Source organism: Nostoc sp. PCC 9305, assembly GCF_963920915.1.
In the GTDB taxonomy this organism is placed as follows: domain Bacteria; phylum Cyanobacteriota; class Cyanobacteriia; order Cyanobacteriales; family Nostocaceae; genus Nostoc.
Map to the genome: position 1 here is coordinate 1 of NZ_CAWUDN010000007.1, position 57671 is coordinate 57671.

At 41.4% G+C, this 57671-nt stretch carries 34 protein-coding genes and 1 other RNA gene (1 of these 35 running past the window's edge); 22 read left to right on the top strand and 13 right to left on the bottom strand.

Features of this window, described 5'->3' with window-relative positions; all coding sequences use genetic code 11:
- Positions 1-181 precede the first annotated feature (181 nt).
- The 6 genes from ACM0OX_RS04265 (at position 182) to ACM0OX_RS04290 (ending at position 14613) form a co-directional block, all read left to right on the top strand.
- Entirely contained in the window at positions 182-607 is a 426-nt protein-coding gene (locus tag ACM0OX_RS04265; RefSeq protein ID WP_414513332.1) for a GFA family protein, read from the top strand.
- A gap of 131 nt (positions 608-738) precedes the next feature.
- On the top strand, positions 739-3075 hold the full coding sequence (locus ACM0OX_RS04270) for an EF-hand domain-containing protein (protein ID WP_414513333.1): 2337 nt from the start codon (positions 739-741) through the stop codon (positions 3073-3075).
- A 577-nt stretch (positions 3076-3652) separates the two neighbouring features.
- Positions 3653-7894, top strand: a complete 4242-nt coding sequence (locus tag ACM0OX_RS04275; protein WP_414513334.1) for an ATP-binding protein — start codon at positions 3653-3655, stop codon at positions 7892-7894.
- Positions 7895-8472: 578 nt separating this feature from the next.
- On the top strand, positions 8473-10692 hold the full coding sequence (locus ACM0OX_RS04280) for an EAL domain-containing protein (protein WP_414513336.1): 2220 nt from the start codon (positions 8473-8475) through the stop codon (positions 10690-10692).
- 559 nt (positions 10693-11251) lie between these two features.
- Complete coding sequence (locus ACM0OX_RS04285; RefSeq protein WP_414513337.1) at positions 11252-12838, top strand: mechanosensitive ion channel family protein; 1587 nt, start codon at positions 11252-11254, stop codon at positions 12836-12838.
- Between the two features lie 116 nt (positions 12839-12954).
- Positions 12955-14613, top strand: coding sequence for a mechanosensitive ion channel family protein (locus ACM0OX_RS04290; protein ID WP_414513339.1), 1659 nt, complete (start codon positions 12955-12957; stop codon positions 14611-14613).
- A 382-nt stretch (positions 14614-14995) separates the two neighbouring features.
- Here ACM0OX_RS04290 and ACM0OX_RS04295 read toward each other — a convergent pair whose 3' ends face one another.
- Complete coding sequence (locus ACM0OX_RS04295; protein WP_414513341.1) at positions 14996-15937, bottom strand: N-acetylmuramoyl-L-alanine amidase; 942 nt, start codon at positions 15935-15937, stop codon at positions 14996-14998.
- A gap of 544 nt (positions 15938-16481) precedes the next feature.
- Between ACM0OX_RS04295 and ACM0OX_RS04300 the strand changes: the two genes are divergently transcribed.
- From ACM0OX_RS04300 to ACM0OX_RS04310, 3 genes are all read left to right on the top strand, one after another.
- Positions 16482-16754 (top strand): hypothetical protein, encoded by a 273-nt coding sequence (locus tag ACM0OX_RS04300; protein ID WP_414513343.1) that lies wholly within the window; start codon positions 16482-16484, stop codon positions 16752-16754.
- A gap of 400 nt (positions 16755-17154) precedes the next feature.
- Entirely contained in the window at positions 17155-20910 is a 3756-nt protein-coding gene (bchH, locus tag ACM0OX_RS04305) for a magnesium chelatase subunit H (RefSeq protein ID WP_414513345.1), read from the top strand.
- 206 nt (positions 20911-21116) lie between these two features.
- Positions 21117-21338 carry a type II toxin-antitoxin system HicB family antitoxin gene (locus tag ACM0OX_RS04310; protein ID WP_152588393.1) on the top strand — a complete coding sequence of 74 codons (222 nt, stop codon included), beginning with the start codon at positions 21117-21119 and terminating at the stop codon, positions 21336-21338.
- Between the two features lie 436 nt (positions 21339-21774).
- Here the strand turns inward: ACM0OX_RS04310 and ACM0OX_RS04315 are convergent, their stop codons facing one another.
- Positions 21775-22044 carry a hypothetical protein gene (locus tag ACM0OX_RS04315; protein WP_414513348.1) on the bottom strand — a complete coding sequence of 90 codons (270 nt, stop codon included), beginning with the start codon at positions 22042-22044 and terminating at the stop codon, positions 21775-21777.
- Between the two features lie 109 nt (positions 22045-22153).
- Here ACM0OX_RS04315 and ACM0OX_RS04320 point away from each other — a divergent pair, with 109 nt between their 5' ends.
- The 3 genes from ACM0OX_RS04320 to ACM0OX_RS04330 all read left to right on the top strand — a co-directional run bounded on the left by ACM0OX_RS04320 (position 22154) and on the right by ACM0OX_RS04330 (position 30088).
- Positions 22154-22525: a hypothetical protein gene (locus ACM0OX_RS04320; RefSeq protein ID WP_414513350.1), complete on the top strand. Its 372-nt coding sequence runs from the start codon at positions 22154-22156 to the stop codon at positions 22523-22525.
- 139 nt (positions 22526-22664) lie between these two features.
- A complete protein-coding gene (locus tag ACM0OX_RS04325) occupies positions 22665-22868 on the top strand; it encodes a hypothetical protein (RefSeq protein ID WP_414513351.1) in 204 nt (67 codons plus the stop codon).
- A gap of 605 nt (positions 22869-23473) precedes the next feature.
- Positions 23474-30088, top strand: coding sequence for a HAMP domain-containing protein (locus tag ACM0OX_RS04330; RefSeq protein ID WP_414513353.1), 6615 nt, complete (start codon positions 23474-23476; stop codon positions 30086-30088).
- 250 nt (positions 30089-30338) lie between these two features.
- Here ACM0OX_RS04330 and ACM0OX_RS04335 read toward each other — a convergent pair whose 3' ends face one another.
- Positions 30339-37469: an AAA family ATPase gene (locus tag ACM0OX_RS04335; protein ID WP_414513355.1), complete on the bottom strand. Its 7131-nt coding sequence runs from the start codon at positions 37467-37469 to the stop codon at positions 30339-30341.
- A 182-nt stretch (positions 37470-37651) separates the two neighbouring features.
- Between ACM0OX_RS04335 and ACM0OX_RS04340 the strand changes: the two genes are divergently transcribed.
- The 3 genes from ACM0OX_RS04340 to pstS all read left to right on the top strand — a co-directional run bounded on the left by ACM0OX_RS04340 (position 37652) and on the right by pstS (position 41105).
- Positions 37652-38392, top strand: coding sequence for a cytochrome c biogenesis protein CcdA (locus tag ACM0OX_RS04340; protein ID WP_414513357.1), 741 nt, complete (start codon positions 37652-37654; stop codon positions 38390-38392).
- A gap of 30 nt (positions 38393-38422) precedes the next feature.
- Positions 38423-39820, top strand: a complete 1398-nt coding sequence (locus ACM0OX_RS04345) for a cytochrome c biogenesis protein (protein ID WP_414513358.1) — start codon at positions 38423-38425, stop codon at positions 39818-39820.
- Between the two features lie 205 nt (positions 39821-40025).
- Complete coding sequence (gene pstS, locus ACM0OX_RS04350; protein WP_414513360.1) at positions 40026-41105, top strand: phosphate ABC transporter substrate-binding protein PstS; 1080 nt, start codon at positions 40026-40028, stop codon at positions 41103-41105.
- A gap of 37 nt (positions 41106-41142) precedes the next feature.
- Here pstS and queF read toward each other — a convergent pair whose 3' ends face one another.
- The 6 genes from queF to ACM0OX_RS04380 all read right to left on the bottom strand — a co-directional run bounded on the left by queF (position 41143) and on the right by ACM0OX_RS04380 (position 43518).
- Positions 41143-41556 carry a preQ(1) synthase gene (queF, locus tag ACM0OX_RS04355; protein ID WP_414513362.1) on the bottom strand — a complete coding sequence of 138 codons (414 nt, stop codon included), beginning with the start codon at positions 41554-41556 and terminating at the stop codon, positions 41143-41145.
- Between the two features lie 113 nt (positions 41557-41669).
- A complete protein-coding gene (locus tag ACM0OX_RS04360) occupies positions 41670-42071 on the bottom strand; it encodes a hypothetical protein (protein ID WP_094350338.1) in 402 nt (133 codons plus the stop codon).
- A 157-nt stretch (positions 42072-42228) separates the two neighbouring features.
- The gene (locus tag ACM0OX_RS04365) at positions 42229-42615 is read right to left on the bottom strand and encodes a phasin family protein (protein ID WP_414513364.1); all 387 of its coding nucleotides are present in this window, start codon (positions 42613-42615) and stop codon (positions 42229-42231) included.
- Positions 42616-42640: 25 nt separating this feature from the next.
- An RNA gene (ffs, locus tag ACM0OX_RS04370) (signal recognition particle sRNA small type) lies at positions 42641-42737 on the bottom strand.
- Between the two features lie 37 nt (positions 42738-42774).
- Positions 42775-43041, bottom strand: coding sequence for a YciI family protein (locus ACM0OX_RS04375; RefSeq protein WP_289795594.1), 267 nt, complete (start codon positions 43039-43041; stop codon positions 42775-42777).
- 141 nt (positions 43042-43182) lie between these two features.
- Entirely contained in the window at positions 43183-43518 is a 336-nt protein-coding gene (locus ACM0OX_RS04380; protein WP_414513365.1) for a KGK domain-containing protein, read from the bottom strand.
- A 116-nt stretch (positions 43519-43634) separates the two neighbouring features.
- Between ACM0OX_RS04380 and ACM0OX_RS04385 the strand changes: the two genes are divergently transcribed.
- Together ACM0OX_RS04385 and ACM0OX_RS04390 are read left to right on the top strand one after the other, a co-directional pair.
- Positions 43635-44186 carry a 2'-5' RNA ligase family protein gene (locus tag ACM0OX_RS04385; RefSeq protein ID WP_414513367.1) on the top strand — a complete coding sequence of 184 codons (552 nt, stop codon included), beginning with the start codon at positions 43635-43637 and terminating at the stop codon, positions 44184-44186.
- Positions 44187-44539: 353 nt separating this feature from the next.
- Positions 44540-45283, top strand: a complete 744-nt coding sequence (locus ACM0OX_RS04390) for a peptidoglycan-binding protein (protein ID WP_414513368.1) — start codon at positions 44540-44542, stop codon at positions 45281-45283.
- A 314-nt stretch (positions 45284-45597) separates the two neighbouring features.
- On the opposite strand, the gene cobO is transcribed toward ACM0OX_RS04390, so the two are convergent.
- From cobO to ACM0OX_RS04405, 3 genes are all read right to left on the bottom strand, one after another.
- Positions 45598-46275: a cob(I)yrinic acid a,c-diamide adenosyltransferase gene (gene cobO, locus ACM0OX_RS04395; RefSeq protein ID WP_194043048.1), complete on the bottom strand. Its 678-nt coding sequence runs from the start codon at positions 46273-46275 to the stop codon at positions 45598-45600.
- A gap of 344 nt (positions 46276-46619) precedes the next feature.
- Positions 46620-47075 carry a GFA family protein gene (locus tag ACM0OX_RS04400; RefSeq protein ID WP_414513370.1) on the bottom strand — a complete coding sequence of 152 codons (456 nt, stop codon included), beginning with the start codon at positions 47073-47075 and terminating at the stop codon, positions 46620-46622.
- Positions 47076-47213: 138 nt separating this feature from the next.
- Complete coding sequence (locus tag ACM0OX_RS04405; RefSeq protein WP_414513371.1) at positions 47214-48482, bottom strand: plasmid pRiA4b ORF-3 family protein; 1269 nt, start codon at positions 48480-48482, stop codon at positions 47214-47216.
- 194 nt (positions 48483-48676) lie between these two features.
- Here ACM0OX_RS04405 and ACM0OX_RS04410 point away from each other — a divergent pair, with 194 nt between their 5' ends.
- The 3 genes from ACM0OX_RS04410 to ACM0OX_RS04420 all read left to right on the top strand — a co-directional run bounded on the left by ACM0OX_RS04410 (position 48677) and on the right by ACM0OX_RS04420 (position 56188).
- The gene (locus ACM0OX_RS04410) at positions 48677-49213 is read left to right on the top strand and encodes a nucleotidyltransferase family protein (protein ID WP_414513372.1); all 537 of its coding nucleotides are present in this window, start codon (positions 48677-48679) and stop codon (positions 49211-49213) included.
- A gap of 185 nt (positions 49214-49398) precedes the next feature.
- Complete coding sequence (locus ACM0OX_RS04415; protein ID WP_414513373.1) at positions 49399-54825, top strand: AAA family ATPase; 5427 nt, start codon at positions 49399-49401, stop codon at positions 54823-54825.
- Between the two features lie 700 nt (positions 54826-55525).
- Entirely contained in the window at positions 55526-56188 is a 663-nt protein-coding gene (locus tag ACM0OX_RS04420; protein ID WP_414513375.1) for a nuclear transport factor 2 family protein, read from the top strand.
- Between the two features lie 126 nt (positions 56189-56314).
- On the opposite strand, the gene ACM0OX_RS04425 is transcribed toward ACM0OX_RS04420, so the two are convergent.
- Entirely contained in the window at positions 56315-56731 is a 417-nt protein-coding gene (locus tag ACM0OX_RS04425) for a hypothetical protein (protein ID WP_414513377.1), read from the bottom strand.
- A gap of 222 nt (positions 56732-56953) precedes the next feature.
- On the opposite strand from ACM0OX_RS04425, the gene ACM0OX_RS04430 reads away from it, so the two are divergent.
- Positions 56954-57346 (top strand): carboxymuconolactone decarboxylase family protein, encoded by a 393-nt coding sequence (locus ACM0OX_RS04430; protein WP_414513379.1) that lies wholly within the window; start codon positions 56954-56956, stop codon positions 57344-57346.
- Positions 57347-57401: 55 nt separating this feature from the next.
- Positions 57402-57671, top strand: partial view of an alpha/beta fold hydrolase gene (locus ACM0OX_RS04435; protein ID WP_414513381.1) — the 5' portion only. 552 nt of this gene lie beyond the right edge of the window; 270 of the gene's 822 nt are visible here — the first part of the coding sequence; its start codon is at positions 57402-57404; the stop codon falls past the right edge of the window.

Consider the following 57671-nt stretch of genomic DNA (forward strand, 5'->3'; position numbering starts at 1 on the left):
TAATTTTTAGCGATCGCTTGTTTTTGACCAGACCTCACAAAATCGCATTGCTCCCCTTTGCTCTTACCTTTAAAAGAGCAAAGTCACGAAAGCGAACTACTTAATATTCTTGGCATTTCCAGTATGAAATAGGGGAAAATGTGAGTAATTGGAGCGCCTGCATGGAGTCAGAGAAAATAATATGTCTAACGTAAGCATTGCAAAAGGTAGTTGCCTGTGTGGAGCAGTAAGTCTTTCTACAACTAGCATGAATAAAAGTGTGGGAGCCTGTCATTGTAGTATCTGCCGCAATTGGGGCGGAGGGCCTCTGTTAGCTGTTGATTGTAAAAGTGATGTCAGCTTGTCTGGTGAAGAAAATATTGGGCTTTATCAATCGTCACAGTGGGCAGAACGTGGATTCTGTAAGCAGTGTGGTAGCCATCTCTTTTATAGATTAAAACAAAATAACCAGTATTTCATGCCTGTTGGACTATTCGATAGTTCTGAAGGTCTTGTTTTCGATCATCAGGTATTCATTGATGAAAAGCCCCAATATTACTGTTTTGCCAATGAAACTAAGAACCTGACAGGGGCCGAGGTATTTGCACAGTTTGCACCTCCTGAATGACTTCCAAACATCAGAGTTCAGTTGTGACTAATACTTATTATTTACTTAACAGAACTAGGCAGTATTGAAGTAGCTGTTAGAAAACATGGTAAGAAATTTATGAGTGACATATAGAGAATTGGAACAAAACCATGATTGATGAACAAGAAATAGAAAAATTGTGGCAAGCTTTCAAAGTATTAGACGTAGACGGCAACGGAGCGATCTCAACCGAGGAACTGGGGGAGGTAATGCGATCGCTAGGGCAAAATCCCACGGAAGCGGGGCTGCGTGACTTGATCAAAGAGATAGATGTTGACTTGTCAGGCACTATCGACTTTGAAGAATTTAAAACGCTGATGATTGCGAAAGTAGGCGATCGCGAAAGCCGCCTGAAGTTAGCCTTCAGTGCCTTTGATGAAGACGGTAGCGGTGAAATTACTGCCGTTGAACTGCGGACAGTGATGACTCAGTTTGGGCTGACAGACGCTGAGTTGAAAGAGATGTTGCAGGAAGTAGATCATGATGGCGATGGCTCAATTGACTTTGAGGAATTCTGTCAGCTAGTACCGGAGGAGTCAGAAAGCAAAACTGGTTATCAAGACTCACCGATTTCTCTTAACAGTTCGCTCAAAACAGTTGCCACTTCCAATGAGGCCGCAGCAGCTAGCACCCAGCCGACGCCAGAAGCAACGACTCCAGAGTTGGCACAGCTAAGAGAACAGTTAGCACAACAACCAAACTCACCGAATCAGAAAAAAAGCGGTACGTCCCCTTTGCAAATGCAGATTGGTTTGTTTCGTTTGATTCAAGGAGCAGCCTACCGCAGCTTCCGTGAGAGTTTCTCCGCAAATCATGAAACTCACTTGCGGGTGAAAAACTTGCCATACAGAATTACTGATTTTGTGGAGTTTGTCAAACAAGCGATCGCACTTTACAAAGCATTAGGTATAGTATCCGAGGATTGCTACCCCGTTCTAGATGCAGTGGTTAAATCGATTGCCGATGAATATGCCCGATTGCAGGAGCGGATCGAGAACTGGCAAACAGTGGCAAAGACACCAGAAATGTTGGCAGAACAGCAAGCGATTTTAGAAGCGCGGAGTAAATTTGCCAATGTCAAAGAAAAGTTTGCTGCCGGAGTCGAGTTTGCAATTACGATCAAAAAGAAAAGTCTCAGCTTGGGTGACATCGTAGAAGGTGTGCTGGCCATTAACGAACTCAATCGTCTCAGGGGAATAGAACTGAATGAAGAAATGGCTCCACCACCAATTAAATCTCAGGCAAATCCAAAAGACTATTTACACAAGTGGAACCGCGTCATTCTCTCCCAAGCAACTGAGGAAATAGATGGTGCAATCATGCCAGTCGCATACTGGTATGAGGACTTTATGCCGAAATTGTTGGCAGCGTTTAGTGTTTCTACCACAGCAGATATCCAAAGTAACACCGTACCCGACCAAACGGCTTTGGATGAATGGTATCAGCGTACAAAAAACTCAGGAGAATTTAACCGCTACGGGGCGGATGTTGCCGAAAATTTTCCTCGTTGCACTCCCAAACAGAAATTGATCCTCAAACAAGCATGGCGGTTAACGCATCACTACCTAAATGGAGTCCAGAAACGCCGCGAACGCCTAGAGTTTGGGCGAGAATCAGGGGCGCTATCGCAGTATGTAGCATTCATTGATGTCTATCTAGATCGGACTGAAGTGAAAGATTCGCAAATGCGAGTCAGTTTCCCCTACTACATTGGCCCGGCAGTGTGGCGCTTTTTCCATACTACAGCTGAGATTGTGTCTACCAAGACACCAGAACAGCAAAAAGCCGCAGTCGCAATCTTCAAAGATTTCTTCCAACTGTTTGCCACAATGTACCCCTGTCCTTACTGCCGACACCACCTGAATATGTATGTTGTCCAAAATAAGGAAGTGGATATGTATCCTGTAGAATACCTGGTGCTTGGGCGCGATCCCAATCTGACTGACTTTGAGGTGTCACTAGAGGCAAAATTATCCACCGTGGTAGATGGTTCCTCTCTGCGGTTATTCTTCTGGAAATTGCATAATACCGTTTCTTCTTCCATCGCGCGATCGGAAGAATGGTATCACAAGGATGAGAAAGCGTTCTACACCACCCGTTTTTGGCCCAGCCTTGACTCTGAGTTAGCAAGAGCCAATGCACTCAAATACACCAGCATAGAAACTGCTCGGATCTACAACATCTATGGAATTCTGAAGCCATTGGCACGGCTGACAGGGGTAAAAACAGAATTGCCAAAGCTGCTGGAGAAGGGCAATGCGAATAATCTCAAGGAAGCGTGTATAGTTGCACAGAACCACATCAAGGATTTAGAGGAAGCTGTCATTATCGGGCAGTTTCTCCAAGAGACATACTACTTTGAGCCTAGCCTTGTGGATAAACCTCCACTCTTCACCCCTGAAGAAGAAGAGTTTGCCCGAACAGGTATGTTTACAGAAACAATTTAAATACTTATAGGTTGTTTGAAAAGTAGTTGGCTGTGATTTTAGGCACTTATTGATCCCCCCAACCCCCCTTAAAAAAGGGGGGCAATAACCTTTAAAAGTCTCCCTTTTTAAGGGGGATTTAGGGGGATCTGGAACGTTTTACTACCAAGAAGAGGACTTTTCAAACATCCTCTTAGGAATGCTTTAATTCCCCTCCTTCAAAGTTTAGTCGGCAGGGGAATTTTAGCGCTACCCATTAAAACCTGTTTACTTAACCTACAGCGTGCCAAATACTTGTGGCTAGCGTTCGCCGTTGCAATATTATGGATTGTCTAATGAGAAGTGCCCTTGGTAGCTAGCTTGAAATATCGATGATATAAAGGAGACAATAAAAATAGCTAAAGTAGAAACTTGCCCCGAAAAGGCAATTTCAAAGCTTTGAAAAGTCACAGCATTGGCATCTCATCCTGTATGTGCCTTTGAATATCCTCTAAAATGAGTGTTTAGAAGCGTAAAGGTCTAATTTATAGAGGATTTTTCCTAAAAGACAACCACCGATGTAACCTGTAACCGACACATGACCAATCGAGAGGAATTGATGAAGAACGAGTCAACGTTAGCAAGCAACGCCAACGTAAATTTCCTTATCGGTGGAGGTGAAATGGGGGCTAGGATGCGAGAACAAGATTGGTCAAAAACGTCCCTTGGCCCAACACAGCATTGGCCGCAGAGTTTGAAGACTGCCGTGCGAATTATGCTAACTTGCCGTCAACCGATGTTTGTTTGGTGGGGTGAGGAACTGATTAACCTTTACAATGACGCTTATAAAACTATTATTGGCGGCAAACATCCAGAAGCATTTGGGCAGCCAGCTTCATACGTGTGGCGGGAAATATGGGATCAGATTGGGCCTCGCGCTGAATCAGCGATGCTGAAGAATGAGGGTACTTACGACGAAGCGCTGCTGCTTATTATGGAGCGCAATGGCTACCCAGAAGAAACTTATTATACTTTTTCATATAGCCCGGTTCCTAATGACCAGGGCGACACAGGTGGGATCATCTGCGCCAACACAGAGGACACGCAGCGAATTATCAGCGAGCGTCAGTTGGCACTTTTGCGCGAACTAGCGGCGAGGACAGCAGACGCGCGGACATTCGATGAAGCCTGTACGCTCAGTGCGAGTTGTCTGGAGAGTAACCCTTACGATCTCCCTTTCGCAATGATTTATCTGGTCGATCCCGATAAGCAGGAAGTTTTTCTGGCTGGTACGTGCCGCATCGAGCAAAACCACTTAGCAGTTCCAGAAACAGTGGCTCTCGATGCTGATGGGGTTTGGCCCTTTGCGGAAGTGAGCAAAACGCATCAAGCCAAACTGATTTCCGATTTGGAAGTGTCTTTTAGTAGTTTACCCTGTGGTGTTTGGCAGCGATCGCCTCATCAAGCGATCGCAGTACCCATTGCCGCATCCGGTCAAACCGGAAAAGCTGGTATATTAATCGCTGGTTTGAATCCTTTCAGGCTATTCGACGACAATTATAAAGGATTCATTGATTTAGTTGCGGCTCAAATTGCAGCCAGCATCGCTAACGCCCAAGCTTACGAGGAAGAACGCAAACGCGCTGAAGCCTTGGCAGAAATCGATCGCGCCAAAACCGTCTTTTTCAGCAACGTCAGCCACGAGTTCCGTACCCCACTGACTCTAATGTTGGGGCCATTAGAGGACACCTTAGCCACTTGTGCCACGCTGCTTCCAGCCAAAGAACGAGAGCAGTTAGAAATGGTGCAACGCAACGGACTTCGGCTGCTGAAACTGGTCAACAGCTTGCTAGATTTTTCACGCATTGAAGCCGGAAGGGTTCAAGCTTCTTATGAACCCACCAACCTTGCCACCTTCACCGCAGAACTAGCTAGTGTATTTCGTTCCGCAGTAGAACGGGCAGGGATGCAGTTATCAGTTAATTGTCCTACCCTGCCAGCACCAGTGTATGTAGATCGGGAGATGTGGGAAAAAATTGTTCTTAACCTGCTCTCGAATGCCTTCAAGTTCACGATGGCTGGAGAAATTGCTGTCAGTTTGCAATGGTCAAATGACCATATCGAGTTTGCAGTCCAAGATACAGGAATCGGTATTCCAGCCGCAGAAATCCCCCACCTTTTTGAACGATTCCACCGCGTCAAAGGGGCGCAAGGACGAACTTTTGAAGGGTCAGGAATTGGATTATCACTGGTGCAAGAATTGGTGCAAATGCATGGTGGAACAGTTCACGTTACCAGTCTTCTTGGAGTAGGCAGTTGCTTTACTGTGTCAATTCCCACAGGATATGCTCATTTGCCTCCAGACCGGATTAGTGCCCCGCGAACTTTAGCTTCAACTGCATTAGGTGCAACGCCTTATCTAGAAGAAGCCCTGCGGTGGCTACCTGGGGAAGAGAACAGGGAACAGGGAACAGGGAATAGGGAAGAATCTTACCTATCACCTCTCACCTATCACCTGTCACCCTCTCCTGCCCGAATTCTTCTAGTTGATGACAACGCAGATATGCGTGATTATGTCAATCGGCTATTAAGTCAGCAGTATGAAGTAGAAGCAGTGCCAGACGGTTTAACAGCTTTGGACTCTGCTCGTAGACGTGTTCCCGATTTGGTACTGACAGATGTGATGATGCCTGGATTAGATGGCTTTGGACTGCTGCAAGCATTACGAGCCGATCCGCTGACGCAAAAAGTTCCCATCATTCTGTTGTCGGCACGGGCAGGGGAAGAGGCACGGGTGGAAGGGTTAGAAGCGGGAGCCGATGATTATCTGATTAAACCTTTCTCTGCCCGTGAATTGTTGGCGCGGGTAGAAGCAGCCCTAAAAATGGCTCGTCTCCGCCAAGAGGCAATGGAACGCGAGCAAGGGTTGCGAATTGAAGCTGAGGTTGCCAAAGCACACCTAGAGACTGTTATCGCTGGTATTCAAGACCAGTTCTTTGTATTGGATCGAGAGTGGCGTTATACCTTTGTCAACGATCGCGTAGCAGATGTTGTTGGCATCCCAAAAGAAGAGTTGCTAGGCAAGATATTTTGGGAAGTTTTTCCCGATATGGTTAAAAGCGAGTTTGATACCCAGGTTCATCGAGCGATCGCCCAAAACACTGTTGTTCAGTTTGAATACTTTTATGCCCCTTGGCAGCGCTGGTTTGAAAATCGCATCTATCCCTTTGCAGAAGGAGTAAGCGTTTTTGTTACAGACATCAGCGATCGCAAACAGGCAGAAAAAGCCCTTCGGGAAAGCGAAGAAAAGTTCCGCAACATGGCTGATAATGCCCCCTTCATGGTTTGGGTGACAGATACCAATAGCCACTGCACTTATCTCAGTCAAAGCTGGTACGATTTTACAGGTCAGACCGAGGAAATGGGTCTGGGATTTGGCTGGTTAAATGCTGTGCATCCAGAAGACTATAATGACGCCAGGAATGTTTTTCTGGAAGCTAGTAGCAGTTACTCGGCCTTCCGTTTGGAATACCGCTTGCGGCGCAAAGATGGCAAATATCGCTCTTGCATCGATGCCGCGAATCCGTGGTTTGGAGTGGACGGTGAGTTTAAAGGTTACATCGGCTCAGTCATTGACATTACCGAACGCAAAGCCGCAGAAGCCGAACGCGATCGCCTCCTGGAACTTGAGCAAGCTGCTAGAACTGAAGCCGAAAGAGCCAACCGGATTAAAGATGAGTTTCTGGCGGTACTTTCCCATGAATTGCGATCGCCTCTGAATCCGATTCTTGGTTGGGCGAGACTCTTGCAAACTCGTGAATTTGACGCAGTAGCCCTGAAGAAAGCGATCGCAACTATCGAGCGGAATGCTCAATTACAAGCTCAACTAATTGAAGATTTGCTCGATGTCTCTCGAATCTTACAAGGTAAACTCAACCTGAAGATGTTACCTGTCAACCTAGTACTTGTAATTGAGGCGGGATTGGAAACAGTCCGTTTGGCAGCAGAAGCTAAAAATATTCAAATTCAGACGATGCTGGATGCTTCTTTCGGGCAAGTTTTGGGTGATTCTGGTCGTTTACAACAAGTTATTTGGAATCTCTTATCGAATGCCGTTAAATTCACTCCTGAAGGAGGAAAAATTGATATTCAATTAGAGTGCGTTGACGCTCAAGCTGAGATTACCGTCAGCGACACAGGTAAAGGAATCAGCCCTGAGTTTCTACCTTATGTCTTTGAATATTTTCGTCAGGCTGATGGCACGACAACCCGAAAATTTGGTGGATTGGGGTTAGGGTTAGCAATTGTGCGTCATTTGATCGAATTACATGGCGGCACGATTCAGGCAGAAAGTTTAGGTGAAGGGCAAGGAGCTATTTTCCGAGTTAGGCTACCACTAATTAAAAAAGATTTAACTCCAAAACAAGATATAAATGTTGCTGCATTAAATCCTTCTCTTCCGACTGAAATCCTGGCAGGCATCCAAATCTTAGTTGTAGATGATGACGATGATACCCGTGACTTCCACACATTTGTATTAGAACAGGCTGGAGCAATGGTGACAGCAGTGACATCAGCAAAAGAAGCATTGCAAATTTTGGCAGAGTCAGAACCAGATATGCTGCTCAGTGATATTGGGATGCCAGAGATGGATGGCTATATGCTGATGCGCCAAGTTAAAGCATTGCAGGCAAACCAAGCCAAACAAATTCCGGCGATCGCTTTAACTGCTTATGCTGGAGAAATCAATCAGCAACAAGCACTGGAATCAGGGTTTCAAAAGCATCTATCCAAACCCGTCGAACCAGAGGAATTAATCAAGGAAATTGCAACTCTAATTGGTAGAAGTGGGCATGTCTAAGTATAGGGGAGCCAATTTCAAAGTCCCTCTTTCCCAAAATTGGGAGAGGGATTTAGGGTGAAAGCTCATTGATTCATGGCTTAATTTATTAATATCATGTCTGCATAATTAGTTATGCTAACCACAGTCATTGCACCCCACCCCTTAATCCCCTGGAGACAAAGCGTAGTTTTGGGTGGGGTTCTTCCGGTTTAATAAGCAATCAAGCGGACATGATATAACTTGCTTCAAATCTTTTGTTTTTTATTGAGGTCGATTCATTCTTAAAAAAATATATTTACTCTGAATTAATCTAGCTAAAAGCTGTTACTAATCTGGCTAATTTTACCTTTTTTTTGTAACTTAAATTGTTAACACAACTCTTGGTTTTGTTGCTTGACTACACAAAACATATCGTTAATTATTTGGAATTTTAGTATAAATTTTGGTATGTGTTGCTGAGTCACTTACTCCGTTAAATTATTCAGTTTATTTAACTCATCAAATCTTCATGTATTTGAAGTGTAGTTTATCTTTTACAGTAAAAATAATGGGAATAATAGAATAAATCGGATTGAGAAAATTCAAATTATTTAGCTATGAGCCAAATATGTCCTATCTCCAAAACCTGTGCTTGTCGCAATATTGCACGCTGCCGGACTAAGGAAGCAGGTAGGCTCTTTCTCTGGTTTCCCGTTTCACATACCCTGATAAAAGTCACCTCCTACCTACAGCAGTTTTCCCTTAAGTATGAACTGATGCACGAGCGACCAGGTTTGAGTTTGGAGTGTAAACCCGGACAGTCTCTAGAAATTGCTCGTAATCTGGCCAAACTACTTGCACCAAGAGAATTAAAAGAGACGCAAGTTCTTTTCATGCAAGGCACTATCCAACCTCAACTCCATGATTTTAGTGACATAGCCTCATTACAACGCTTCATTAAGTTGAACCAATCAGATTGGTTAATTGATATGCTGGCAACAGAACGATTCACCAGTTACTTTCAACCAATTGTTTCAATTAACGATACATCGCAAATTTTTGGATATGAATCGCTCTTGCGCGGTCTGGATGAACAAGGCAATTTAGTACTACCGACATCTATTCTGGAGTTAGCAACTGAAGCCGGACTTCTACCACAACTCGACCAAGTTGCTCGTCTGAGCACAATCACTCAATTCAGCCGCCATCAAGTGAATGGTCACATCTTTATCAATTTTGCACCAACGTCACTTTATGACCCAGCTTTTTGCCTACGTAGTACGGTAGAGGCCATTGATACTGCTGGAATTCCCCACGATCGCGTTGTTTTTGAAGTCGTAGAATCAGACAATCCTCAAGATTTAGCCCACCTCAAGGCAGTGCTTCAATACTACCGGAATGCTGGGTTTTTAATCGCTCTTGATGACCTTGGTTCTGGCTATTCCAGCCTAAACTTGCTGCATCAGTTACGTCCAGATTTTATCAAGTTGGACATGGAGTTAATTCGAGATGTGCATCAAGACCTTTACAAAGCTTCGATTACCGAGAAACTTCTAGAGATTACTCAAAAGTTAAACATCCAGACGGTTGCTGAAGGAATTGAGTGCATTGAGGAACTGAACTGGCTGCGAGAAAGAGGTGCAAATTTTGCTCAAGGCTATTTGATTGCTAAACCCAGTGCAGCGCCTGTGACTACAACTCCTTACTTTGAGCAAATCGCATTAACTGTAGCATCGGCACACTCTCAGCAAGTTGAGGAGCGTGTCCAACACCAAAGCGAGTCTGAGCGAATTGTTGCGGCTGTAACGCAGCGCATTCGCCAATCGTTGGAGTTAGACGAAATTTTACAAACCACAGCAGCCGAAGTGCGACAACTGTTTGAGGTAGACCGAGTATTGATCTATCAATTTGAGCCAGACTGGAGTGGATTAGTCGCTGTAGAATCCTTAGCAGAAGGGTGTATGTCGATTTTGGGATTTCACGTCATGGACACGTGCTTTAAATCCACGCGTGCAGCTTACTATCAACAAGGTAACACCAGAGCGATCGCAGACATTGAAAATGCAGGTCTATCATCGTGTCATGTTGACCTTCTTAGAAGTTTGCAAATCCGGGCAAACCTTGTCGTACCAATTTTGCAGCAAGAGCGTTTGTGGGGATTATTGATTGCTCACCAATGCCGTCAGCCCAGACAATGGCAGCAATCGGAGATTAACTTGTTTAATCAGTTAGCAGGTCAAGCTGCGATCGCTATTCAGCAATCAAAACTTTATCATCAATTACAACAAGCAAACCAGGAATTACAACGCCTTGCCTGTTCCGATGGTCTAACCCAAGTGGGAAATCGCCGCTGCTTTGATGACACGTTAAACACGCAGTGGCAATGGTTGGCACGAGAGCAAAATTCGCTATCTTTGATTTTGTGTGATGTCGATTACTTTAAGCTTTACAACGATACGCATGGACATCTGGCAGGAGATGATGCACTTAGACAGGTTGCTAAGGCAATCTCTCAGACAGTTAAACACCCCGCTGATTTAGTGGCTCGTTATGGCGGAGAAGAGTTTGCAGTTATTTTGCCGAATACTGATATTGAAGGGGCCATTGCAGTTGCAAAAGATATTCAGATCAATGTTAGTGCATTACAAATGCCTCATCCCCATTCTCAGGTCAGTGAATTCATTACCCTAAGTCTTGGTGTGGCAACCATCACTCCTCATAGCCAATTATCTCCTGCAACCTTAATTGCTGCTGCTGACCAAGGACTCTACCAGGCAAAAGCACAAGGGAGAAATTGTGTGGTGCAGATGGATTGTGAGAATGCTGATGCTAAATAAGCTGATGCGCTTGTAAGTTGCATAGTTCAAATCGCTAGAAAGATGTAAAGACGCGGATATACGGAGAGTAAAAGACACATTAACCCACTATCTACGCGCAATTATTGCAGTGAACGCCAGAGAAACGCTCCAATGTAATTCAGGCAAAAATGATGATTTTAGGCTGAATGTTAGCAAACAAAGCTCCCAACCTAATTTCTGTCTATTGTTTAAAAGTTGGCTGAGATTTTTTTTGACCAGAGTGATGGAAGAGCGTTAAGTAGAGCGGCATAAATAATTAAAGGTTTGTAGTGAAAACTTTAGCCCTCAAGTGATGGCTAAAGTTTTCACTACAAACTAATCTCAAGATTTTTTACATTACTTAATTTACTTCGATTTATTCTCACTTACTTAGAATCGGTGAAGAGAAAATGAAAAGTGGACGTGTGAATAAAATGTTAATGGCTTGACAAGTTGTGATTATATGAAATAATAATCATCTATGTATAGAATAAATCTTGATAATCTCAATAGATTTTAATATACAACTGTTAAATTCATTCAGTTTGATATTCATACTATGAATATATTAATTATTTTGGCTGAAGTCAGCCTGATAATCTTTGTTTTTGTATTACTGAACTGGGCTTTCAGCAAATTATTCAAGCTATTTACTAAAACCTTTATACCTAAAAGCGATAACAATAGAAGTATCAAAACTCTCCGCCGAAATATCACAGGGTTATTGTTACTTGCTTGTGTGGTGTCGTGCATTCTGATTGTGGGTGCTAATGGTTATCTAGTTTATCGGGGCGAAAATCTTCAGCAATACACACTCTTGTTGATTGAGCGTATCCCATCAGGATTTTGGATGACACTAGGAATTGGCATAGCTCAGAGTATTGGCACTTTGATTTTAGCGGCGATCGCCCTGAAATTTCTCAAATATTGGTTGAGGGTAGCCAGCACTCGCGCCAAGAACTTAGAAAAAAATACTGCTGATGATGAAAGTATTGATGCTTTCTTTAAGGCATTCTATGACAGAATCAGTGGTGGAATCTGGCTTTGGGCTACTATCTTGTGTGCCCAGTTTCTCAAATTACCAGCAACGGTTTCGGAATATTTGTACATCGCGCTGCGAATCTATCTAATCATTGCCGTTGGCTTGCTTATACTTAAAGCAGTCGCTGCGATCGTTGATAGCCTAGATGCTCTCAGCATCAGATACTCCAATCCTGATAACCTGCTGAGATTCTACGATCGCCTCCGACACCTGATACCCTTTTTAAAGCGCTGCTTGGAATTTGTGATTTATGTCTGCATGGCAACATTGGTGATTCAGCAGGTGCAGTTAATTGCCAATGTCGCAACTTTTGGCCCGCGAATGATCAAGATAATCGGTATCATCTTCATTAGTCGCGTGTTGTTTGAGGTCGTTTACTTACTTATTGAAGAGGTGCTGTTCAAAAACCAGAATCTAACTGAGATTCAAAGAAGTAGACGCCTGACGCTCGTTCCTCTGTTTCGTAGTTTCTTGCAATACTTAATTTACTTTGGGGCTACAGTTTTTATTCTCTATGCCCTGAGTATCGATCCCACTCCCATACTTGCGGGTGCTGGTATTGTTGGAATCGCTGTGGGGTTAGGGGCACAAACACTAATTAATGATATTGTCTGCGGCTTCTTTATTTTGTTTGAAAACTACTACTTAGTAGGTGACTATATTGAAGCTGGAAAAGCCGAAGAAAAAGTTGTCGAAGGTATTGTTGAGGCGATTGAACTCAGAACCACTCGTGTCAGACATCCGAATGGTCAATTGCAGATTATTCAAAATGGGAATATTGGCTCAATTACTAATTATTCCAAACAGTATATCTTTGCAGTAGTAGAAGTTGGTGTGCCTTATGATTCCAACTTAGCGCACGTGTACAAAGTCATTGAGGAGGTGGGACAGCAGTTAAAAGCAGACGATCCAGATGTACTCGAAGGCACACAAGTGGATGGAGTCGAAAGTCTGGGAGAGTCTAACTTATTGCTGCGAACATTGACAAAAGTAAAGCCAGGAAAACATCTTCAGATTCAGCGCGTTCTTCGGAAGATTTTTACGAATGCACTTCTGGGGGAAGGAATTATAATTCCCGTGCGCGCTGAAAGTGCCGAAGGTTGATTTGGCACTTTCTTTTAACAGAAAATCACTTAGGAGTCATTTAATTTTGGATTTTTCCTTCAATCCAAAATTGGTAGAGTAACTTATTTGGAATTGTAATAATTAAACAGGCACTAATGAATTATATCCTCATCGCCCAAGCCGCAGAATCTGCATCAAAAGCTTCTGTTGTAGTACCACCACCTCCGACTTTTCCAACGAGTGCACAAATTATCTCTTTCTTTTATACATTGGGTGCATCTATAGTTTTTGTATTTGTACTCTATATATTACTTTTCTATCTACTGCGATCGTTTCTGCGCCGTACAGAAAAAGATACAGCCCTGTTTATCCTTGGGATCTTACAAATCCCTGCGATCGCTATTTTTATCCTTACTAGTCTAAAATTCTCTCTGGCTCAACTCGGATCGGGAGGAATTATTAATTTAATCGATCGAGGACTCACGGCTTTCCTAATTCTTGGTTTCACTTACGGCATAACTTTATTATTTACAGAAGCAGCAGTCTACTACTTAAAAGACTACGCTCGAAAAACTGAGGCTGTCTGGGATGATGTATTAATTCCACTCCTACAAAATTTTATCCCAGTCATCACTTACCTCATTGGCATATCTCTGTTTTTCAGCACCATTGGGGTTGATTTAACAGGAATTGGGTTAGCAATAGGTAGCATCACTGTAGTGTTGGGATTAGCAGTAAAAGATATTTTAAGCGATTTTTTCAGTGGGTTAGTTTTACTAGTTGATACACCCTTTAGATTTGGAGATGTCATCTCCATGCCAGATGGTTCCATTGCAATTATCAAACACATTGGTATCAGGGTAACAAAACTATATCTAATTAACGAGCATTGCGAGGTTTATACACCAAATACGACTTTGGGAGGTCAAAACATAGTCAATCTCAGTCGTCCTACAACTCACTACGCTTATACGATTCAAGTGTCAGTGAGAGTTGATGCTGATGCAGTGGTAGCAACAAACATTTTGCAACAAATTATCCTCGGTCATCCAGATACATTAGGTGATATTGATGAAAAACTTCAATATTTAGATAGTTTTGCTGCATTGACAGAAGCCGAAGATAATAAACTGTCAAAAAAAGAAGCAGGGCGGCTGCGTTTATTAGTTGAAAAAGATGTCAATACGCAACTGCAAAAAATTGAGCAAGCATTTGAAGATTTTGTTAGAGAAGTTAAGAAGGTAGAAAAAGGTGGATTAAATTCAGAAGAATTAAAATTTCTCCAGAAAAACTATTTAGAAATACTGAACATTGTGGGGCTGGTAGTCATTACAGAACGTAAGGGTAAACGTCTGCGATCGCGCCTAGAAGAACAAGAACCGACTGAGAAACAAACTCTAATTGGCTTGATTCGCCAATGGTATCAAACTTGGTTAAAAGATCCCGATCTAGTAATTGAAGACCAACATCTTTTACCAGACGAATGGGAGCAAAAAATTGAACTTCTGAAAATTAAACTCAATAAATTATTTCAAAAAATCGCAAGTCCCGGAGTAGATGAAACAAGATTAGATGATTATTCTTTAAAATTTGTCGAATGGTTACACGATAGTTTTAAAGAGTCTAATACTGCCTGGAAAGAACCACAAGTTCAGCTAACTGATATTCAAGGCTCTGCTATGCAATTCTCTGTCCGTTTCTATGTTGATAATATTCAGTTAGAACACTGGCGACGTGGAAACCGCGTCCAAAATGAGGTACGTCGAGAGATGGTAAGGCGGTTAAGACAAGCCTATATCTACACACTAGGATAATTCAGTCAGTGAAATTAGAGAATAGCGATCGCTCGTGAATTGCGCGATCGCTGTCTTACTGAAATCTCATCTTTAAACTCAGTTATGATAAAAACAATGGTTTTGAATCATATTTTAGAATAAATCTTGTATCAGGCTTGATATGACATAATAAATAAATTTTCAAATGCTTTGGCAGTTTGTGCGCTTGCCAAAGATATTATGAACAAAATATGGTTGTAAGTTGCTAAAATTAATCCCTTCACTGATTCATTAGGCAAAACAGTTCTGTTAGCATTAACGCGGCGTTTAGCCTGTTCCCAGTTCTGAGTAAAGATGTCAGATTCCCAACTTCTCTACTCAGCACTACTACCCCAGTCTTTAGTCTCTAATCCCCATCAGCCTAACCAATTAATTTCTGCCAGCTAGCAGGGCCGATAATGCCATCGGCATCTAAACCATTTTGCTTTTGAAAGTTTTTAACTACAACCTCTGTTTGCGGCCCGTAGACGCCATCATTCTCAACACCTAAACGATATTGTAAGTATCTGACAACTGCACCACCGGCATGGTTTGGTCTGATAATTCGTTTTGCCAAAATTAGATTGATGGCATTCCATGTAGTTGTGTCAGCAATTCCAGTCGGCTGAACTGCGATAATAGTCTGAAATTTTTCTACGGCAGATTTTGTGTTAGCCCCCGTGAAGCCATCTTCCACTAACGCCTTACCATTTTTATCGGTTATTTTTAGTCTATTTAAGGATTTTTGCAGTCTGAGAATAGTTTCATCTATGTTCTCCTCTTCATCTGGTACAGGGTTAACAGGGGCACTTGGCACTTTACCAGTTAAGCCTTTGACAATTGCATTAGCCATTACTTCAGGATTAAAAAGATTCATATCTTTTTGCGAATCGAGGAAGCAACATTCTATCAAGATAGCAGGCATATCTGTATTTTTTAGAACATACAAGTGGGAACCACTCTTAACGCCACGATTAAAAAATCCTAACTTGATGATTTCATCTAATACAGGTTTAGCAATTTTTCTACCTGTATCGCTAGTTGCAAATACTTCTGTGCCGTTAGCTTGTCCGTTAAAGCAGTTAAAATGAATCGAGACGTAAATATCTACTCTACTTGCATTAGCCGTAGAACATCTTTTTGAAAGCGATTCAGTTACTGTACGAGCACTACTTGGTCTACATACTACGACTTCATTTCCTAAAGCTCTTAACTTGGCTATAACTCTATTACCTACATCTAGAGTTAAATTATCCTCAAATTTAATCCCCCTAGCTCCTGTATCTGGTGGACAATTGTGCCCGCTATCAATTCCGAATTTCATTATTTAATCCTCGATTTGCTTGTTTTTACACTAGTTCAAAACTCTTCTAATTATATAGACAAAGTTTGGTTTGTAACTTTGTAAAAATACTAGTTAGCAATGGCTGCATTCTTTTCAGCATTCCTACGCTATATAGACCAAATAAGTTTTTGTGCGAACCTAAGCAGAACTTTGATTTGGTAAAATCCACTAATTCAAAGCTATATTTTAATCAAAAAGATAACTATTATAAGTTATCAATATCGAGAATAACCAGTAAATTTTTGCAATAAATTGAAATCTAGTAATTGCCTCCATTATTTAGATAATAACCCTTTGTAAAACTGGAAAGCCATGACAAATGTACTTAGTTAAGATACCCAAATTCCTAAACCGAACGCACCCCCTGATGTGAACCTGGGTTTATAAGGTCGGAAACCCTTGGCTTCCTGTTAGCCCTGAGCAGCTTAACACATAATGCTTTACAGTATTAATGAATACGCGTTCGCTTCTAGACACCTGTGCGAGATTTATCAGATAAACTGCTCAAGAAACGAGGCTCAACATGGGATCTTTAAATTTTGTGAAGCTACTGGAGAATTCCATCAATGAACCCGGCTTAGGGTGGACTCTTTGTTTTATAGGGGAAGATCAATCTAGCAAACTTGCAGAACTCACGCAAGAATTGAGAGGACAATTTTCTGCAACAGGCGATGGAAAAGAGATTTTATCTGGTTTTTCCTATTGGAGAATCGGCCCAACGATCGCTTGGGATCGTGCCTGTAACGATCGCTTCTATCTTGTGATGAAAGAGAGTATAGAGTCTTTTAGATATTGATGGCATCAAATTAATACTAATAATATCAAAGATCGGCAATATCATTATATAAGTTGAGGTGTCGGCACAAGTGAAAAAGACCAACATATTTTAAGTTTATGTTAATGAGTTTAACCGGAGATTAGATATTACCGAGTTGCGTACTTTTACAAACTTGTCACCACCATAAATCCGTTCACTATATGAAGCGCTATAAGAATCAAAAGAATTCAATGATGCACTTAATTTGACTCAACACATCACAAATTTTTTGAAATCAAAATATCCTAAAAGCGTTGGTGATAGTGAAGCCCTACCTCCCTCAAGGAACTACTGACCGGAATCTGTGGGTAGATATTTAACAATCAGCCTGAAAGCACGTTTAAAATTTAAGTAAAGAAATATTTCGTAGCTTACAGGCATGAAACGCATCGTCTTGATTGCTGGGTTTGAATCATTCAACGCTGACTTGTACAGAAAAGCAGCCTTTTTGGCTAACTCTCGCTGTCCTGAGTTGGATATTCGGGTATTTAGCGATCGCGATCTTACCAGCATTCGTACCGAGATAGAAGCAGCACTTGATGGCGCTGATGTGTTTTTCGGTAGCCTACTATTTGATTATGACCAAGTTGTGTGGTTGCGCGATCGCATTTCTCAAATTCCCATCCGTCTAGTCTTTGAGTCAGCCTTAGAATTGATGAGTTTAACCAAGCTGGGTGACTTTGCCATTGGCGACAAACCCAAAGGAATGCCCAAACCAGTTAAATTCATCCTCGACAAATTTAGCAACGGACGAGAAGAAGACAAACTCGCTGGTTACATCAGCTTCTTAAAAATTGGCCCCAAACTACTGAAATACGTCCCAGTGCAAAAAGTCCAAGACTTACGCAACTGGTTAATTATCTATGGTTACTGGAATGCTGGCGGTTCAGAAAACGTCGCTTCATTATTCTGGACACTGGCAGAAAAATACTTAGATTTAAAAGTCGGCGACATACCCGCGTTAATCGAAACCCCCAACATCGGATTACTCCACCCCGATTATCCAGGGTTTTTTGAATCGCCAAAAGCATATCTGGAATGGTATGAGAAGATCCCCCCTAGCCCCCCTTACAAAGGGAGGAATATTAGCCCCCCTTCTCAAGGGGGGTTGGGGGGATCTAAAGCCACAAAACCTGTTGTAGGAATTCTCCTCTACCGCAAACACGTCATCACCAAACAACCCTACATTCCCCAACTGATTCGCAGTTTTGAAAAAGCCGGGTTAACTCCTTTACCCATCTTCATCAACGGCGTGGAAGGACATGTGGCGGTACGAGATTTGATGACAACCGACTATGAAATTCAGCAACGACAACTAGGTAATATAGAGACTCCATCACTATCTAGTGAAGCAGTAAAAGTAGATGCGATCGTTTCGACAATTGGCTTTCCTCTGGTGGGTGGCCCGGCTGGTTCAATGGAAGCAGGCCGTCAAATAGAAGTCGCAAAACGCATCCTTACTGCCAAAAATGTACCTTATATTGTTGCTGCACCACTATTAATTCAAGATATTTCCTCGTGGACGCGCCAAGGTATCGGCGGATTGCAGAGTGTAGTGTTGTACGCCTTACCAGAATTAGATGGCGCTATTGATACCGTTCCCCTCGGTGGTTTGGTGGGCGAAAATATTTATCTGGTTCCCGAACGGGTGGAGCGATTAATTGGTAGGGTAAAAACTTGGGTGAGTTTGCGGCAAAAACCTGCATCTGAACGCAAAATTGCGATCGTTTTATATGGATTTCCTCCAGGTTATGGTGCTGTAGGCACAGCTGCATTATTAAATGTGCCGCGTAGTTTGCTGAAGTTTCTCCATGCACTCAAAGAACAAGGTTACACCGTGGGAGATTTACCGGAAGATGGTGAAGAATTGATTCGCTGGGTAAAAGAAGCGGATGAAGCTAATCCTCTTGTGGGGTGGGCATCTTGCCCGCCATTATCTAGGGGCGGGCAAGATGCCCACCCCACAAGTAGTGTAAATGTTCGCACTCTAGAAAAATGGCTGGGATATCTGCAAACCTCCCGTATTGAAAAACAATGGAAATCTCTCACGGGAACTGGTATTAAAACTTATGGCGATGAATTCCAAATTGGCGGTGTGCAATTAGGAAATGTATGGATAGGTGTACAACCACCTTTGGGTATACAAGGCGACCCGATGCGCTTAATGTTTGAACGGGATTTAACGCCACATCCGCAATATGCTGCTTATTATAAATGGTTGCAAAATGAGTTTGAAGCTGATGCTATAGTTCATTTTGGAATGCATGGAACGGTGGAATGGTTGCCTGGTTCTCCGTTGGGTAATACGGGTTATTCTTGGTCGGATATTTTGTTAGGAAATTTGCCTAATCTATATATATATGCGGCGAATAATCCGTCTGAGTCGATGTTGGCAAAACGTCGCGGTTATGGTGTGTTGATTTCTCATAATGTACCGCCTTATGGGCGTGCAGGTTTGTATAAAGAATTGGTGGCGTTGCGTGATTTGATTTCGGAGTATCGTGAAGATCCACAAAAGAATTATGTCTTGAAGGAAGGGATTTGTAAAAAAATTGTAGATTCTGGTTTAGATGCAGATTGTCCTTTTGAAGATGCTAAACGGTTAGGAATTGCGTTTACTCCTGAAAATGTGCGGATGTTTAGCAGTCATGCTTTTGATGATTATTTGGTGGAGTTGTATGGATATTTGCAAGTTTTAGAAAATCGGTTGTTTTCTTCTGGGTTGCATACTTTGGGGGAAGCACCAAATGAAGAGGAATTGGCTTCTTATTTGGAGGCATATTTTGGAGACGAACCGCAGAGGCACGGAGAACACAGAGAAGAGGAGGAAAAGCTAATAAGAGATTTGTTGATGCAATCTACGGATGAGTTAACAAATTTGTTAAGGGGGTTGAATGGGGAGTATATTCCGCCTGCGCCTGGGGGGGATTTGTTAAGGGATGGGGCTGGTGTTTTGCCGACTGGGAGGAATATTCATGCTTTAGATCCTTATCGGATGCCTTCGCCTGCGGCGTATGAACGGGGACGGGAAATTGCTCAAAAAATTATCGCCCAGCATTTGGATGAATATAGTAAATATCCTGAAACGGTGGCGGTGATGCTTTGGGGATTGGATGCAATTAAAACTAAGGGTGAATCTCTGGGGATTCTGTTGGAATTGGTGGGGGCTGAACCTGTTAAGGAAGGAACTGGTAGAGTTGTTCGTTATGAGTTGAAGCCGTTGGCGGAGGTTGGACATCCCCGCATTGATGTGTTGGGTAATTTATCTGGGATTTTCCGGGATAGTTTTGTAAATATCATCGAATTGTTGGATGATTTATTCCAACGGGCGGCTGATGCTGATGAACCAGAAGATCGGAATTTTATTAGAAGACACGCTTTAGCTTTAAAAGCTCAAGGTGTGGAAAATGTATCGGCGAGATTGTTTTCTAATCCGGCGGGTGATTTTGGTTCTTTGGTGAATGATAGGGTGGTTGATGGTAACTGGGAATCTGGTGAGGAGTTGGGGAATACTTGGCAGAGTCGCAATGTGTTTAGCTACGGGAGAGAAGATAAAGGTCAAGCTAGACCGGAAGTATTGAATACGTTGTTAAAAACTAGCGATCGCATTGTTCAAGAAATCGATTCGGTAGAATATGGTTTAACTGATATTCAAGAATATTACGCCAATACGGGCGGTTTGAAAAAGGCAGCAGAAAAACAAGGCGGTAAGAAGGTTACAACTAGCTTTGTGGAAAGTTTCTCGAAGGATACTACACCGCGCAATTTGGATGATTTGCTGCGAATGGAGTACCGCACTAAGTTGGTAAATCCTAAATGGGCGCAAGCGATGGCAAATCAAGGTTCTGGTGGTGCTTTTGAAATTTCCCAACGAATGACGGCGTTGATTGGTTGGGGTGGTACTGCCGATTTTACCGATGATTGGGTTTATGACCAAGCGGCTGATACTTATGCGTTAGATGCAGAGATGGCGGATAAATTACGTAAGGCAAATCCTGAAGCTTTCCGCAATATTTTAGGCAGAATGTTAGAAGCGCATGGGCGGGGTTTCTGGGAAGCTGATAGTGAGAAGTTAGATAAATTGCGCCAATTGTATGAGTTGACAGATGAAGAGTTGGAGGGAGTAACGGTTTAGTGAGTTGAATATGTTAGGCATTGTTAATGTATTTTACTTAATTGTTGAAGTAAAAAATAAATTAGAGCGAGGATTTATTAAACTTGGTAGAGAATATTGGGTCGAAAAGCGAATTTTGGAATTCACTAATTGGGTAAATCAATAAGGCACTAAAAACACGCTAGCGAAACGCATTTGATATCTCGTAACATTCAAGAGTAAATTATATGGAAAATTCTTTCACTGCTGTATTTGAAAAGATAGATGATTGGTATATCGGCTATGTCCAGGAGTTACCCGGCGCTAATGTCCAAGAGAGAACTCTGGAAGAAGCTAGAGAAAGCCTACGGGAAGCGATAGAGTTGATTCTAATCTCAAATCGGGAACTCGCAGAGCAACAAATTTCCGGTAAAGATGTCGTCCGCGAACAGATTACTGTCAAATTATAGTGAAAAGACGTGAATTGATTCGCCATTTGGAAAAGAACGGCTGTTTTGTTTCTTCGAGAAGGTGGAAGGCATACGATTTATTACAATCCATCAAACAACAGAACCTCCGCAGTTCCAAGGTATACTGAGATTGTTGAGATTCTAGCTATCAAGATTTGCAAAGATTTAGAGATTTCCCCACCCTAGTGTTGTAAGTGTGTTATGGCTTCCGCAGGGTATCGACAATCGGATAATTTATCCAATCTTGTAGGCTAGGTGGGTTGAAAAGCCCATTTTTGCGTACAGACGGACTTTTTATCCCAATACAGTTCAGTTAAGCGTTTCTTTCTTCTCTCAGTGTTCTCTGCGCCTCTGTGGTAGCCTGCGGCAAGCCGTACCACTTCGTGGAAGCAAGCTACGCGTAGCGTCTCGTAGAGAAGCGTCTACGTTAAAAAAATTAACTATGACAAAGAGTTTTAGCCTTAACTGAACCGTATTGCTTTTTATCCCACCCCACAATCAATAGTAATGACATACTTATAAATTTCCTACTCACATACTCAATTGTTTCGACTAACAATGCGATTGTTTCGGCTGACAATGCCATTGTTTGGACTAACAATGCGATTGTTCCGGCTAACAATGCGATTGTTTCGGCTGACAATGCCATTGTTTCGACTTGCAATGCGATTGTTTGGACTTGCAATGCGATTGTTTCGACTTGCAAAAATTAGCCTACGTTTCTTTTACCTTGTTTTATCTAAAAATCTCGCTTACTGTTAATTTTATTGTTTTAATGGGCACATTAAACTTATCCCTTACAACAGTATGCATATATGCCTACCCAAGATAAAACACGCCGTTTACCCTCTCAATCAATTAGTCAAGATATAACCTCATTACACGGTTTGCAAACCGTCAGCACATACAATACAACCCGTGCTGATGCCTCTGTTGCAAATTTACAGCAAGCTTATCAGACTATGTTGGCGCAGCAACAAGCCGAAACCGAGAAACTAACTTTATACCGTGCTGCTGCCGATGCTGCGCGATTAGCAGAATGGGAATTTCACAATGCTGTATTAGCCATGAAAGAAGTAATACGCGGACAATATGGCTCAGATAGCGATCAAGCCCAAGCGGTTGGACTAAAGAAAAAATCAGATCGCAAGCGTCCCAGTCGTAAAAAGTCAGTTGCGATGGCGTAACCGTCCCCTGGAACCGATCGCAAGTTAATCAATAAATAAGTAGTCGGACAGAATTAATTACATAATGTTAAACTGCAACGCCTTGCGATTGCTTCACTTCCTACCCTTCTCTACGAGAGGCTACGCCAACGGGAACGCAATGACTGTAAATATTTTTGTCCAGCTACTTAAAAGAGATGTGCCAAACCCACCTATACTGCAATTGCAATACGGTTCGGTGAAGGCAAGAGACGCGATAAATCGCCGTCTCTACAAAGGACTGATTATTGTAAAGACGGCGATTTGCGATCTAGGGCGTGTCATCAAAAAACTCTCAAAGTCCCCCTTTTTAAGGGGGATTTAGGGGGATCTACGACGATTTTGGTTTTCTAGAAAGATGTGTGTACACCGTAGCCTGCCTTGCCTGTTGAGAAATTTTAATTTCCCCCGCTATCATTAGAGTTAGTACGCATTATGGGTGCAAACCGGAATATAGATAGGACTTACGCAAGAGCTTTCTGAAACTCTTATTTCTCCGTGTCCTCTGCGCCCTCTGTGGTTCGTTTTTTCATGATTTTGCGTAAGTCCTGATAAAGTAACTAATTCAAAACAACAACCTAAAAGCTAAATTTGATTATTATCTCTACAACCAAAATACTGTTTTGGTTATTAACGCTAAACAGACTAACCTCGCTAAAAGTTTTAAACTGACAGTAAAACCAATCGCCCTCAGTCAGCAGCCAGATTTAAACTCAGCTTCACTAACCTCTATTCTATGCACAATCAGTACTGGGGACATTCAACAGTTACATAACCATGTACTCTAAGCTAATTCAGATAATCTAAGATTTGTTGCTAGAGGGAATATCAGAAAACCTAGAAGCACTAATGAGAGTTAAAATCAATTTTCTGCTTTGAGAAAACCTTTTTTAAACGCGAAAACCTAATAAATTCTTTAAAGATAAGGCTATGGCAACCGAACAGTTAACTAGAGACAGTGACAATCTAGATTTAAATCAGCTACTAAGAACGCTGAATGCTGTTAAACAGGGTGACTTTTCTGCTCGGATGCCCATAGATCATACTGGTGTAGCGGGGAAAATAGCTGACACGCTCAATGATATTATCGATCAAAATGAGCGAATGGCGGCGGAGCTACAACGGATTGGTAACGTTGTCGGCAAAGAAGGCAAAATTTCCGATCGCGCCTCTCTCGGAGATGTTCGAGGATCTTGGTCGGATTGTGTTACTTCTGTCAACACTCTCATTACAGATTTAGTTCAACCAACAGCTGAAACTACCCGTGTAATTCGATCAGTTGCCAATGGTGACTTATCCCAAACGATCGCTACAGAAATTGATGGCAGACCCCTCCAAGGTGAGTTTCTCCAAACTGCTAATATTGTCAACACGATGGTAGAAAGGCTTGGTTCCTTTGCCAGTGAAGTAACGCGGGTTGCCCGTGAGGTGGGAACTGAAGGGAAGTTGGGCGTTCAAGCCGAAGTCCAAGGTGTGGCAGGCACTTGGAAAGATTTGACTGATAACGTTAACTTGATGGCGGGTAATCTCACCGGACAAGTTCGCAACATTGCCGAAGTTGCTACTGCGATCGCAAATGGTGATTTATCCAAAAAAATCACCGTTAATGTCAAAGGCGAAATTCTGGAACTAAAAAACACCGTCAACACGATGGTGGATCAATTGAATTCTTTTGCTAGTGAAGTAACGCGAGTTGCCCGTGAAGTGGGAACTGAAGGGAAGTTGGGCGTGCAAGCAGAAGTTAAAGGTGTGGCAGGTACTTGGAAGGATTTAACTGACAACGTTAATTTAATGGCGGGGAATTTAACAGCCCAAGTCCGTAACATTGCGGAAGTAACAACGGCGGTAGCTAATGGCGACCTTTCCAAGAAAATCACTGTTGATGTCAAAGGCGAAATTTTAGAGTTGAAAAACACCGTTAACATCATGGTGGATCAACTTAATTCTTTTGCATCGGAAGTAACAAGGGTTGCGCGTGAGGTGGGTGCTGAAGGAAAATTAGGCGGTCAAGCAGAAGTTCGCGGGGTAGCGGGTACGTGGAAAGACCTTACCGATAGTGTAAATTTCATGGCGGGAAGCTTGACGGCACAGGTGCGGAATATTGCGGAAGTGACAACGGCGGTAGCGAATGGCGATTTATCTAAGAAAATCACTGTGGATGTGAAAGGCGAAATTCTGGAGTTGAAAAACACCATCAATACAATGGTGGATCAACTGAATTCCTTTGCATCGGAAGTGACAAGAGTTGCCCGTGAGGTAGGAACTGAAGGGAAGTTGGGCGTACAAGCAGAAGTCCGGGGAGTTGCGGGGACTTGGAAAGATTTAACCGACAACGTTAACTTAATGGCGGGTAATCTTACCGGACAGGTGCGAAATATTGCCGAAGTTGCAACTGCGATCGCAAATGGCGATCTATCTAAAAAAATCACCGTCGATGTTAGAGGTGAAATTCTCGAACTCAAGAATACCATCAATATAATGGTGGATCAACTCAGTTCCTTTGCGTCGGAAGTAACGCGGGTTGCCCGTGAGGTGGGAAGTGAAGGAAAACTGGGCGTGCAAGCCGATGTGCGCGGTGTCGCGGGTACTTGGAAAGATTTAACTGACAGCGTGAACTTCATGGCGGGAAGTTTAACGGCACAGGTGCGGAATATCGCCGAAGTGACTACGGCGGTTGCAACTGGCGACTTATCCAAGAAAATTACCGTTGATGTGAAAGGTGAAATTCTGGAGTTGAAAAATACCATCAACACAATGGTGGATCAACTCAATTCCTTTGCCAGTGAAGTTACAAGGGTTGCCCGTGAAGTGGGAAGTGAAGGTAAACTTGGCGTGCAAGCAGAAGTTCGCGGCGTGGCTGGAACTTGGAAAGATTTAACCGACAGCGTGAACTTCATGGCGGGAAGTTTGACGGCGCAGGTGCGGAATATTGCCGAAGTGACTACGGCGGTTGCAACTGGCGACTTATCCAAGAAAATCACTGTCGATGTGAAAGGTGAAATTCTGGAGTTGAAAAATACCATCAACACAATGGTGGATCAACTCAGTTCCTTTGCAAGTGAAGTGACGCGAGTCGCCCGTGAAGTGGGAACTGAAGGGAAATTGGGCGTACAAGCGGAAGTTAAAGACGTTGCTGGGACTTGGAAAGATTTAACCGACAGCGTGAACTTCATGGCGGGAAGCTTGACGGCACAGGTGCGGAACATTGCCGAAGTGACAACTGCGATCGCAAATGGCGATTTATCTAAGAAAATTACTGTTGCTGTCAAAGGCGAAATTCTGGAACTCAAGAATACCATCAATATAATGGTGGATCAACTCAATTCCTTTGCAAGTGAAGTTACGCGGGTGGCGCGTGAAGTGGGAAGCGAAGGTAAATTAGGCGTACAAGCAGATGTGCGTGGCGTAGCTGGAACTTGGAAAGATTTAACTGACAGCGTGAACTTCATGGCGGGAAGTTTAACGGCACAGGTGCGAAACATTGCCGCCGTGACAACCGCTGTAGCGAATGGCGACTTATCTAAGAAAATCTCCGTTGATGTCAAAGGTGAAATTTTAGAGTTGAAAAATACTGTCAACACGATGGTTGATCAACTTAATTCCTTTGCAAGTGAAGTTACAAGAGTTGCCCGTGAGGTAGGAACAGAAGGGAAACTGGGTGTACAAGCAGAAGTTAAAGGTGTAGCCGGCACTTGGAAAGATTTAACCGACAGTGTAAACTTCATGGCGGGAAGTTTAACAGCACAGGTGCGGAACATTGCCGAAGTTACTACAGCTGTAGCAAATGGCGACTTATCGAAGAAAATCACCGTTGATGTGAAAGGTGAAATTCAAGAACTCAAAAACACCATTAATACAATGGTGGATCAGCTAAATTCTTTTGCATCAGAAGTTACCAGGGTTGCCCGTGAGGTGGGAACGGAAGGTAAATTAGGCGTACAAGCTTACGTCAGAGGAGTTGCTGGGACTTGGAAAGATTTAACAGACAACGTGAACTCGATGGCGGGGAACCTCACCGGACAAGTTCGTAACATCGCCGAAGTTACGAAAGCGGTAGCTAATGGCGACTTATCTAAGAAAATTACCGTCGATGCCAAAGGTGAAATTTTGGATTTGAAGAATACCACCAACACGATGGTAGATCAACTCAGTTCCTTTGCCAGTGAAGTAACGCGGGTGGCGCGGGAAGTAGGAACTGAAGGGAAGTTAGGCGGACAAGCGCAAGTCCAAGGTGTCGCGGGTACTTGGAAAGATTTAACTGATAACGTGAACTCGATGGCGGGTAACTTAACGGCACAAGTGCGCGGTATCGCCAGAGTTGTAACGGCAGTTGCTAACGGTGACTTGAAACGGAAACTAATGCTAGATGCCAAGGGAGAAATTGAAACCTTGGCAGAGACAATCAACGAGATGATTGATACTCTAGCGACATTTGCCAATCAAGTAACCACAGTAGCGCGGGAAGTGGGAATTGAAGGGAAGTTAGGCGGACAAGCGAGAGTCCCTGGCGCGGCTGGGACTTGGAAAGATTTGACAGATAATGTGAATGAACTTGCTGCTACACTGACAACTCAGTTGCGAGCGATCGCAGAAGTTGCTACAGCTGTAACTAAAGGCGATTTAACTCGTTCAATCGCCGTCGAAGCATTAGGGGAAGTAGCGATCCTCAAAGATAACATCAACCAGATGATTGCCAACCTGCGGGAGACAACGCAGAAAAACACCGAACAAGATTGGTTGAAAACTAACTTAGCCAAGTTTACTCGAATGCTCCAAGGGCAGCGAGACTTGGAAACCGTATCTAAACTAATTCTCTCAGAACTCGCACCCTTGGTAGGAGCGCAACACGGCGTATTCTTCCTGATGGAGTCTGCTGAACATACACCGTATTTGAAACTAATTAGTAGCTACGCTTATCGCGAACGCAGACATCTAGCTAACCGCTTCCACTTAGGTGAAGGTTTGGTGGGACAATGCGCTTTAGAAAAAGAGCGAATTCTGCTGACGGATGTACCAAATGATTATGTCAAAATTGCTTCTGGGTTAGGAGAAGCTACGCCCCTGAATGCCGTGGTGTTACCTGTACTTTTTGAAGGACAGGTGACAGCAGTGATTGAATTAGCATCCTTCCGCCGCTTTAGCGAAATTCATCTGACATTCTTCGATCAGCTTACCGAAAGTATCGCGATCGTCCTCAATACGATCGCAGCATCGATGCGAACTGAAGAATTACTCAAGCAATCGCAATCTTTGGCTGAAGAACTCCAAACCCAGCAAAGCGAACTCCGCGAAACCAACAAGCGCTTAGAACAACAAGCCCAATCACTTAAAACTTCCGAGGATTTACTCAAAGGACAGCAAGAGGAACTGCAACAAACCAACGCCGAATTAGAAGAAAAAGCAGAGTTGTTGGCGATGCAGAAGAAAGAAGTCGAGCGCAAAAATCGTGAAATTGAACATGCAAGACTGTCTTTAGAAGACAAGGCTGAACAACTCGCCCTCTCCTCAAAATACAAGTCAGAATTTCTCGCCAATATGTCCCATGAACTGCGGACACCGCTGAATAGCTTGTTAATTTTGGCGAAATTGTTAACCGATAATATCGATCAAAATCTCACCAGCAAGCAAGTCGAATACAGCCAAACAATTTATTCAGCCGGTAATGATTTGTTGACGTTAATCAATGACATTCTGGATCTCGCTAAAATTGAATCTGGAACGATGTCCATTGACTTGATTCCAATGCCATTGGCAGAGTTGGGTGATGTGATTGAGCGTACCTTCCGGCAAATTGCTCAAAGCAAAGGACTTGCCTTTACAATTGAATTCACTCCCGAATTGCCAAACACCATCTATTCAGATGTCAAACGCTTACAACAGGTATTGAAAAATCTCCTCTCCAACGCTTTTAAATTTACAGAGCATGGGGAAGTACGCTTACGGATTGCGGTGGCGAAGCTAGGGTGGAGCAATGACAACGAAACCTTAAATCGTGCCCAGCTTGTAATTGCCTTCTCAGTCAGCGATACAGGCATTGGTATTGCCCCCGAAAAACAGAAAGTGATTTTTGAAGCATTTCAACAAGCCGATGGCTCTACCAGTCGGAGATACGGCGGCACCGGATTGGGCTTATCAATTAGTCGCGAAATCGCCCGTCTCTTCGGCGGCGAAATTAAACTTATCAGTCAACCCGGTGAAGGTAGCACTTTTACATTCTACTTACCACAATTGAGTCCTGAGTTCCGAGTGCTGAGTGCTGAGTCAATATCAAAACCACTCCCCACTTCCCACTCCCCACTCCTCACTCAGCACGGGCTAAACGCCCCGCTAACAGCACTGATTAATGACGATCGCACGACTATAGAAAGAGGCGATCGCGTGTTACTCATTGTCGAAGATGACGTTAATTTTGCGCGTATCCTTCTAGATATGTCGCAACAACAAGGATTTAAGGTGATAACTGCCCAAACTGGCAGTACAGGTTTGATGCTAGCGCAGCAATTCCAGCCTTCAGCCATTTTGCTAGATATCCGGCTACCAGAAATGGATGGTTGGACGGTCTTGGATCGTCTAAAACATAACCCAAATACCCGTCATATCCCCGTACATATTATGACTGTTGAGGAAGGCAGACAACGCGGTTTGCAACTAGGTGCGATCGCATATCTGCAAAAACCTTTAACCAGCGAGACAATATCCGAGGCATTGACCAAAATTAAAGGTTTTGTTGAGCGCCAAGTGAAAAATTTATTGGTAGTGGAAGACGACGACACTCAACGGCTGAGTATTGTTGAGTTGATTGGTAACAGCGATGTTTCGACGACTGCTGTGGCTGACGGTGCAACTGCTTTAGAAGCTATTCGCACCCAGCATTTTGATTGCCTCGTCCTCGATTTAGGGCTACCTGACATGACCGGGTTTGAACTGATCGAGCAGATAAAGCTTCTACCTAACGGCAAAACTTTACCAATTATTGTCTACACAGGTAGAGAAATTAGCAAAGCTCAAGAAACAGAACTCAGACGAATTGCCGAGACAATCATTATTAAAGATGTGCGATCGCCCGAACGCCTCCTTGATGAAACAGCATTATTTTTACACCGAGTCCAAGCAAATTTACCCGAACCGAAGCGCCAAATACTCGAACAACTGCATTCACAAGACTACTTACTCACTGGTAAAACAGCGCTAATTGTAGACGACGATATGCGGAATATCTTCGCCCTTACCAGTATGCTGGAGCGTTATCAAATCCAGGTTTTATATGCTGAAAATGGTAGAGAGGGAATCACCCTGTTAGAAAATACACCAGATATTGATGTGGTGTTGATGGACGTAATGATGCCAGAAATGGATGGTTACGAAACAACACGCACGATCCGCCAAAACGAGCGATTTAAATCTTTGCCAATTATTGCACTCACCGCTAAAGCCATGCAAGGCGATCGCGAGAAGTGTATTGAAGCCGGCGCATCAGACTATATTACTAAACCCGTAGATACTGAGCAATTGCTGTCGCTGTTGCGTGTTTGGCTATATCGTTGATACTACTGTAAATCATTGATAAAGACGCGATAAATCGCCGTCTCTACAAAAGATTGATTATTGTAGAGACGGCGATTCATCGCGTCTCTTGTCTTGACCGAACAGTATTGACCTGCTATACAGCGCTTTGCAACTAAATGAGGTACAGAACCAAGGATTCACAAATCAAATTATTCTTCTGCCTCCTGCCTCCTGCCTCAAAACCAGTGACTTTGTGCCTCATGAAAAAGAAAACTGCTGTATTCCACCATCATGCCAAATCGGGAACCAATGACGCGATCGCCCTCACCAATTCTTCTGGATCTACAGGCTTAGAGATATGCTGTTGAAATCCCACAGCGATCGCTTGCTGACGATCTATCTCACCAGCATAAGCAGTTAAAGCGATCGCGGGAATTGTCCCTCCTTGCTCTGGTTCAAGACTTCTTATCTGTCGCATCAGCATATAGCCATCCATTTCTGGCATCCCAATATCGCTGATAATTAGATTTGGCTGGGATTGACTCAATGCAGTTAAAGCTTCAATGGCTGAAGCGACAGCGGTGACAGTTGCACCATATTGCTCCAGCATGAAGGGCAAAAAATCTCGCATATCTGCATCATCATCCACAACCAGAATCTCTAAGCCAGACAAGGGCGAAGACTGAGCCGCCACCAGTGGGGAATTATCTTTTGCATCCTTAATTTTTTTGTTTTCATCCTGTAAACATGGAAGTCTGACGGTAAAAGTTGCTCCTTGTCCTTCGCCGAGACTTTCTGCTTGCACAGTTCCCCCGTGAAGTTCCACCAAATGGCGGACGATCGCTAATCCTAAACCTAAACCGCCAAATTTTCGAGTTGTCGCACCATCTGCTTGACGAAAATAATCAAAGACATAAGGTAAAAACTCAGATGCAATGCCTTTCCCTGTGTCAGTGACGCAGACTTGTGCCTGTGAACCAACTTGCTCTAATTTAATTTTTACCTGTCCACCGATGGGAGTAAATTTAATCGCATTAGAAAGGATATTCCAAATGACTTGTTGTAGTCGATTGGCATCACCTAAAACTTCCCCAACACCAGATTGAAGAATTGTCTGAATCTGGATAGACTTAGCTTCCGCCGATAAACGCACTGTCTCAATGGCAGCTTCAATAACTGATACCAAATTAATCCGGCCAAAGTTGAGGTTAAGTTTACCCTGAAGGATGCGGGAAACATCCAGCAAATCTTCAATTAATTGGGTTTGTAACTTGGCATTGCGCTCAATAGTTTCTAGGGCGCGATCGCTGGTTGCTCGATCGAGCTTGCGGGTTCGCATCAATTTTGTCCAACCCAAAATTGGGTTAAGCGGTGTTCTCAATTCATGAGACAGCACAGCTAAAAATTCATCTTTAATGCGGTTTGCGCTTTCAGCAGCACTTCGTGCCGTTCGTTCGGCTTCGTAAAGATGGGCGCGAGCGATCGCTTGGGCACATTGTTGAGCAACAGCCAAGATAAATGCTCGATCTTCTCCACTGAGTTGTTGAGGCTGGGTAAATCCCAAACTTATACCGCCAACTGCCCAACCTTCTACCATCAATGGAATAGAAATCCAGGCATTAAAATCATATTGGGCGTAAATTTCTGCTAAATGTGGGTAACGAGCTACTCGATTTTCTGTTGGTTGTGCCCAAAGAGGTTTCCCAGTTCGCACAGCTTCTGCTAGGGGAGAGGGTGAATCGATGGCAAAAGTACGCCAAGCGGCTATCAAATCCTGCTTATAGCCAACCGCCCGCACAATTTCCAGTTCAGTTTTACTTTCATTCACCAAGGCGACAAGGGCAGAACTGGCTCCCAAGGCAGCCATGCTCTGCTCGACAATCACATCAGATACTTGGGCTGGTGTCAGCGATTCTGAAAGAGCAGCCGTGATCGATTGAAGACGGGCAATGCGCTCCAATGCTCGTTCTGCGGTTTTTTGTGCTTGCTGCGCTTCTTGGTAAAGGCGGGCATTATCAATGGCGATCGCCGCTCGATGGGCAATATCTTCCGCTAATGACAAGTCAGTTGTGTTGTAACGACGCTCTGATTCCGCAGTAAAAAAGGAAATTGCACCAAAAATTTTTTCACGTGCCATCAAGGGCAGCATAATACAGGACTTTAAACCGATTTCACGTATAATCCTTAGATGTTCTGCATCTGGGATGCCTTTTGCTAATAGTGCATCTGAGATTTCAGTTACCATTTCAGGAATTCCTGTACGCAGTACTTTAGGCACACCTCCTGGTTCGTCTAATTTTCTTGGATAACGCTGATGAAGTTCCCAACCAAGTTTAACTTTCTCTGGATCTCGGTGAGCAACTGCTACCCGATTAATAAATTGGTTGTCTTGCAGCAGATCGATGCTACACCAATCGGCGAAGTAAGGCACAACCAGATTTGCCACGCTTGCTAGCGTACTTTCGTAATCAAGGGAAGAAGCGAGTGTTGCACTGACTTGAGCTAAAAACCCGGCTCGTTCTTGATTGGCCTCTGCTTCCTGTCGAGCAGTTTGTTCTTGAATCAGTTGGATTCGTTCGGCTTCCGATTGTTTGCGCTCTGTAATATCAAGCACAACACCACTCATATGTGTGGCTTTACCTGCTTCATTGAAAAAGGCTTTTCCTCGACAGGCTGCGTAGCGGATACTGCCATCATCCCAAATAATTCGATATTCTAAATTATGCTCCACACCTTCGTTAATCGCTCGACTCAACGATTGAGCCAGCAATCCGCGATCGTCTGGATGTAGACGAGCTAAAATTGCTTCGGAAGTGGCAGCAAAGGTTTCCGGCGTTAACCCAAATAGTTGATAAATCTGCTCATCCCAGTCAAAGCGATCGCTGGTAATATCCCAACTCCAAACACCGATTTGGGCAGATTTTAACGCCAAGCTGAGTTGTGCTTGGCTGTCTTCTAAACCTTGATAAAGACGAGCATTTTCTAGAGAAATAGCAATTTGAACTGTCAAAATTTCCAGTACAGAAAGTTTTTCCTGTGTAAAGGCACTGGAGATCAGATTATTCTCTAAATATAAAATACCAAGTAATTTTGACTGACGAGCGATCGGCAAACAAAGTACAGATTTAGGTTGCTTTTGAATTACATATTCGTCTTGAGAAAACAAATTTTGCTCAGTGGCATTCTCTAAAATCACTGTTTCTTGAGTTCGCTGGACATAATTCAGCATTGATTGAGGAATTACCTGTGAAATTTCACCCTCTAATACAAGTCGAGAAACATTGAGCTTTTCTGCTTGGGGATTAACCTTAGCTTCTACTTCAATCGCCAAATTTTGCTCATATTCCAGCAACAAATAACCGATTTCTGCTCCTGCTTGCTCGATGACAATTTGCATTAATGTCTTCAGCAAACGTGAAAAAACAATTTCACTAGATATAGTTTGAGAGGCTTTAACTACTGACAAAAAGTCTAAATGCTCACCTGTGGTAATAAACGTTCCGTTAGAGACAAGCTGTTGTTGTGGCAATAGCTGAGGATAGAATTCTTCTAAGTGCTTGACTTTAGCAAATGCCTCCCAACGCAGATAGGCATTTTTAGCTGCTTCCAAGTAGGTTTTGGAAATTAGTTCAAAATCTCGCTCCAAGTAAAACTTAGCAGCTAGTTCATTAGCTAAAGCTTCATATTGTACAAATCCCTGCTCGCGGGCTGAAGCAATTGATTGTTCATACAGACGCATTGCTTCCAATTCTCTACCTTCGATGCGAGCTATTTCGGCAGCTATTAACTGAGACTTATGTAAAAAGTTTTCAGGGCAGTGATTAGCCCAATATTGCAATTGCTGTTGATGAAATTCTAGGGTTTGTAAAAACTTTTCTTGCTCTTGAAAAGATACTGCGGGATAAAGAGCCGTTAGAGTTACTGAGTAATACAAAACATAATCTGTTTCAATTGGTAATGCTAGTGTCGTAACTGGAAAATTTGTTAATCTTAAGGCACAATTCAGCGCCTCTGTATACTGTCGATATGTAAAAAATATGATTAACTTGATAATGTAATAAAAAATAATTCCACTGATAAAACCTGCATCTGTAATCATAGATAAAGCCTGTGATTCATCAAAATAATCACTACTTAGAGTCAGATTATGGTGAGTCAATCCCCGCAGATTCATTAGTAGCATTTGCTCTAGTCTGATTGTCTGATAGACAGCATCATGTTTAGACTGACGAGCGAATGTAGTGTATTTTTCTAGAGATTTATATGTATCTGTAAGTGGATAGCCTAACTGGATAATTTGCCACGAGCCTTGATAGCCGTTATAGTTTGCCATCGTCACATCACCTGCTTCTACACAGCCGATAAATCCCCGCTCCAAAAAGGGAATATCACTGGCAATATGGTTACACCAAACGTTTATATGACTTCCATGAATGTGTAGAACAACTCCTCTAAGTTTCAAGTCATGCAACTTTTCATTCAATTGAATTGTCATCTCAGAAAATGCATAACCTGTAGGAATATCATTGAAGATGGAAACTAACAACATGGCGTACATGCTGTAAGCAAAACAGGAATCTTCCGTATTCCCAAACTTGAGTGAGTAGTTAACAGCTTGAAGTACGACTAAGGGAAAGAGATGGGGTCTACCGAGATAGGTAGGTGGCCCCAAAGTGGTCAATAGACTAATCAGTGTCTTAATATTTTGATCTTGGATTGCTGGAGCATTAATTAAATCAGAGACTTTTCTATCGCCTAAATTGATTAATACCTGATTTTTTTCAATTGCGATCGCACTTTGCACTTCCTCATTTGTATCAGGTAATGTCACTCCAAAAAGTTTTAAAGCTTTTAATCCTAATATCAGTGCTTCTTCATATCTACCTGCAACTTGGTAGAGTCTAATTTGCAGCATATAAATATTTGATTTCTCTAGATGAGATTTGGCTTTCAGCAATAGTAACTCAAATAATTCTTCCGCTTGTTCTAAATTTCCTGTTAAGAATTCACACTCAGCCTGTTCCCTAAATAAAGTAAATGTTTGGTCATATTGTTCTATCCAGGCATTTTCAGCCAAAAGATTTATGGCAACGCTAAAAAATATTTTTGCAGGAGTGTAAGCTGTGGAAGCTTTTGCCTTTTTGCCAGCGATTAAATTTAATCGTACTAATTGATCTTTTTCTGTTTGTTCAATAATCAGATCCAGGGCGAGATTTAGTTGATTGACTAGATCAAAAATTTGCTCGTTCACTTGTTCAGCATTCGCATTCTTCAGCAAAATTTGCCCAATCTTCAGATGCACAGCCGATTTTGATTCATCGGCAATTAAGGCATAAGCCGCTTGTTGAACTCGGTCATGGTAAAAACGATAGTTTTTATCAACACTTTCATCTGACTCGATAGAAATAATTAATCCTCTTAAAATTGCTTCAACAAGTGCATTTGCCGTTTCTTCAATAGATTGTTCGCCAACCAGCGCCAAAACTTCTAAATCAAAGCGATTACCGATGCAGGAGGCTAATTTAAGCACCTGTTGAGTTGCAAGTGGCAGTTTTTGCATCCGCTCAATCATCAGATTGACAATATTATCTGTAATACCTTGGGCTTCAATCTCAGCTATATCCCATCGCCACCCACCTTTTACCCCCCTCTGTTCCCCCTTACCAAGCAGGGTGGGGGATTGAAGAGGGTCAAAATTCAGCAGATTTTCTTGATGCAGTGTTTTGAGAAATTCATTGACAAAGAAAGGATTACCGTCAGTTTTTTGGATAATCAATTGAGCAAGGGATTCTACTTGCTCTGCTGAACTATGTAAGGTATCAGCAATCAACTGATTGACATAAACAAGATTCAATGGTGTAACTATAATTTCAGTTGTTCTTGCTCCATACTTGCTAACCTTCTCTATCATTAACCTAAAGGGATGTACAACATCTACTTCGTTATCTCGATAGGCTAAAATGAAGCAGAGATACTGGATACTAGAGCCAGCAATAATAGTTTGAATTAAATTCAAAGTAGCTGTATCTGCCCACTGCATATCATCTAAGAAAACAGTGAGCGGATGCTCTTTTTGAGCGAAGACGCTGATAAAATTCTGAAACACCAAGTTGAATCGATTTTGAGATTCGGCAGGCCCCAACTCTGGTATATGAGACTGTTCTCCAACAATTAGTTCAACTTCTGGAATTACATCTGTGATTAGCTTACCATTGTTTCCTAATGCTGCTTGTATGCGCTTTTTCCAGGTAGCAAGTTGATTTTCAGGTTCAGTTAAAATTTGTCGCGCGAGTGTTTGAAAAGCTTGAACAATAGTGGAATAAGGAATATCTCGTTTATACTGATCGAATTTACCAGAGATAAAAACCCCACGTTCTCTAACAATGGGCTTGTGAATCTCCTTCACAAGAGTTGATTTACCAACGCCAGCATAGCCAGAAACTAACACGATTTCTGGTTTACCTTGATTAACAACTCGCTCAAATGCTTGTAGAAGCTGGGAAATTTCTGGTTCTCGCCCATACAATTTTTGAGGAATTTGAAAGCGTTCTGAGATATCTTGCTCACCCAAAATAAAGGATGAGATTTGTCCAGTTGTCTCCAATTGTTTTAAGCATTTTTCCAAATCAAATTGCAAACCTAAAGCGCTCTGATACCTCTGTTCTGCAACCTTCGACAGCAATTTCACGATCATCTCACAGAGCATTTGGGGAATATCAGAGTTTAGCTTTTTCGGGGATGGTGGAGATTTGGCAATATGACAATGCACCCACTCTAAGGGGTCTTTGCCTTGAAATGGTAGCTGACCTGTCAGCATCTCATAAAAGGTGATTCCCAGCGAATACAAATCGCTGCGATGGTCAATTCCTCGATTCATCCGCCCAGTTTGCTCAGGTGATAAATAAGGTAGACTACCTTCAATTCGACTGGAACTGCTAACTATTTGCTGTTGGTATGGAATGAAGGCAGCAATTCCAAAATCGGCAATTTTGACCTGATTAGTTTCGAGGTTAATTAATATATTTTGCGGCTTAATATCCTTGTGGACAATATGATGAGTGTGAATTTGTGCAAGTTTACTAGTGATTTCAATGGCAATCTTCAAAAACGGCACAAACTGTTGAAATTGGTCTAGCAATTGATCGAGCGATCGCGCCTGAAAATCCTCCATAATTAAATAAGGGATTCCCTGGTGCATCTCTAAGGCGTAGGCTTTGACTGCTGCTGTGGTATTTAACCTTTGTGCGATCGCATACTCATGTTTGAGTTGTTCGATATTATTGGGTGTACACTGTTCTGGACGTAGCCCTTTGATAATTACCGGACACCGATCTTTAATCTTAATTCCACGGTATATGACTGCTTTTACCCCTGCTTTTAACAAAGTGACAATCTGAAATCCGGGTAATGCAATCATCATGCCAAACACTCCAGCCGTGCTTCTTCAGGGATAATCCGAGCTTAATTGTATTTTAAATACATTTCTTTGGGCAGATGAAATTTAGATGATATCAGGTTTGGATAATTTGGTTATGCTGACTCAAAAACCAAAACTAAGCTACAATTCAAGCAGAGTAAGCATTTCCCGCTCAGAGACTCCCCATGTTTGATAACCTGCAAACCCAAGTTTACCAACTAGAACAATTTGCCAACAGTCTCGTTTCTAACCAACTGACGCACCTTAGCGTGGTAAGCGTTGGCATCATCTTTGCCGCTGGCTTGCTCACCAGTCTCACACCCTGTATGCTTTCGATGCTGCCAATTACTATTGGTTACATCGGTGGTTATGAAGCCAAAAGCCGCTTGCAAGCAGCTGCCCAATCAACTTGGTTTGCTTTAGGTTTAGCAACTACACTAGCAGGGATGGGAATTATAGCAGGTTTAGTTGGAAAAGTCTATGGTCAAGTGGGAATTGGTTTGCCGATTATCGTCAGCATTATCGCTATTCTCATGGGGCTGAACTTATTAGAAGCACTGCCTATACAATTTCCATCCTTGAATGAAACGAATTGGATTTCGCCAGATTTGCCAGCAGGATTGCGTTCTTATTTGCTGGGACTGACTTTCGGCTTAGTTGCATCCCCTTGTAGCACCCCTGTTTTAGCTAGTTTGCTGGGTTGGATTGCCAATACACAAGACTTAATTTTAGGTGCTGTTTTGCTACTTTCTTATACAGCCGGTTATGTAGCACCATTGATTTTGGCGGGTACTTTTACAGCTTCAATTAAAAAATTACTAGAATTGCGTCGTTGGTCTGGTTGGATTAACCCAGTTAGTGGGGCACTATTGGTAGGATTCGGTGTATTTTCCTTAATTTCTCGGATTCCTCTTGGCAGTTTTTAATATCAATACCTTTGTTAGATTTTACACGTAATGACTTTAGAAGATTCAGCGTCCAAAGAAATAAAATGGTGGGCATTACCTGGGCAGTTCTTACGCCAAGAGCTTTTGCCCGTACTGACTAACTTACGATTAGCGATCGCACTACTGCTATTGATTGCAATCTTTAGCTCCACTGGTACTGTAATTGAACAAGGTCAGTCACCCGCGTTTTACCAAGCCAATTACCCCGAACATCCAGCTTTATTTGGTTTCTTAACTTGGAAGGTAATTCAGGTAGTTGGATTAGACCATGTATATCGTACCTGGTGGTTCCTGGCATTACTCATCTTATTTGGCACTAGCTTAACTGCCTGTTCATTTACCCGTCAGTTGCCAGCCTTAAAAGCTGCCCAGCGCTGGAAATATTACGAAGAACCACGACAATTTCAAAAATTAGCTTTAAGTGCAGAACTAGATACTGGTTCCCTAAATTCTCTCAGCGAAATATTACAAAAACACCGCTATAAAATTTTTCCAAATCGAGAAAAAGAAAATCTTCTTTACGCCCGCAAGGGAATAGTTGGACGCATCGGCCCAATTATCGTTCATATTGGCATCGTCGGTATTTTGCTAGGGGGAATTTGGGGGGCAATGACTGGGTTTCTGGCTCAGGAAATGGTTGCCAGTGGCGATACATTTCAAGTGACAAATATTGTCGATGCTGGCCCTTTAGCTGCAAAAATCCCGAAAGATTGGTCTGTGCGCGTCAATCGTTTTTGGATTGATTACACTCCATCTGGTGGCATCAATCAATTTTATTCAGATATGTCTGTCTTGAATAATCAGGGAAAGGAAATTGATCGCAAGAAGATTTTTGTCAACGAACCTCTGCGCTATCATGGCATAACTTTCTATCAAACTGATTGGGGAATTGCAGGTGTTCGCGTCCAATTTAATAACAGCCCAATTTTTCAGCTACCAATGGCGCAATTGAACACCAACGGTAACGGGCGTATTTGGGGAACCTGGGTTCCGACTAAACCGGATTTGAGTGAGGGTGTCTCCCTGTTGGCGAAAGACTTGCAAGGGATGGTATTAATTTATGATGCCACTGGCAAACTTGTTGATACAGTCCGCGCGGGGATGTTCACCGAAGTTAATGGCGTGAAGCTGAAAATTTTGGATGTTATTGGTAGCACTGGCTTACAAATTAAAGCCGATCCAGGTATCCCAATTGTTTACACAGGGTTTGGCTTGCTCATGTTGGGTGTGGTGATGAGTTACTTTTCTCATTCACAAATATGGGCATTGCAAAAAGGCGATCGCTTATATATTGGTGGCAAAACTAATCGTGCCCAAGTTGCTTTTGAACAAGAGGTTTTAGAGATTTTAGATCGGCTGAGTTCACAGCCAAAAGGTGAACAGAAAGAGACGGCGATTGAAGTTTAAATGCAAAGAGGAGGCAGCGCGTTGCGGGGGTTCCCTCCGTTGTAGCGACTGCCGTCGCGCAAAGGAAATCGCAGAGGAACGCAGAGGATTACTTTGCGTTAACCTCTGCGTTTCAAATTTATTTACAATTAATTACGCCACTTCCACGGCTACAAATTAGGAAATTACTAGAGGTATTTATTAAACATTGGAACAAAAAATTTCTATGTCTGCTAAACTTCAACCCAGGGGGCGCGTTTGCCTTCTACCCTTAATCGCTATCTTGTTAAGTGTTGCTTCTTGTGCGACTAATAATAAAAAAATCAAACATGTTTCCCTCGTTGGTGCTGGGGCAAGTTTTCCAGCGCCTCTGTACGAACGCTGGCTTTCAGATTATAACCAGAAAAATCCCAATGTGGAAATTAACTATCAAGCGATAGGTAGCAGCGCTGGGGTACAACAACTCATTGAAGGCACTGTGGACTTTGCAGCTAGTGATGTGGGAATTACAAATGAACAAGCAGCTAAGGTAAAAAAGGGAGTGATTGCTTTACCCATGACTGCTGGTTCTATAGTGCTGGCTTACAACCTCGCGCCAGCCGCTCGCCAGTCATCTCAAGTCAATCTGCCAACAGCTTTAAAGCTATCACGCCAAGTCTACGTAGATATCTTTCTCGGAAAGATTAGGAATTGGAATCATCCTAGAATAGCCGCAGCTAATCCAGGTGTAAGTTTGCCCGATTTACCAATTCAAGTTGTACATCGAACTGATGGTAGTGGAACTACAAGCGTGTTCACGCAACACTTAAGCGCTATAAGTCCAGAATGGAAAAGCAAAATTGGGGCTGGTAAATCGATAGCATGGCAAGTGGGAGTTGGTGGAAAGGGTAACGAAGGTGTTACCGCCCTGATTCAACAGATACCAGGAGCTATTGGCTATGTAGAATACATTTATGCCAAACAAAATAAGCTTCCTGTGGCTGCTTTAGAAAATAAATCTGGTAATTATATTGCGCCCACACCAGAATCTGTAGCACAAACTTTAGAAGCAGTGAAATTACCAGGTGATAACTTGATTGCTTTTATCACCGATCCTACAGGTACCCAGTCTTATCCCATTGTCACTTACAGCTGGCTTTTAACTTATCGCCAATATCCAAACCGAGTCAAAGTTCAAGCACTGAAAAACTTTATTGATTGGGCTGTGATTGACGGGCAAAAATCCAGTTTGGAACTTGGATATATTCCTTTGTCTAAAAAAGTTGTGCTTCAAGTGCAATCTGCCGTGAAGAAAATTGCTGAATGAAGCCGATGAATGCCATCTGCGCTCATCAGCAATGATGTTACTTTTGGTGACGCACTTCAACTACAGTATGTACATTACCGCGAGGCGTGAAATCTGCTTTCACCGTGACTTCCAACGGATCGCAAGCAGCCACAAAATCATCTAAAATTTGATTGGCAGATTCTTCGTGGGAAATATAGCGATCGCGGTAACTATTAATATAAAGTTTGAGCGCCTTCAATTCCACTACCCGTTCATCAGGCACATAGCTAACATAAATTGTCGCAAAGTCAGGATAGCCGGAAAACGGACATTTACAAGTAAATTCCGGCAAAGTAATGTTAATGTCATATCGCCTCCCCACACGCGGATTCGGAAAAGTAATTAGTTTACCTTCCGCAATGTCGCGTTCGCCATACTTCATTTCTTGGTTTGACTGGGATGCACTCTCAGATAATTTATCGGTTGTCATTTGTCATTTGTCATTTGTCATTTGTCATTAGTTATTCTACTTATCTTTACGTCCTTTTAGTAATTTTGTAGCTTGTTAACTCCTAACTCTCACTCCTAACTCCTAACTCCCCCTCAATACTCTTCCTTCTCCCAGTCTGGACAATTCTCATCTTCACAACCGTGGGGATGCATAGCACAAACTAATAAATTACCACCATAAACTTGACCGTGGTAATGACTACAACCAATACAGGCAGGATTTTTTTCAGATGTAGGTTCAACTGAATAAGGAAAACCCGGATCGACATCTGCTACAATGTCTTCCAGTTCCCAGTAAGCTTCTAACATCGGTTCAGCCAAATCCTGTAGATACTGATCGACTTCCGTAACAATATTATTGTGTACTTGCTCGCTGACTTCTTCCGTTAGCTCAAAAAATGCGTCTACCACTTCACTCATTCCCAGGAAGAAGCGCTCTACTTCATCAGCCACTGTTTCGACGATTTCTACTAAATCTTTTTGCCACTGTTCCATAAACTTGACACTTTTGCAGGCTATAAACAGGACGCTTTGTGTTATCTGGCTTGAAGCACTAAAATACACACTAGGCAATGTATCTTATCAAGTTTTTATCCGAAGTGTCATGTCAAAATGCCACTTTTTACTTAATATTGCCCTCAAGGAATGCTTTTTATCGATCGCGTTGCAATCGTTTTAACTCGTCTTGCAGTTTTAGCACTTCATCGCGCAATTTATCTACATTCTCATCATTTGACGCTTCTTTGACTGTTGGCTCTTCATCTTCCTCTAAAATTTCAATGCGGCGAGGTTGAGAAGGAGGCGTTTTCTCAGATGTTTCAACAGATGGTTGGGCTTGTTGGGCTTGCTTCATCATGTCCTCAACGAAGCGGCGGGCTTCTTCTGTGTTCATTTCGCCCTTTGCCACCATTTCATCTGCCAGTTTTTGGACTTGCGATCGCACTTCGGCTAATTTTCCCCCTGCTTTCTCACCTGCGTAAGAAGCTAACCCAACACCGAGGTAAAAAGCTTTTTGAACAATATCTCCAAAACCAGGCATGGTTGCTGACGGCTCCTAAAAATAGGGCGACCCGGAGACTACGCCTACCACAAGCCTCCCGTGTTGCTGCTACCTTCCGGTTCTGACAAGATTTGGGTGTTGCGATCGCATAGATCCAGGTCTTCAATAAGCATAACATTAAAATTCAGTAAGTGTGTGTCATTCCATAACAATTCGCCATTCATAAAGCTGATAGTTGACGCAGCCGTGTTTTACCAAGGGGTCATCAGCTACAATCGCTTCTGCTTCCTCCTTTGAGGCAGCCTCAAATAGTAACATTCCGCCTCTTTGCTCCACCCAATAGCCTGTTCGCGCTTTGTGTCCTTTAGTAATTAATTCCCGAATGTAGGCTTTGTGAGCAGGTACATATTGGTCAAAGGTAGGTTTATCAACTTTCCCCTCTTCAATTTTTACAAACCACGGCATTGGCTTCTTAACTCCAGTTACAACAGACAGTCTGCTTTAGTTATGACGATTGTTGAGTAGCGAATAAGTAGCAATATACACGAACTCTAGCGATTTACTGAAGATTTCACTAAAACAGCAGAAGCAACGCATCTGTGAATGTTAGACTTCTAGGTGCGATCGCAGATCATCCAGTGGAGATGCCGAGTTAGTGGAAATCGATGGTTTTGTTGGTTTCGGGTTCTCAGGAACAAATTCAAAGAGAATTCTGATTTTACCTTTCTGCCAGCCGCCACCCTGAGCCAGTAAAAGCTTACAGTTCGCACCATCTTCAAACCAATCTGAAGCCTTTTCCTCTTCTAAGTGGCTACTCCTATGAACCAAATACTTCAGACGTTGCATCAATTCTTCACCTGTTGATGTTGAAGCCTCAGTCAAGTTAGTATCCTGAGCCATAGAAACAACATCCTCATCGGACAGAAAAATTTGATCGCTCATTTAGTTTTCTCTTTCGGTAAACAACATGGCGAATCTAGCGCAAACTCGATCCGCTTTCCCTAAGTTTTCCCACTAACCACCAATTACTAAGCAATAAAAATAATTAATATAGATAGATGAGCCGTTTTTTTATCGCCCTTTTACCACCGCAAAATATTCAAGACTACGCCAACGAGATTAAGCAGTATTTTGCCGATCGCTATACTAGTAGGGGAGCGTTAAAGTCTCCGCCTCATATTACCCTGCAACCGCCCTTTGAATGGGCAGATGATAACTTGCCATTGTTAGAAGCATCCTTGAAGGAGTTTGCTAGTAGACAACAGCAAGTAGCAATTACACTGAAAGGGTTTAATGCTTTTGCCCCTCGTGTCATATACATTAACGTCGTCAGAAGTCAAGAGCTTTTAACTTTGCAAGCTGATTTCATGGCTTATACAGAAAGCAACTTGCAAATTTTTGACAAGGTTTCTAAAACCCGCCCTTTTGCACCCCATTTAACGGTTGCATTTCGGGATTTAACAAAGCAGAATTTTAAAGCTGCTTGGCCAGAATTTGAAAATCGTCAGTTGCATTTTGAGTTTACTGCTGACAAATTAACCTTGCTGCTTCACGACGGGAAACGCTGGAATATTAACCGGGAGTTTGCTTTTTTCGCTGGTAGTAATTGAGCGATGTTTTTGCGATGGCCGCTGGCGCTGTTTGATATTGGAGCTACCTTGACGATAATATCCAATATTATATTTACCTGAAGCCTTTTGTAAAATTGTGTGCGCACATCTGTGTGTCCGTAACACGTAGTATCATTAATAATTGAGAATAAGCGATCGCATCTCTTTCTTTTTCATTCTCTGTAGTCGCACACGTCTAACGTCTCAAAGAGTTGCAGCTTGTCGTCACACATCGCTTAACCTTCGGAACGCCTTGCAAATAAGAAATGTTAGATTTATTTATTTCTACTTACCTAATTTTTGTAAAACAAGATACATTAAATGGTAGTTTAATCGCAAAGGAACCAAAAAGTATGGCCGTTAGTAGCCCTGAAGTCATCCGTCATATATTGATCGGATTGGGATATTTAACTCCTGAGATCGATCCTAAGCCGGATCTCACTAAATTTGCTCCCTGGAAGCGGAATAACAACTCCTTGACAGACGATCCTACTGAAGAAGCTATTAAAAAGTTTCAGAAACAGTACTCACAAAAACTTGTGGTTAATGGTAATGCTGATGCAGAGACTCGAACTGTCATGGAAGATACAGTGAAAGGGCTTCAGAATAGATTGAAGTTTCACGGTTTTGCAACCAATGCCGAAATTCCTCCAGATAAGCCTTTTTATGGCCCAGCTACTTATACAGCAGTCAAGAAATTTCAGAAATCTCAGGGTTTAACTGAAAATGGGATTGCTACTATTGAACAGCGGCAAATTCTACAGCAATCTAGTCTCACAGATAAACCCCAGACTCCGCCTCAGTCACAACTAAAGCTGATAGATTTGTGCTTTCAATTCAAAAAAAATCCTCAAAATCCTTCTTACATCGCAGCGTTAAATAACTTACAACAAAATTTACCCAAGGACGTTTTACACAAAGTTACTAACAAATGGAGGGGGACAAACGATCAAAATCCTGAGATTGTTAAGCTGACGAATCTGTTTACTTATTATGATGACAATAATGCAAACCATCGTGATGCACTAAATCACTTACAAAGTCAGATTACCCCAGCCATCTCTCAAGCATTTTTAAGTCTTTGGAATAAGAAGTAACAAATGAGATTTACAGCAGAATTCAGAATTCAGAACTAAAACTTTGTATCTCATCAACTTGAAATCTGCTGTATATAGGCGTAATCTGCTTTTTCACATCTGATACCAATTCAAAAAATGTTTACGACAGAATAAGCCCACCTGTGCTGACGCGCACCCCAGGGTTAGAGAGATGTATTATCTATGTGTTGCATTCTTTTTTCAAATTGGTATGACATAGGAGAATTAAAAACCAGGTTTCTGAATCTCTGATGAGTAGAAAACCTGGTTTTTTAACAATTCTGAATTCTGAGTTCTGAATTCTAAATTCTGATTTAATATTCAATTCCCGGTTGTGCTTTCACACCTTGATCGCGGAAAGGGTGCTTAACTAGGGTCATTTCAGTTACTAAGTCAGCACGCTCAATTAAAGCAGGTGGTGCGCCTCTACCTGTGAGAATAACGTGTTTGTTAGCGGGTTTTTGTGCTAAACCTGCTAAAACGTCTTCTACTGGTAAGTAAGCCATTTTGAGGGCGATATTGATTTCGTCTAACAACACTAGATGAAAGTCTGGGTTGCGGATGTATTCTAATGATTTCTCCCATGCAGCGCTAGCTTTGTCAAGATCGCGATCGCGGTCTTGAGTTTCCCAAGTAAAGCCTTCGCCCATTGCGTGAAATTCTATCTGGTCTTCCCAATAGCTGAAAACCCTTTTTTCGGAAGGTTCCCAGCTACCTTTAATGAATTGGACGATCGCTACTTTATACCCATGACCGAGCGATCGCAACACCATCCCCAAAGCCGCAGTAGTTTTACCCTTACCGTTACCAGTATTTACAATAATTAACCCTTTTTCTGGTACAGCTTCTGCTATGCGCTTGTCTTGCACTTCTTTACGTCGCTGCATCTTTTTGCGGTACTGCTCATCAGTCAGAGATGAAGACATTACCTCATCAATTAAGCGCCCAATTTCTTGGTCTGGGTTCAATTCTTTTGGTGTATCGTGTTTCATCAAGCTTGTCTAGAAATAACTGTTAAAAGTGTTGAAAATGAACCAAAATCGCCTTATTTATCCAATTTCACTTACATTACTTGATTGGAAATGTCCAGTAAGCTTTCATGTGAAATATTAATAGTGTGTTAGCTTTATTAATGATTTGCAGACAGGTGGAACTATATATAATACACAAGCTGAACTTAATAATTTGAGTTTACTATTACTGTTTTAAATAATCTAATATGTTCATTAAAGCATTTTACCAGTAAAATTTTATTATTATTATCTTCTTTAATACAATGATAAGTTAGATACTTTAAGTATCATAAGTATGATGTCTAATATCAGGAGTTATGCATTTATGGATGTTGTTGTTTCCATTTTTCCCATAAAGCCTGCGTATCTTCTGGTTGTCCGTCATAGTTGAGCAATTGGTCTGAAATTATCACCCATGACTGGGCACTGCGTGTCCAAATGTTACCCACTGGGCATAACCAACTGGTATCATCTAAGGTTCCAGCTTTGACATTGATCGTATTTGGATTGTAAGTCCTTTCATGGAACAATCGCGTTCCGCAGTCGCCACAGAATAGGTTATTTACCTCACGTCCGCTATCATTTTTCCGAGTCCAAGATTTCGGTTTTCCCTGAACAATTACAACAGCATCTCGTAGTACTGTAAGAGACATACCAAAGGCACTAGACGATTGTTTTTGACACTCCTGACAGTGACATAGGTAAAGTGTTAACGGTTCAGCATTAATTTCATAACGAATCTGTCCACATTGACAACCTCCAGTATATGGAAGACTCACAGGTTTTATCTCCTAACAATTTTTATCACCTGATTGTAACTAAAATTATCTCAAGCTTAAAGCAGGTTTTAGTAGACACAAACAGAAGACATCTGGGCACGAATAAATTTTCATTATCTACATTTTTCTAAATCTTCTTCATTCTTCATCTTCATCTGATTCATCATCATCACTCCAATACTGTTGAGGTGCATTTCCGTGAACTTCTAAAATCTTCGGTTTTTTGATTTTGTGATCGGGTGGATTAATTGCTTCTAACTGCACATCAAATTTCCAATTGTCACCAAAATCATAAAGATAGGTCATTTTCCCACCTATTTCTAGAGATAAATCACCAATCTGTACTTGGTCAGCAAATGGGGGTGTTTCCATATAGGCATGACCGATTTTTATGATGCGACCAAAATGGTCTTTATAACTAAACTCATACAGGTGATCGTAATCAAAGTCAAAAGCATCAAGAATTATTTCTGCTAGCCAGCTTAATGGTTTTTTTGCAGGTATAGCAATACGTCGCCAAGCCTTAAAAAGGGATACTTTGAAAATATAAATACCATCAGTGAAGCCTTGCTTGGGAACAAGTAAATTATGCTCCCACTCTGGAAAAAATGGTTGAAAATGTGACTGCAATTTTCCAAAATTTACATTCACATCATCCTGTAATTCTCCTCGTATACCCAATGGAAAAAGGAATTGCAACAGAGCATCACCAAAGGGTAAGCGTTGTAAACTAGTAATACGCCACCCCTTACCTTCTTGTGGTTTACCATGTTTGATAGATAACAATCCGAATAACTCTAACAGGGCAACATTATGCAGTCCGGGGTAATAACTAATATTGTTTTGATCTTCATATTTAGAAAATTTTAAACCTTTATCTGGAACGCGGGGCCAAAGTTGAATACATCTAAATAAATTCCCTAATGAATCTTGATGTTCGCCCAAAACTTCATTATTTCCCCAAATCAACCAAGCTTCTAATAAGTTGAAATAGCGTTCTGTTAGATTGAGGCTTGACCATGATTGCAAAGTTGCTGCATCTACAACTAAAACCTGCTTCTTCCCTTGGGATTTAATCTGGGCTATTCCAGAACTGCGTAATAACAGATATAGTCCATTAATGTAGGGGTATGATTTCTGTACGGGGCGTTTGAGTTTAGTTTCAATTGGGTGACTTAACCGAGAATTAACTTCTGATAAGACTTTTAGCGGTAGAAGGTTATTAATACTACTAACTTCCACTCCGTTTGGTTGTAAGAAATCTATTAGGGTTTGAAAGTCATGCAGAATCGTACCGGGTTGATTTTCATCAATAGTGAGTTCTTGGAGGAGTTGTTGTTGTGACTCTGCAAGAGTTGGCAGTTCAGGATTGAGTGTGCGTTCTAGTCGCGCAAATAAATCTTCCATAAATAAAAATTCTAAATTCTAAATTCACAATTTAACCTTCTGTGTAACCTGTTTTATTTATACTATGACTACAGAAGTTCTCCTGATAAACATTGACCTGCCAAGTGTCACAACAGGACTATCAACACCGTAAGTTTAATGAAATGTGAATGATAATATTTTCACCTTCTACTTGACAATCCCAGAAATTTGATATGAATAGTAACACTCGCCTACAGATGATTTTAGCTGATACACGTATTAATACAGTATTATCTGCGATCGCTCAACTAAATCTACCGAACTGGTGGTTAGCCGGGGGTGCAGTCCGAAACACCGTTTGGTCTTCAATTTTTGGCAATGACTGTGGGTTAGGTATTAAAGATTTCGATATTGCATTCTTTGATATAGAGGGGAACCGTTCCCAAGAACTAACAGCAAAAGCGACTCTCACAGAACAATTTCCTGATGACGAGTTTGATGTCAAAAATCAAGCCAGTTTTGCTCGTTGGCGTCTTGGTAGCAGACCTTATACTAGTACAGAGGATGGCATCACAGATTGGCTGCACACGGCTACTGCTGTGGGAGTTCGACTAAATGCTCAAGGACAATGGCAATTTTTCACACCTTACGGGTTGGATGACCTATTTGGTGGCATTATTCGACCTACGCCAACGCATACTCATAATTTGGACGCCCATAATAAGGCATCTGGATTTTTACAGAAGTGTCCTTATCTGCGGTTGGCGTAAAAGTTACAGTCAGATTTTAGCCGCTAGTTTCCATTACAAGGAAATAATCGCTTTTTAATTTACAACCCTTGGATACCGAAGCGCAATGTTAATAATTTTCTAAGTACTGGGAATAATTAAACTAGAACCCCTTTCACGATAGAACAGGGATGATGCTAATTTTATAACTTTATAGGCAAAAATCAATGCCAAATCTTACTGGATACCAAATCAACTCGACTCTCCACGAAGGAATCCAAACAATTATTTATCAAGCACAAACGCCAAAGACGCAACAGCGAGTTATCCTCAAGTTGCTTAAAAATGAATATCCGACCCTTGAAGCCTTTACTCGCCTTAAAAATGAGTATCAAATTCAGCAAGGTTTAGACCATCCTAATATAGTTAAAGCTATCAGTCTAGAAACCTTTGAAAACCGTGTGGGATTATTGTTAGAAGACTTTGGTGGTCAGTCTTTATCTCAACTGCTTCAAACAAAAAAACTTGACTTAATTAACCATTTAAAGATTGCTATTCAACTGACTAAAGCTTTAGATTATTTGCATAATAATCAGATTATTCATAAAGATATCAAACCTAATAACATCATAATTAACTCCCAGACAGGTATTGTGAAACTCGCTGACTTTGGTATAGCCTCCCGTCTCAATAAGGAAAATCCCCAATTTAATAACCCTAACTGCGTTGAAGGCACACTTGCCTATATGTCTCCTGAACAAACTGGGAGAATGAATCGCATTCTTGATTATCGTACTGACTTTTATTCCCTTGGTGTGACTTTATATGAAATGCTCACCGAGAAAACACCATTTGTTAGCCAAGACCCCCTAGAAGTAGTTTATAGTCACATTGCAGTTCAAGCGAGAAACCCACAATCATTTAATTCACAAATTCCTACTGCCATCTCTGAGATTGTGATGAAGCTGATGGCAAAAAATGCGGAAGATAGATATCAAAGTGCGACAGGATTATTGGCAGATTTAGAATCATGTCTCAAGCAGTTAGAAACTAGGGGAATCATTACTGATTTTGTGCCAGGTCGTTTGGATATATTGAGCCAGTTATTAATACCTCAAAAATTATATGGTCGTGAAGAACAAGTTAATGAACTTTTAGCTGCATTTGAGCGAGTTACATCTGGAACTAGTGAAATGATGCTAGTTTCTGGTTATTCTGGGATTGGCAAATCAGTTCTAGTCAATGAAGTTAATAAACCCATTACTCGCAGACAAGGGTACTTTATCTCTGGTAAATTTGATCAGTTAAAACGGAATATACCTTATGCTTCTTTAATTCAAGCCTTTGCATATTTAATGCGGTATTTGCTAACCGAGAATAATGAAAAAATAGAAATATGGCGTAATAAAATATTATCAGCTTTAGGGACAAATGGAAAAGTTATTACTGATGTAATTCCAGAAGTAGAATTAATCATCGGGACACAGCCGGAAGTTGCCCAAATTGGGGCAACAGAATCACAAAATCGTTTCAATCATGTTTTTAAAGAATTTATCCAAGTTTTTACTAAAAAAGAACACCCATTAGTCATATTTTTAGATGATTTACAATGGGCAGATTCAGCTACTTTAAATCTAATTCAACTGCTCATAACTGATACTGATAGCAAATACTTTTTATTTATTGGTGCATATAGAGATAATGAAGTTAGTTCAGCACATCCTTTAATCCAAAAAATAGAAGAGATTAAGAATAGTGGCACGGTTGTTAATAATCTTATATTGCAACCCTTAAATTTAGGCAATGTAACTCAGCTAGTTGCCGAAACTCTTCAAAAAATAGAGGTGAAGCAGCATGAAGAAACAAAAGTCTTTAATCAAGAAATTATTAAACTAGCTGAGTTGATTTGTAACAAAACAGGTGGAAATCCATTTTTCATAACACAACTAATTCAGGCACTTCATCAAGAAAAACTTTTAAAGTTTGACTTTAGTAATGCTAAATGGCAATGGAGTCTAGAGGATATTCAAGCAATTGGAATTACCGATAAGAATGTAGTTGAATTAGTTGCCAGCCGAGTTGAAAAACTACCACAGTTCACCCAAGATGTTTTAAAATTAGCAGCTTGTGTGGGTGACAGATTTAGTTTGGATGTTTTATCGATAGTCAATGAAAAATCACCTTCTTTGACAGCAAATGATTTACACTCAGCTTTGCAAGCGGGATTAATTCTGCCTTTAAGTGAAGCTTACCGCATTCCCTTAGTTTTTAATCAAGAAGAAGCGGTACATTTAAATTTTGACACTTCACGGGTGGGTTACAAGTTCTTGCATGATAGAGTACAGCAAGCAGCATATTCCTTAATTCCACAAGAACTCAAGAAATCTACTCACCTGAGAATTGGGCAATTGCTTCTTCAAAACATACCTAAAGAGGAAATAGAAGCTAATATTTTTGATATCGTCAATCAGTTAAATGTAGGTATTGTTAACCTGATAGAGCAATCTGAAAAAACTGAATTGGCACGATTAAATTTAATTGCAGGACGAAAAGCTAAAGCCTCTACAGCTTACGAAGCTGCTCTTAAATACTTCACAAATGGGATAGAACTTTTAAATATAGACGCTTGGCAAACGGAATATACCTTAACCATTGGCTTATATGAAGGAGCCGCAGAGGCAGCCTATCTGGGTGGTGATTTTGAGCAGATGCAACAGTGGGCTGAGGTGGTGCAGCAAGAAGCAAAAATTCTTTTAGATAAAGTGAAAGTCTATGAAGTACAGATTATCGCTTCTATCATTCAAAGCAAGCAATTGAAAGCTATTCAAACCGCAGTATCAATTCTGCAATTGTTAGGAATAAGTTTTCCACACGAACCGACATCAACTGATATTCAACAGGGGATGGATGAAATTGCTGTTTCTTTGAAAGGGAAAGCGATCGCAGATTTAATTAACTTACCATTAATGACCGATCCTAACAAGATTGCAGCCATGAGAATCTTAATGGGAGTTCTCCCTGCGGCTTTTCAAACTGCTCCGGCAATGATGCCAATTATTGTCTGTAAAATGGTCAATTTGTCCTTAAGCTATGGAAATACAGCTGTATCTGCTTATGGTTATAGTCTTTATGGATTACTTCTTTGTGGAGTTCAAGGAGAAATTGATTCTGGCTATAAATTTGGGAAATTAGCTTCACGTCTGGTGTCACAATTTAATGCTGAAGAACTCAAGGCGAAAATTCTGACGGTTGTTAGTGCCCATGTTATGCATTGGAAAGAGCATATTAGAGAGACATTAACATCATCAATGTCAGGATATTCTAGTGGTCTGGAGACTGGAGATTTAGAATATGCTGGTTATTGTGGTTACATTTATCCCTATCATTCATTTTGGCTGGGTAAGGAACTTTGGGTTCTAGAAAAAGAACTGATAGCTTATTGTGATTCGCTGAAAAAAATCAACCAACAAGTAGCTTTCACTTGGAATTCAGTATATTTGCAAACAGTGCTGAACTTGAAAGGAAGTTTTGAAAATGTAGACTGTTTAATTGGAAAAGCTTATGACGAGCAAAGTATGCTGCCAATTCATCAGCAAGTAAATGATCTTTACACAATTAACCACTTATTTGTGAATAAGCTAATGCTCTCTTACATATTTGGGGAGTATTTTAAAGCTGTAGAAAATGCTGCGATCGCAGAAAACTCTTTAGGTGGTGTTACAGGGTTGTTTGTTGTCCCAGTGTTTTATTTTTACGATTCTTTAGCCCACTTAGCAATTTATCATACTGCTAAAGAGTCTGAGAAGCAAGCTATTCTAGAAAAAGTCCAAGCTAATCAGCAAAAGATGGAACTCTGGGCTATTCATGCTCCCACCAATCACTTACACAGATTTTATCTCGTCGAGGCAGAACGTTATCAAGTTTTGGGTCAAAAGCTAGAAGCAATGGACTATTATGAAAACTCGATTGCCAAATCTCAAGCAAACGGTTTTCTCCAAGAAGAAGCTTTAGCCTATGAGTTAGCTGGAAAATTCTATCAATCTTTAGGTAAAGAATTAATTCATCAAACTTATATAACTAAAGCCTATTATGCCTATATTCGTTGGGGTGCGATCGCTAAAGTTAAACACTTAGAATCAAAGTATGTTTTTCTAGTAGGACAAACTACTACCATAGAAAACACTAGTTCAAAAATTGATACCACTCATATTACCACTAATACTACTACCAATAGCAGCTTGAGCGATTTTCTAGATTTTAATGCATTCATCAAGTTTTCACAAGCGATTACTAATGAAATTGTTTTAGAAAATCTATTGGGTAAGCTGATCCAAATTTTACTAGAAAATGCTGCCGCACAAAAAGCAGCACTACTCCTACTTAAAGATAATCACCTATATATTGAAGCATCTGGAAATGCTACTGACGATGTGGTGACGGTTTTACGTTCTATTCCTGTTGAAACCTATCAAGATTTACCGCTGTCTGTAATTAATTATGTTCTCAGAACTCAGCAATATATTGTGTTAAATGATGCAATAGTTACAGAGCCTTTTAATTTTGACATCTATATCCAAAAATCTCAAACAAAATCAATCTTTTGTTTGCCCATTATGTACCAATCACAACTTACTGGTATTATTTATTTAGAAAACCAGTTATCATCAGGAGCTTTTGTTCTAGAAAGGGTAGAGGTATTAAAAGTCTTAGTTTCTCAAATGGCTATTGCCATAGAAAATGCCAGCTTGTACACAAAGGCGCAAGACAAATCTAAAGAATTAGAACAATCGATAAAAGATTTACAAGAGGCACAACTACAACTTATCCAAAGTGAAAAAATGTCTTCTCTAGGAAATTTAGTTGCAGGCGTAGCACACGAAATAAACAACCCCATTGGTTTTATTACAGGTAGTATTGCCCAAGCAAAAGATAATGTTAAAGATTTAATAGACTATCTGCAACTGTACCGAGAAAAATTCCCCAATCCTGGCGCTGAAATTGAAGAAAAAGCTGAAGAGATAGATATAGAATTTCTGCTAAAAGATTTACCAAAAATGATTGATGGCATGACGGTAGGCACACAGCGTATTCGTAATATTAGTACCTCTCTCCGTACTTTTTCTCGTGCTGATACTACCTCTAAAGTGTTAGCTAATATCCATGAAGGTATTGATAGTACTTTGATGATTTTACAACATCGTCTGAAAGCCGATCATAATCGTCCTGCCATTCAGATTATTAAGAATTATGCAGATATCCCATCAGTAAAATGCTATTTGGGACAATTGAATCAAGTTTTTATGAATATTATTGCAAATGCAATTGATGCTTTAGAAGAAGCAAATATCGGTAGTAATTTTTTAGAAATTCAAGAAAAATATCCTAATATTATTACTATTGAAACTAGTCTACAAGTAGATAATGAAAACGTAGCAATTAAGATTCAAGATAATGCCAAAGGAATGACAGAAGAAGTTAAATCCTGCATTTTTGAGAATTTATTTACTACCAAATGTGTAGGAAAAGGTACGGGATTAGGATTATCTATTAGTCGGCAAATTATAGTTGAAAATCATGGTGGAAATTTGACTTGTGAATCAGTTTTGGGAGAAGGTACACAATTTATAATTTCTATTCCCATTTTGGGAGAATAAGGAACTTTTGATAGTTGTAACCGCAAATTCATGACTTCTCAAAGAAGCTTACTTACCCAGTTGTAGTGTTTACAGCATTTACAGCTGTTATGAGGTACAGTAGCAGCAACTTGCTAACATGGCATGGATTATCTGGTTCAATTGCCGCATCGTTGCAATTAGTGTTAATAGAGAGTATGTGTTGGGTTTTTTCGGCATGGGTATGGTTTGCGGTATTCTTGGTTAAATTAGTCAGGACTTACGCAAAATCATGAAAAAACGAACCACAGAGGGCGCAGAGGACACGGAGAAATAAGAGTTTCAGAAAGCTCTTGCGTAAGTCCTATTAGTTTATATCTGCATTGACAATTTTGATAAAGTGAATTTCCGATAAATTTACTGTTTCTCAAGGGTGATAGTTGCGTAAGTCCTGTATGTAAGTAGTGACTTTATTACTTAATCAAATCAACACAAACTTAGTCACAATTAGCACTTGTAAATTATTAATTAACTGTTATAACTAATTGTATACATCAACTCTTGTATGTACTAGCTTTATCATTTACTAGAAAAAAGATTTTCTAGCAGATATAAAAGTCAATTACTAGTGAAGTCTACAAGCATATTAGACAGTTTTGATGGGCTAAAATTATTAGCTCAAACTTTAGTTTGTAGTAAAGTACAAGATGCGAAAATCGTAAATAATTAAGGAAGTCATCTTGTGGAAAAAAGAAGAGAAAATGGGGGAATAGTTTCAAAGGCTATTTCGTTCCTGTTAAATCGTATAACCTTGATTGTGCTTGCAGTGACTCTTGTGCTGTTTGTTGGAGGTAAGTTTGAACTAGCAAGTGCAGCTCAACCTAACGCAGAACTAGAAATTCAAAAATTAACATCCTGTTATGCTCTGGGAACTGACGCTATTGGTAGAGGAAATCTCCAAGAAGGAAAGAATATTTATCGGGATTGTTTTACTCAAGATTCAGTCCTCACCGCCATTTTTCCTGATGGGGCAACTCAAACAAATTATGGGACAGATTCTTGGGCAGATTTTGTCTATTCAGTATTTCAAGGAAATGGTTATACAGCTACTCAACACTTGATGGGTACAATAAACATTTCAGTTCAAAATAATCAAGCAACGATGACTTCTTATCTCCATGCGACTCACAAACGCTCGGAAACCAGCATTGATGTTGCTAATGGCACTTATGAAGATCAAGTCGTTAACAGAAATGGGCGTTGGAAAATTCGTAATCGTACTCTCAAACTCATCGATTTCTTGAATCTCAGTTCGCCAACTACTGCTTCTTCAAGCACTAATGCTCGAAGTGCTAATTCCTCAGCTACCTTTGTAAGACCAAATATACCTCGTATAAAAGAATAATTTTTTAGGTTGGATAAGTATTCTTTACCTTCCTTATGACCTGAAAAAAGGGGTGAATTAAAATATTCACCCCCTTTCTTTTTGCCACTTGAGTAAAATATAGTGCAAGATAAACAACCTTTGCAGTCAGTCTTTATTCTGGTTTATATATGAATAGAGAAGTTCGCGATCGCTTCGAGGATTTACAATTAAGCATGGACTATTCCCGTGACTTCCATTACTGACAATCACTACAGTAATGCCCATCTGGGGACAAACTCCTAAACAACTGGTGCTAACCACCCGAAAATCACCCCATAATCCTTCAAACTTTAAACGAGATTTCAAGCAATTCTCTAAATCTTCGGAAGCGGTTGAGCCTAGCTGCTCGTTTGCACATTGTGAACACACAAGCACCAAACCAGATTCCCATCGGGGAGAAACGGTTGGAATAGAAGTTTCTAATCGAGTATTTATTAGAAGCGATGGTTGTTGAGAATTGGATGCAGACCTCTTGAGGATACGTTTGAGTAATGCTTTAATACGCTGTAGGAATTTTTTCATGGACTACCCCACCTATTTCTCTGACAAGATAGTGTAAATTTCCTGTTTAGTCTGTTCTAGTAGATCGCCCAAGAAATGCTAGTCTATGCCAAGTCGTTTGTAGACGATGTAGAATTTTCACCTATAGACGCCAAGGGGACATGATATTACTATCTTTAATTGCAACTCAGTATTACAATCTAGGGGTTCCCACTCGCTGGGGAAACTATATGGAATTAAAACATGACTAAGCTGATCGAATACGAAGAAGCCAGCGACGAAGTACGTGCAGTGTATGACGACATCCGCGTTACACGTCAGAATGACTACATTAATAATTTCTGGAAAGCCATAGCCAACCATCCTCCCACCCTGCAACGAACGTGGCAAGCGTTAAAGGAAGTGATGGTTAGCCCTGGTGAAATTGATCCACTCATGCGCGAACTGATTTATATTGCTGTGAGTGCGACAAATGGCTGTGAGTATTGCATCGCCTCGCACACAGCGGCAGCACGTGCCAAGGGTATGAATGATAGTATGTTCGGGGAACTAATGGCGATCGCAGCTACTGCCAATATGACCAATCGCCTCGCCAATGGCTATCAAATTCCGGTGGACGAGAAATTCAAGACGTAGGAGTTTAGCCTTGTCTATCCCTGCTTAAAAATAAGGTTTAGCAGAATTATTTACTATGCCCAAGGTTCAGATTAACGGGATTGATTTGTTCTATGACATTAAGGGAACGGGTGAGCCTTTGCTATTAATAGCTGGCTTTCTTTGCGATCATGCTTATTGGTCGCTAATTATGCCATCGCTGGTTTTGCAGTATCAAGTCATCCGCTTGGATAACCGAGGTATGGGGAAAAGTTCTGCTCCCGAAAACCCTTATAGTCTGAAACAAATGGCTAGTGACGTTGCAGCATTGCTCGATCGCATCGGCATTGATCGGGTGCATCTAGCA

Excerpts from the sequence above, each read along its gene's own strand:
- ACM0OX_RS04265 (WP_414513332.1), top strand. The coding sequence starts at position 182 with ATGTCTAACGTAAGCATTGCAAAAGGTAGTTGCCTGTGTGGAGCAGTA.
- ACM0OX_RS04270 (WP_414513333.1), top strand. The coding sequence starts at position 739 with ATGATTGATGAACAAGAAATAGAAAAATTGTGGCAAGCTTTCAAAGTA.
- ACM0OX_RS04275 (WP_414513334.1), top strand. The coding sequence starts at position 3,653 with ATGAAGAACGAGTCAACGTTAGCAAGCAACGCCAACGTAAATTTCCTT.
- ACM0OX_RS04280 (WP_414513336.1), top strand. The coding sequence starts at position 8,473 with ATGAGCCAAATATGTCCTATCTCCAAAACCTGTGCTTGTCGCAATATT.
- ACM0OX_RS04285 (WP_414513337.1), top strand. The coding sequence starts at position 11,252 with ATGAATATATTAATTATTTTGGCTGAAGTCAGCCTGATAATCTTTGTT.
- ACM0OX_RS04290 (WP_414513339.1), top strand. The coding sequence starts at position 12,955 with ATGAATTATATCCTCATCGCCCAAGCCGCAGAATCTGCATCAAAAGCT.
- ACM0OX_RS04295 (WP_414513341.1), bottom strand. The coding sequence starts at position 15,937 with ATGAAATTCGGAATTGATAGCGGGCACAATTGTCCACCAGATACAGGA.
- ACM0OX_RS04300 (WP_414513343.1), top strand. The coding sequence starts at position 16,482 with ATGGGATCTTTAAATTTTGTGAAGCTACTGGAGAATTCCATCAATGAA.
- bchH (WP_414513345.1), top strand. The coding sequence starts at position 17,155 with ATGAAACGCATCGTCTTGATTGCTGGGTTTGAATCATTCAACGCTGAC.
- ACM0OX_RS04310 (WP_152588393.1), top strand. The coding sequence starts at position 21,117 with ATGGAAAATTCTTTCACTGCTGTATTTGAAAAGATAGATGATTGGTAT.
- ACM0OX_RS04320 (WP_414513350.1), top strand. The coding sequence starts at position 22,154 with ATGCCTACCCAAGATAAAACACGCCGTTTACCCTCTCAATCAATTAGT.
- ACM0OX_RS04325 (WP_414513351.1), top strand. The coding sequence starts at position 22,665 with ATGACTGTAAATATTTTTGTCCAGCTACTTAAAAGAGATGTGCCAAAC.
- ACM0OX_RS04330 (WP_414513353.1), top strand. The coding sequence starts at position 23,474 with ATGGCAACCGAACAGTTAACTAGAGACAGTGACAATCTAGATTTAAAT.
- ACM0OX_RS04335 (WP_414513355.1), bottom strand. The coding sequence starts at position 37,469 with ATGATGATTGCATTACCCGGATTTCAGATTGTCACTTTGTTAAAAGCA.
- ACM0OX_RS04340 (WP_414513357.1), top strand. The coding sequence starts at position 37,652 with ATGTTTGATAACCTGCAAACCCAAGTTTACCAACTAGAACAATTTGCC.
- ACM0OX_RS04345 (WP_414513358.1), top strand. The coding sequence starts at position 38,423 with ATGACTTTAGAAGATTCAGCGTCCAAAGAAATAAAATGGTGGGCATTA.
- pstS (WP_414513360.1), top strand. The coding sequence starts at position 40,026 with ATGTCTGCTAAACTTCAACCCAGGGGGCGCGTTTGCCTTCTACCCTTA.
- queF (WP_414513362.1), bottom strand. The coding sequence starts at position 41,556 with ATGACAACCGATAAATTATCTGAGAGTGCATCCCAGTCAAACCAAGAA.
- ACM0OX_RS04360 (WP_094350338.1), bottom strand. The coding sequence starts at position 42,071 with ATGGAACAGTGGCAAAAAGATTTAGTAGAAATCGTCGAAACAGTGGCT.
- ACM0OX_RS04365 (WP_414513364.1), bottom strand. The coding sequence starts at position 42,615 with ATGCCTGGTTTTGGAGATATTGTTCAAAAAGCTTTTTACCTCGGTGTT.
- ACM0OX_RS04375 (WP_289795594.1), bottom strand. The coding sequence starts at position 43,041 with ATGCCGTGGTTTGTAAAAATTGAAGAGGGGAAAGTTGATAAACCTACC.
- ACM0OX_RS04380 (WP_414513365.1), bottom strand. The coding sequence starts at position 43,518 with ATGAGCGATCAAATTTTTCTGTCCGATGAGGATGTTGTTTCTATGGCT.
- ACM0OX_RS04385 (WP_414513367.1), top strand. The coding sequence starts at position 43,635 with ATGAGCCGTTTTTTTATCGCCCTTTTACCACCGCAAAATATTCAAGAC.
- ACM0OX_RS04390 (WP_414513368.1), top strand. The coding sequence starts at position 44,540 with ATGGCCGTTAGTAGCCCTGAAGTCATCCGTCATATATTGATCGGATTG.
- cobO (WP_194043048.1), bottom strand. The coding sequence starts at position 46,275 with ATGAAACACGATACACCAAAAGAATTGAACCCAGACCAAGAAATTGGG.
- ACM0OX_RS04405 (WP_414513371.1), bottom strand. The coding sequence starts at position 48,482 with ATGGAAGATTTATTTGCGCGACTAGAACGCACACTCAATCCTGAACTG.
- ACM0OX_RS04410 (WP_414513372.1), top strand. The coding sequence starts at position 48,677 with ATGAATAGTAACACTCGCCTACAGATGATTTTAGCTGATACACGTATT.
- ACM0OX_RS04415 (WP_414513373.1), top strand. The coding sequence starts at position 49,399 with ATGCCAAATCTTACTGGATACCAAATCAACTCGACTCTCCACGAAGGA.
- ACM0OX_RS04425 (WP_414513377.1), bottom strand. The coding sequence starts at position 56,731 with ATGAAAAAATTCCTACAGCGTATTAAAGCATTACTCAAACGTATCCTC.
- ACM0OX_RS04430 (WP_414513379.1), top strand. The coding sequence starts at position 56,954 with ATGACTAAGCTGATCGAATACGAAGAAGCCAGCGACGAAGTACGTGCA.